This is a genomic window from Nevskia sp., assembly GCF_051860985.1.
GTDB lineage: Bacteria > Pseudomonadota > Gammaproteobacteria > Nevskiales > Nevskiaceae > Nevskia.
Genome location: NZ_JBIMKV010000003.1, coordinates 112,806 through 170,476, shown reverse-complemented (window position 1 = coordinate 170,476; position 57,671 = coordinate 112,806). Strand labels below are relative to the sequence as shown.

General features: G+C 69.2%; 44 protein-coding genes, 1 tRNA gene and 1 riboswitch (2 of these 46 cut by a window edge). Of the genes, 29 read left to right on the top strand and 16 right to left on the bottom strand.

Features of this window, described 5'->3' with window-relative positions:
• From ACTIGJ_RS04400 to ACTIGJ_RS04365, 8 genes are all read right to left on the bottom strand, one after another.
• Positions 1–673: the 5' portion of a hypothetical protein gene (locus ACTIGJ_RS04400; protein WP_439639069.1), read on the bottom strand. Its footprint begins 614 nt before the window's first position; only the first 673 of its 1,287 coding nucleotides appear in the window; it begins with the start codon at positions 671–673; its stop codon lies off the left edge, out of view.
• 2 nt (positions 674–675) lie between these two features.
• Entirely contained in the window at positions 676–1,473 is a 798-nt protein-coding gene (locus ACTIGJ_RS04395) for a MotA/TolQ/ExbB proton channel family protein (protein WP_439639068.1), read from the bottom strand.
• Positions 1,474–1,493: 20 nt separating this feature from the next.
• Positions 1,494–1,751 carry a hypothetical protein gene (locus ACTIGJ_RS04390; protein WP_439639067.1) on the bottom strand — a complete coding sequence of 86 codons (258 nt, stop codon included), beginning with the start codon at positions 1,749–1,751 and terminating at the stop codon, positions 1,494–1,496.
• Complete coding sequence (locus ACTIGJ_RS04385; RefSeq protein ID WP_439639066.1) at positions 1,741–3,792, bottom strand: SUMF1/EgtB/PvdO family nonheme iron enzyme; 2,052 nt, start codon at positions 3,790–3,792, stop codon at positions 1,741–1,743. The genes ACTIGJ_RS04390 and ACTIGJ_RS04385 overlap by 11 nt, the downstream gene beginning before the upstream one ends.
• Positions 3,789–5,366 (bottom strand): hypothetical protein, encoded by a 1,578-nt coding sequence (locus tag ACTIGJ_RS04380; RefSeq protein WP_439639065.1) that lies wholly within the window; start codon positions 5,364–5,366, stop codon positions 3,789–3,791. Before ACTIGJ_RS04380 ends, ACTIGJ_RS04385 begins: the two co-directional genes overlap by 4 nt.
• An 8-nt stretch (positions 5,367–5,374) precedes the next feature.
• Complete coding sequence (locus ACTIGJ_RS04375; protein ID WP_439639064.1) at positions 5,375–6,616, bottom strand: hypothetical protein; 1,242 nt, start codon at positions 6,614–6,616, stop codon at positions 5,375–5,377.
• A gap of 5 nt (positions 6,617–6,621) precedes the next feature.
• Positions 6,622–7,485: a hypothetical protein gene (locus ACTIGJ_RS04370; protein ID WP_439639063.1), complete on the bottom strand. Its 864-nt coding sequence runs from the start codon at positions 7,483–7,485 to the stop codon at positions 6,622–6,624.
• Positions 7,486–7,567: 82 nt separating this feature from the next.
• A complete protein-coding gene (locus tag ACTIGJ_RS04365) occupies positions 7,568–9,019 on the bottom strand; it encodes a hypothetical protein (protein WP_439639062.1) in 1,452 nt (483 codons plus the stop codon).
• Positions 9,020–9,205: 186 nt separating this feature from the next.
• On the opposite strand from ACTIGJ_RS04365, the gene ACTIGJ_RS04360 reads away from it, so the two are divergent.
• From ACTIGJ_RS04360 to yedA, 5 genes are all read left to right on the top strand, one after another.
• Positions 9,206–9,739 (top strand): YaeQ family protein, encoded by a 534-nt coding sequence (locus ACTIGJ_RS04360; RefSeq protein WP_439639061.1) that lies wholly within the window; start codon positions 9,206–9,208, stop codon positions 9,737–9,739.
• A 15-nt stretch (positions 9,740–9,754) separates the two neighbouring features.
• Positions 9,755–10,678 (top strand): DMT family transporter, encoded by a 924-nt coding sequence (locus ACTIGJ_RS04355; protein ID WP_439639060.1) that lies wholly within the window; start codon positions 9,755–9,757, stop codon positions 10,676–10,678.
• Positions 10,679–10,693: 15 nt separating this feature from the next.
• Positions 10,694–12,322, top strand: a complete 1,629-nt coding sequence (locus ACTIGJ_RS04350; RefSeq protein ID WP_439639059.1) for a phytoene desaturase family protein — start codon at positions 10,694–10,696, stop codon at positions 12,320–12,322.
• Between the two features lie 426 nt (positions 12,323–12,748).
• Complete coding sequence (locus ACTIGJ_RS04345) at positions 12,749–13,903, top strand: polysaccharide lyase family 7 protein (RefSeq protein WP_439639058.1); 1,155 nt, start codon at positions 12,749–12,751, stop codon at positions 13,901–13,903.
• A 455-nt stretch (positions 13,904–14,358) separates the two neighbouring features.
• Complete coding sequence (gene yedA / locus ACTIGJ_RS04340) at positions 14,359–15,264, top strand: drug/metabolite exporter YedA (protein ID WP_439639057.1); 906 nt, start codon at positions 14,359–14,361, stop codon at positions 15,262–15,264.
• Positions 15,265–15,270: 6 nt separating this feature from the next.
• Here yedA and ACTIGJ_RS04335 read toward each other — a convergent pair whose 3' ends face one another.
• Both ACTIGJ_RS04335 and ACTIGJ_RS04330 read right to left on the bottom strand, forming a co-directional pair.
• Positions 15,271–16,200 (bottom strand): glutathione S-transferase family protein, encoded by a 930-nt coding sequence (locus tag ACTIGJ_RS04335; RefSeq protein WP_439639056.1) that lies wholly within the window; start codon positions 16,198–16,200, stop codon positions 15,271–15,273.
• 94 nt (positions 16,201–16,294) lie between these two features.
• On the bottom strand, positions 16,295–17,164 hold the full coding sequence (locus ACTIGJ_RS04330; RefSeq protein ID WP_439639055.1) for a LysR family transcriptional regulator: 870 nt from the start codon (positions 17,162–17,164) through the stop codon (positions 16,295–16,297).
• Between the two features lie 209 nt (positions 17,165–17,373).
• Between ACTIGJ_RS04330 and ACTIGJ_RS04325 the strand changes: the two genes are divergently transcribed.
• The 6 genes from ACTIGJ_RS04325 to ACTIGJ_RS04300 all read left to right on the top strand — a co-directional run bounded on the left by ACTIGJ_RS04325 (position 17,374) and on the right by ACTIGJ_RS04300 (position 24,253).
• Positions 17,374–17,688 (top strand): hypothetical protein, encoded by a 315-nt coding sequence (locus ACTIGJ_RS04325; protein ID WP_439639054.1) that lies wholly within the window; start codon positions 17,374–17,376, stop codon positions 17,686–17,688.
• An 88-nt stretch (positions 17,689–17,776) separates the two neighbouring features.
• Positions 17,777–19,045, top strand: coding sequence for an efflux RND transporter periplasmic adaptor subunit (locus ACTIGJ_RS04320; protein WP_439639053.1), 1,269 nt, complete (start codon positions 17,777–17,779; stop codon positions 19,043–19,045).
• A gap of 85 nt (positions 19,046–19,130) precedes the next feature.
• Entirely contained in the window at positions 19,131–19,853 is a 723-nt protein-coding gene (locus tag ACTIGJ_RS04315) for an ABC transporter ATP-binding protein (protein ID WP_439639052.1), read from the top strand.
• Between the two features lie 21 nt (positions 19,854–19,874).
• Positions 19,875–21,197, top strand: a complete 1,323-nt coding sequence (locus ACTIGJ_RS04310) for an ABC transporter permease (protein WP_439639051.1) — start codon at positions 19,875–19,877, stop codon at positions 21,195–21,197.
• 11 nt (positions 21,198–21,208) lie between these two features.
• On the top strand, positions 21,209–22,423 hold the full coding sequence (locus tag ACTIGJ_RS04305; RefSeq protein ID WP_439639050.1) for an ABC transporter permease: 1,215 nt from the start codon (positions 21,209–21,211) through the stop codon (positions 22,421–22,423).
• Positions 22,424–22,450: 27 nt separating this feature from the next.
• Positions 22,451–24,253, top strand: coding sequence for a DUF885 domain-containing protein (locus ACTIGJ_RS04300; RefSeq protein WP_439639049.1), 1,803 nt, complete (start codon positions 22,451–22,453; stop codon positions 24,251–24,253).
• Between the two features lie 25 nt (positions 24,254–24,278).
• Here ACTIGJ_RS04300 and ACTIGJ_RS04295 read toward each other — a convergent pair whose 3' ends face one another.
• Complete coding sequence (locus tag ACTIGJ_RS04295; protein ID WP_439639048.1) at positions 24,279–25,523, bottom strand: BLUF domain-containing protein; 1,245 nt, start codon at positions 25,521–25,523, stop codon at positions 24,279–24,281.
• A gap of 139 nt (positions 25,524–25,662) precedes the next feature.
• A riboswitch (cobalamin riboswitch) is annotated at positions 25,663–25,876 on the bottom strand.
• Between the two features lie 196 nt (positions 25,877–26,072).
• Here ACTIGJ_RS04295 and ACTIGJ_RS04290 point away from each other — a divergent pair.
• From ACTIGJ_RS04290 to ACTIGJ_RS04275, 4 genes are read left to right on the top strand one after another with little or no spacing between them, the layout of a single operon-like run.
• Positions 26,073–27,428 carry a sigma-54-dependent transcriptional regulator gene (locus ACTIGJ_RS04290; RefSeq protein ID WP_439639047.1) on the top strand — a complete coding sequence of 452 codons (1,356 nt, stop codon included), beginning with the start codon at positions 26,073–26,075 and terminating at the stop codon, positions 27,426–27,428.
• Positions 27,429–27,475: 47 nt separating this feature from the next.
• Positions 27,476–28,891 carry an ABC1 kinase family protein gene (locus tag ACTIGJ_RS04285; protein WP_439639046.1) on the top strand — a complete coding sequence of 472 codons (1,416 nt, stop codon included), beginning with the start codon at positions 27,476–27,478 and terminating at the stop codon, positions 28,889–28,891.
• Between the two features lie 37 nt (positions 28,892–28,928).
• Entirely contained in the window at positions 28,929–29,417 is a 489-nt protein-coding gene (locus ACTIGJ_RS04280; RefSeq protein WP_439639045.1) for a DUF2505 domain-containing protein, read from the top strand.
• A 2-nt stretch (positions 29,418–29,419) separates the two neighbouring features.
• Positions 29,420–29,650, top strand: a complete 231-nt coding sequence (locus tag ACTIGJ_RS04275) for a DUF2970 domain-containing protein (RefSeq protein WP_439639044.1) — start codon at positions 29,420–29,422, stop codon at positions 29,648–29,650.
• Between the two features lie 30 nt (positions 29,651–29,680).
• Here ACTIGJ_RS04275 and mutS read toward each other — a convergent pair whose 3' ends face one another.
• The 3 genes from mutS to ACTIGJ_RS04260 are packed head-to-tail and all read right to left on the bottom strand — an operon-like array spanning position 29,681 to position 32,973.
• On the bottom strand, positions 29,681–32,236 hold the full coding sequence (gene mutS, locus ACTIGJ_RS04270; protein WP_439639043.1) for a DNA mismatch repair protein MutS: 2,556 nt from the start codon (positions 32,234–32,236) through the stop codon (positions 29,681–29,683).
• Positions 32,237–32,285: 49 nt separating this feature from the next.
• Positions 32,286–32,711 (bottom strand): type II toxin-antitoxin system VapC family toxin, encoded by a 426-nt coding sequence (locus ACTIGJ_RS04265; protein ID WP_439639042.1) that lies wholly within the window; start codon positions 32,709–32,711, stop codon positions 32,286–32,288.
• 7 nt (positions 32,712–32,718) lie between these two features.
• Positions 32,719–32,973, bottom strand: a complete 255-nt coding sequence (locus ACTIGJ_RS04260) for a type II toxin-antitoxin system Phd/YefM family antitoxin (RefSeq protein WP_439639041.1) — start codon at positions 32,971–32,973, stop codon at positions 32,719–32,721.
• Between the two features lie 95 nt (positions 32,974–33,068).
• Between ACTIGJ_RS04260 and ACTIGJ_RS04255 the strand changes: the two genes are divergently transcribed.
• Positions 33,069–34,415, top strand: coding sequence for a class II 3-deoxy-7-phosphoheptulonate synthase (locus ACTIGJ_RS04255; RefSeq protein ID WP_439639040.1), 1,347 nt, complete (start codon positions 33,069–33,071; stop codon positions 34,413–34,415).
• Between the two features lie 36 nt (positions 34,416–34,451).
• On the opposite strand, the gene ACTIGJ_RS04250 is transcribed toward ACTIGJ_RS04255, so the two are convergent.
• Positions 34,452–35,732 (bottom strand): hypothetical protein, encoded by a 1,281-nt coding sequence (locus ACTIGJ_RS04250; RefSeq protein ID WP_439639039.1) that lies wholly within the window; start codon positions 35,730–35,732, stop codon positions 34,452–34,454.
• Positions 35,733–35,896: 164 nt separating this feature from the next.
• Here ACTIGJ_RS04250 and ACTIGJ_RS04245 point away from each other — a divergent pair, with 164 nt between their 5' ends.
• Together ACTIGJ_RS04245 and ACTIGJ_RS04240 are read left to right on the top strand one after the other, a co-directional pair.
• Positions 35,897–36,394 carry a hypothetical protein gene (locus tag ACTIGJ_RS04245; RefSeq protein ID WP_439639038.1) on the top strand — a complete coding sequence of 166 codons (498 nt, stop codon included), beginning with the start codon at positions 35,897–35,899 and terminating at the stop codon, positions 36,392–36,394.
• Positions 36,391–42,108 carry an alpha-2-macroglobulin family protein gene (locus ACTIGJ_RS04240; RefSeq protein ID WP_439639037.1) on the top strand — a complete coding sequence of 1,906 codons (5,718 nt, stop codon included), beginning with the start codon at positions 36,391–36,393 and terminating at the stop codon, positions 42,106–42,108. The genes ACTIGJ_RS04245 and ACTIGJ_RS04240 overlap by 4 nt, the downstream gene beginning before the upstream one ends.
• Positions 42,109–42,157: 49 nt before the next feature.
• On the opposite strand, the gene ACTIGJ_RS04235 is transcribed toward ACTIGJ_RS04240, so the two are convergent.
• Positions 42,158–44,416, bottom strand: coding sequence for a TonB-dependent receptor family protein (locus ACTIGJ_RS04235; RefSeq protein ID WP_439639036.1), 2,259 nt, complete (start codon positions 44,414–44,416; stop codon positions 42,158–42,160).
• A gap of 370 nt (positions 44,417–44,786) precedes the next feature.
• Between ACTIGJ_RS04235 and ACTIGJ_RS04230 the strand changes: the two genes are divergently transcribed.
• The 11 genes from ACTIGJ_RS04230 to ACTIGJ_RS04180 all read left to right on the top strand — a co-directional run.
• Positions 44,787–46,952: a transglycosylase domain-containing protein gene (locus ACTIGJ_RS04230; protein WP_439639035.1), complete on the top strand. Its 2,166-nt coding sequence runs from the start codon at positions 44,787–44,789 to the stop codon at positions 46,950–46,952.
• A gap of 118 nt (positions 46,953–47,070) precedes the next feature.
• Positions 47,071–47,145 (top strand) — tRNA-Val (locus tag ACTIGJ_RS04225).
• 211 nt (positions 47,146–47,356) lie between these two features.
• Positions 47,357–48,760 (top strand): 3-isopropylmalate dehydratase large subunit, encoded by a 1,404-nt coding sequence (leuC, locus tag ACTIGJ_RS04220; protein WP_439639034.1) that lies wholly within the window; start codon positions 47,357–47,359, stop codon positions 48,758–48,760.
• 3 nt (positions 48,761–48,763) lie between these two features.
• Positions 48,764–49,402 carry a 3-isopropylmalate dehydratase small subunit gene (gene leuD / locus ACTIGJ_RS04215; protein WP_439639033.1) on the top strand — a complete coding sequence of 213 codons (639 nt, stop codon included), beginning with the start codon at positions 48,764–48,766 and terminating at the stop codon, positions 49,400–49,402.
• A 27-nt stretch (positions 49,403–49,429) separates the two neighbouring features.
• A complete protein-coding gene (locus ACTIGJ_RS04210) occupies positions 49,430–50,299 on the top strand; it encodes an SMP-30/gluconolactonase/LRE family protein (protein WP_439639032.1) in 870 nt (289 codons plus the stop codon).
• A 14-nt stretch (positions 50,300–50,313) separates the two neighbouring features.
• Entirely contained in the window at positions 50,314–51,417 is a 1,104-nt protein-coding gene (leuB, locus tag ACTIGJ_RS04205; protein WP_439639031.1) for a 3-isopropylmalate dehydrogenase, read from the top strand.
• Positions 51,418–51,479: 62 nt separating this feature from the next.
• The gene (gene asd / locus ACTIGJ_RS04200) at positions 51,480–52,595 is read left to right on the top strand and encodes an aspartate-semialdehyde dehydrogenase (protein WP_439639181.1); all 1,116 of its coding nucleotides are present in this window, start codon (positions 51,480–51,482) and stop codon (positions 52,593–52,595) included.
• Positions 52,592–53,629: an aspartate-semialdehyde dehydrogenase gene (locus ACTIGJ_RS04195; RefSeq protein ID WP_439639030.1), complete on the top strand. Its 1,038-nt coding sequence runs from the start codon at positions 52,592–52,594 to the stop codon at positions 53,627–53,629. Before asd ends, ACTIGJ_RS04195 begins: the two co-directional genes overlap by 4 nt.
• Before the next feature lie 123 nt (positions 53,630–53,752).
• Complete coding sequence (locus ACTIGJ_RS04190; protein WP_439639029.1) at positions 53,753–56,200, top strand: FimV/HubP family polar landmark protein; 2,448 nt, start codon at positions 53,753–53,755, stop codon at positions 56,198–56,200.
• The gene (gene truA, locus ACTIGJ_RS04185; RefSeq protein WP_439639180.1) at positions 56,197–57,030 is read left to right on the top strand and encodes a tRNA pseudouridine(38-40) synthase TruA; all 834 of its coding nucleotides are present in this window, start codon (positions 56,197–56,199) and stop codon (positions 57,028–57,030) included. The genes ACTIGJ_RS04190 and truA overlap by 4 nt, the downstream gene beginning before the upstream one ends.
• Positions 57,027–57,671 carry the 5' portion of a phosphoribosylanthranilate isomerase gene (locus tag ACTIGJ_RS04180; protein WP_439639028.1) on the top strand. It continues 6 nt past the right edge of the window, so 645 of the gene's 651 nt are visible here — the first part of the coding sequence; the start codon lies at positions 57,027–57,029; the stop codon falls past the right edge of the window. The genes truA and ACTIGJ_RS04180 overlap by 4 nt, the downstream gene beginning before the upstream one ends.

Sequence of the window (57,671 nt, the reverse complement as noted above, 5' to 3'; positions counted from 1 at the left end):
CCGCCACGCCACGGCCGAACTGCGCCAGCCAGTTCGGCAGCCGGTCGTACAGGGCTTGCTCGGTGGCGGCGCTGTGCAGCGGATCAAAACGCGTCTGGCGTACGAAGGCCTCGGCGATCACCCCGGCGCAGGCGTCCCATACCGCGAGCAGGCCCGGCTTGGAGAGATCTTCTCCGCCACTGCGGTCGATCTCGGTTCCGGCGCGCATCCGGGTCAGCCACCAGCGATGCAGCTGCACGTCGAGGTGCAGCACCGTCGGCATCACGTCGACGGTGCTGGCTGCGGCGACGGCGGCATCGACCAGCCCCACCGCATCGAGCTTTGCCGCCCGCGCCAGCGCCAGCAGCAGGCTCAGCTGCGCCGAGTCGAAGCTCGACGGCACGATCAGCAGCAGCTTGCCGTCGGCGCCGGCAGCCTGCAGCGCTGACAGCTGCGCCCAAGCCAGATCGGCGTGGCTGCGCGCCTCTCCGAACGGGCTGTCGAGCGGCGCCTGATCGAGCTGGTACCAGTAGCGGAACCGGGTCTTGCGCGGTTGGGCGCGAAACTGCTGCCGTGCTGCTTCGCCCAGCAGCAGCCGGCGACCCTCGGCAAATGCGAAGCCGGGGCTCGTGGCGTGGACGCGCTCGGCATCGGCCAGGGTCAGCGCGGCGTCGTTGAATTCAAGCACGCGCATGGTCACGGCACCTGCAGGTGCTGGATCAGCTTGCGCTCGCAGTAGGCGCGGGTGTCGAGCGTCAGCCGCTCCTGGATCAGCTGCAGCTGATAGAGCATGAACATCAGCACGATCGACAGCAGCAGCGCGATCAGGGTCGAGTTGAACGCGACACCGAGTGCCTCGGTGACGCCGGCGATATCGCCTTCGACGGCCTTGTGCGCCTGCGACAGCGCATCGCCGATGCCGCGCACGGTGCCGATGAAGCCGATCGAGGGAATCGCCCAGGCGATGTAGCGGACCATCGACAGCTCGGAATCCAGCCGGTCGCCTCTGGCATCGCAGATGCTGTCGACGGCCGAGGACACGTCCTGGATGCTGCGCGTCGAGCGGAAGCGGCCAAGTGCGGTCAGCAGTGCCTGCGGCAGCAGCCGTTCGCGATCGGCCGGCGGCAGGGCTTCCAGCGCGCGGGCGTACTGGCGGGCGTCCTCGGGGAGGATGCTCTGGCCTTCGGCGAGTTCGAGCAGGTCGGCCTCGAACATCCGCTGCTCGGCCACGGCGAGCTTCGCCTTCCAGCCCATGATGGCAATGCCCCAGAGCGTCAGGATCACTTCGGATTCCTGCTCCCAGTCCTTGAGGATCACCCATAGCGAGGATTCGATGACCGCTGCCGGATCGGCCTTGATCGCTGCTGCCTGCGCCAGCAGGATCGCCGTCGCATTCGGCCGCACGACGCCGGCATAGAACGCGTGGACCACCACGATGATCAGCAGCAGCGACAGTAGCTGGTAGACGAATTCGGCAGGAAAGCTGCGTTTCATGAAGGGCTCGAGGTTCGGATTCAGATGTCGCCGGGGAAATCGACCGCCGCATCGGCGGACACGTCGACACTGGGTCGGGTGCCGCCTGCCGGCGGCGTCGGCGTTGGTGCTGGCGACGTGGCCGGGCCGGGAGCCGGCGCGGGTGCTGCCGGTGCTTCCTGCGCGGTCACGGCGCGTGCCGCACCGACCATCACTGCAGCCGTGAGGCCGATCATCACCAGCCGGCCAAGGTCGGCGCGCTGCTGCCGGCGGAAATCGCTTTTCGTTCTATTCGACATAACGGGCCACCCGGAAACCCAGATCATCGCGCGGCTCGCGCGCGTGGTCGCGCCAGGCCAGCCGCAGTTCGGTGATCCGGCCATGCCGCCAGCTGGAGCCGCGCACCACATGCTCGGCGCCGCTGGCCGGGCCGAACGGATCGCTGACGGCAGCCATCGACGGCACGATCGCGCCGTCGTAGCGGTCGTGCACCCACTCGGACACGTTGCCGCCGAGGTCGTACAGGCCCGGCGCGATCGCCAGCCCCTTGCCGACCGGTGCGGTCGCGGCATGGCCGTCGTCGTAGCCGTCGAGGATTTGATTGACCAGCGTGCCGGCGCGGGCGTCGGCGAAGTTGCCGCTGTCCGGCGGCGGCGGCATCGCATTGCCCCAGGGATAGCGGCGCGGCGCGCCGTCGCCATGGAAGCGCGCCGCCCATTCCCATTCCGCTTCGCTCGGCAGCCGGTAGCCGGTGGTCAGCGGCTGCACCAGGCTGCCGTCGGCGTTGTAGGCGGCCGGCAGGCCGTCCTTGCCGCTGAGCCAGTTGCAGAACGCCACCGCGTCGTCCCAGCTGACCCGCACCACCGGATGGCCTTCGTTGTCGAGCGAGGCGCGCGAGACGATGCCGGAGCTGTGGCCGCTGCGGAACTGCCGGAACTGGGCGTTGGTGATTTCGGTGGTGGCCAGGTAGTACGGCCGGGTCAGCCGGACCGGGTGCTGCACCTCGTTGGCCTGCCTGCCCTGGTCCGAGCGCGGCGTGCCCATCGTGAAGCTGCCGGGCGCGATCTTGCGCAGCCGCAGTCCCAGCGTGGCGCTGCTGATCAGTGCTGGATTGGCCGCCGCCTTCAGCTCGGCCTCGCTCTGCAGCACGATGTCGAGCTTCTGGTCGACGCCGCGCCGCACCGTGATGTCGCCGCCGTACGGCCGGAAGCCGGACTTGGCGGCTTCGATGCGGTGCGTGGTCGCCGCCAGTTCCAGCCGGCCGTCGCCGAGCGACCGGGTTTCGCCGTCGATGCGCAGCACCGCGTCAGCCGGCGTCAGGCTCAGCTTCAGCACGCCTAGGATCGGCGTCAGGTTCAGCGCCAGCGTTTTCCGTTCCTCGGCGGCCAGGGTCAGGCGGGCCTCGGCGTTCTCGTGGCCGTCGCGGCTCAGCACCAGCGCGTGCGGCGTGCCCGGCGTCAGGCTCAGGGCCAGCGGCGTGCGACCACGGAAGGCACCGTCGACCGTCACCGAGGCGCCGTCCGGCGTGCTGCTCAGCTGCACCGTGGCATCGGCGGATTCCAGCAGCACCTCGGGCAGCGTCTGCGGCTGGTTGGCGACCACCTGCACCGGCAGCCGGCGTGGCTTGTAGCCGGGCAGGCGGAATTCCAGCTCGACCGCACCAGCACCGAGTTCCAGCGTGGCCGGGGTCTTGCCCTGCGGCTGGCCGGCGATGCTGACCTCGGCGCCGGCCGGCCGCGACGACACCGCGATCGGCGCCCAGCCGGGCTTCAGCTCGACCGTCAGCGTCTGCAGCTTGCCGAGACCTTCGATGTCGACCTCGATCTGCTGCGGCTGGTGACGCGGCGCGGTCAGGCTCAGCTGATGCTTGCCGGCCGGCAGTTCCAGCGCCTCTTGCGGCGTGCTGCCGGCGGGCTGGCCGTCGACGCTGATCGCCGCCACCGGCGTCGATATCAGCTGCAGCCGGCCCGGCAGCTTGGTCATCGTGAACGCGGCCTGGCGGCTGTCGTCGGCGATTGCCAGCTCGGTATCGAGCGGCTGGTAGCCGTCCTTCTCCGCGTGCAGCCGGTACTGGCCGCTGCGCAGCAGGACGTGACCGCCGAAATGCAGCGACAGGCCCCCGCTGATCGCCAGCCGGTCCGGCGGCGGTTCGACCTGGATGGTCACCGCGCGGGCGGTCAGCAGGAACCAGCCAACCGGCAGCAGCAGCGCCACCACCACGGCGATCAGCCACCAGGCAGACGAACGCGGCCCGCGCGGCGCGCCGGGGCTGCCGCTGCCGAGGCTGCCGGGCGGACGGTAGTCGGCCGGCTGGATCAGCGCGTCGCGGTCAGGGCTCACAGTTTTTCCTCGCAGCGGATCAGCACCGGCGACGGAGCGGGCTCGGTGCCGACCTCGAACTCCACCCGTACGTCGACATAGCCGGGCCGGGCGCCGACCGCCGTGTAGCGGCCGGGCCGCAGCTGCAGCTGCTTGTCCTTGAAACGACCTTGCGGGCCGACCTTATAGACGGTGACCTCGGTGCGCTCGTCGGACTGCAGGCGGACCGCCACCGGCGTCGCGGCCTCGCGCAGCAGCCGCTCGAGCGTGGCGATCTGCCGCTGCAGCACCGGTCCCGGCGCCGCGATCGCCCGGGCACTGGCCAGGCCCTGGCTGACATCGGCCTGCACGGCTTCGCTGGCCAGCCGCGCCGGCTGTGCGATCCAGGCGTCGAGCCGCGCTGCCAGCGCCGCCCGTGGCCGGGCTGCGGCCAGGCCGGATTGTGCCGCGACGAGGCTGGGATCGAGCGCCAGCGCCGCCTCGTGATGGCGCGCGGCGTCGGCCCAGTTTTCGGCCCGCGCGGCAGCGGCGGCCTGCGCTTCGAGCGCCGCCAGCTGCTGTTCGCGGCGGGCGCGGGCCAGGCGGGCGCGGGCATCGGCCACGCCGGTGTCACCTGGCCGCTGGCTGGCGGCGGCCTGCAGGGCCTGCTCGGCGGCATCGAGCTGGCCGCCATCGAGCGCGGCCAGCGCTGCGGCCATCGATTTCCCGAAGCGGGCGCTGGCGGCAGCGGCGTCCAGCCGGGCCAGCCCGCTGCGGGCAGCGTCGGTGTCCGGGTCGAGCTTCAGCGCCTCGCGCCAGGCCGTTCCGGCGGCGGCCAGATCGCCGCGCGCCTCGGCGCTGGCGGCCTTCTGCAACTGCGCCTGGACGTCCGGGAAACGGCTGACGCGGGTCTGGCCACGGCGGGCTTCAGCATCGCCGGGGCTGATCGCCAGGGCCAGGTCAAACGCCGCTGCCGCCGGTTCCAGCGCGCCGCTGGCCAGGGCCGCGTAGCCGTTGGCGATCGCTGCCTTGAGCTGGCGCGGCCGTTCGGCATCGAGAGCCGCCACGGCGCTGCTGGCCGCGCGGTAGCGTTCGACCGCGTTGCGGAAGTCGCGGCCATCGAAGGCCGCCTGGGCGGCGCCGATCTCGGCCTCGGCGGCGGCGAAGGCGGCAGCGGCCCAGCGTGGTGCGGCGGCTGCGCGCAGCGCTTCGAGCTGCGGCCCCAGCTGGGCAGCCAGGGTCTGCGATTCGGCGCGGGCGCGCAGCAGCGCTTCGTCATCCCAGATCGGCGTGGCGCTGGCTGGCGCAGCCGCCGCCGGGACTGCCGGGCTGGCGGCAACCGTTGCCGGTGGCGGCTGCACGGTCGCGGCTTCCGCCGCATCGCCAGCCGCCGTTGCCGGCGCAGCCGGGCCACTGGCGTCAAGCAGTGCCGGCAGGCCGATCAGCAGCGCCGCCAGCAGCAGGATCAGACCGGCGGCGATCAGCAGGCTGCGGGCGGTGATGGCGTTACGCGACGGCAGAGGTCCGGCGGCGAGCGGTGCCGCGTTCAGATCGGCAGGGGCAATGCGCTCGAAGCCGTCGACGGGGCGGGCAGGGCCGGAATCAGGATCACGCATCGTGCCGTTCAGGAGCCCTTGGACGTGGCCTTGGCTGCCGGCTTCGGCGCGGTGGCCGGCAGGCCGGTCTCGATCGTGTACAGCTCGCGCAGCTGCTCTCGCCACTGGCCGTACTGCTCCTCGGCCGAGCCGCTGAGCTTGACGGTCTTGCCGTCCAGATCGACGTTCTGCGCCTGCACTTCGGTGCCGAGCGAGCTGTTCAGCTCCTTCAGCGCCTCGGCGTGGATCTTCTTCTCGGAACCCTTGTCCATGCCGCTCTTGAAACCGTAGATGCCGCCGATGACGCCAAGCTGGCCGAGCGTCGCGGTGCCGCCGTTGGTGGCCGTGGTCGCTGCGTAGATGCCGCCGACCACGGCCGCAGCGCCGAGGATCTTGCGGGTGATCTCCTGGTTGCGCAGCTCGCGGTAGGCCTGGGCCTCGCGGTAGCTGGACTTGCGCCACTCCTGGTAGCTCTTGCCGATGTTCTGGCTGAACGCGCCGTAGTGCTGGTCGAGCGTGTCGATCAGCAGCTCGTCGCGGCTGCGGATCTGGTCGATGCGGGCCAGGAACGGATCACCTTCCGGCGGCAGCCGCGCCACCGAATAGCGGCCGCTGCCGTCGGTCTTCAGGTATTCGCCGAAGCGCGCCGGCGCCAGATCGGCCGCGAAGCGCAGCTCCGACACCCGGTTGATCTCCTTGAGCTTCGCCGCGTTCAGCGACTTGCGCTGCTGCAGCAGGTCGTTGGCGATGCGGCTGTAGAGATCCTGGAACGGGTCGCTGCCGGCCGGCAGCTTCTCGGTGTAGGCGTATTCGGCCGCGGTTTCCTCGTAGGTCCGGTCGAGCCACTTGCGACCGGTGGCGTCGCTGGCCTCGACGGCCACCTTCAGCGTTTCGCCGTCGCTGGCCAGGATCTTGCCCTTGACCGTCAGATCGGCGCCGGGACTGGCCGCCGGCACCACCCGCGCCGCGCCCCAGTAGCCGGTGTCCTGCAGCGTCTGCCGCAGCGTGTGGGCGATGTACTTCGACTCCGCTTCGCGCACGGCCGGCGAGATGTTCTGCGCCTCCTGCTCCTTCATGGTGTCCGGCACGCCGGGCTCGAACGGCAGGATTGCCACTTCCAGCAACTGCTCCTGCGGCAGTTCGACGGCGGCCGTCTCGACCTTGACGTTGTTGACCTTCTTCACCGTCTGGGTCACGCAGCCGCCGAGCAGCAGCGCTGCAAGCAGCAGGCCCGGCGCGGCGAGGCGGGTCGGCATCGGCCGTGGCTTCATGGCGCTCATTGCTTCTTCTTGTAGTCGCGATATTCCTTCCACAGCCGCTCGCGCAGCGCCGGATCGGTTTCCCGTTCGGCGGCTTCACGCAGCTGGCGGGCCACGACATCGTCGTCGCGGCCATCGGAGATGTCCTTCGGCGTCGGCAGGTCGGGCCGGTTGCCGCGCGAGGCGCGACCGCTGCCGTCACCACCCGGCGGCGGTGGCGGCGCGTTGTCATCGCCTTCGCTGCCGATTGCCCCGCCGGCCGGCGCGCCGCCGCCGGGCAGGCCGCCGGCACCACCGGCATCACCACCGCCACCCGCGCCGCCGCCACCGGTGCTGCTGCGTGCGGCGGCTGCGGCCTCGCGGGCCGCTTCCAGCGCCACCTGCTCGCGCGCCAGGCGGGCATCGAAGGCTTCGAGCGACTGGTCGATCTGGCGATTCACGGCGGCGCGCCGTTCGGCATCGGTCATCGCGCCACCGGTGTTGCCCGCGCCGGCCGGCGGTGGCGAACCGCCGGCTGCGGCGGCCGACGGGGCGGCCGAAGCCGCCGGCTTTGCCGACGACGCCGGGCCGGATGCCGACGGCGCTGCCGGCGGAGGCGAAGGAGCCTGGGCCGATGCGGCTGCCGGCTTGGCCGGCGCAGTTGGCGGCGTTGGCGCCTTGGGCGCTTGGGCCGGGCTGGCCGTTTTCTGGGCCGGCGCGGCGGGCGGCGGGTCCTGCTTGGCGGCCGGTTCCGGCGGCTGCGACGGCGCTGCCGGCGGCGGCGTCGGCGGTGGCTGCTTCTGCTGCGGCGTCGGCGGCGTGGGTGGTGTCGGCTGCTGCTGCGGCGTCACGCAGGCGCTCAGCAGCCACGCGGCCAGCAGCGGCGGCAACCGGCGCGTCATCGGCATTCGAGAAGGGAACGTGGGCATGTCGGGGCGGTTCCTCGGACGCCGGTTGGACGGCGGCAGCAGGCGCGAGTTCAGTTTACGACGATGGCTGGAACAGGTGGCGGTAGTGGACATCGGCACGGCTTTCGGCGCGGTCCCGGCCCAGCGCCGGACGGAAGCTCATGCGCCCGAGCAAGCGCCGCAGCGTGGTCGCCAGCGCCTTGCCGGCGGCATCGCCGGCAGGCGTCTGTTCGGCCACCGCGATGTCCGCCACCCGGCCGCGATCGGTGACCGTGAACGCCACGTCCAGCCGGCCGCCGGCGTCGATGCCGGCCTGCTGCGGCCAATCCGCCGGCCATTCCAGCGGTTCCGGCTGCGCCAGCCGGCGGGCGGATGAGGCATCGGCTGCGCGCGCCTGCTGCCAGGCCAGCAAGGCGCGCTTGCGGTCGCCCTGGATCCAGTGCACGTCGCCGATGCGGATCAGCATCTGGCCGCGCTCCTGCGCGCCGAGCTGCGGCTCATGCTTGCGGATCAGGCGCAGCGCCTGGTTCAGCGGCTGCTCGGTGCTTTGCACGATGGTGCCGTTGCGGGTCTGGATCGCCACCGGACGTTCGCGGAAGTTGTCGACCACCTCGGCATAAGCCAGCGCCTCGTCGAGCAGCGCCGGCACCAGCCGGATGTCGTCTCGGCCGAATGCCCGGCCGAGAATGTCGAGCCGGTAGGCCTGTACCTGCAGCGCTTCGCGGTGGCGGCCGGTGCTGCTGTACCAGTCCGCCAGTACCTGGGCGGCTTCGGCGCGCTCGATCGAGGCGTCGCCGTACAGGCGTTCGGCCAGCTCGATGCGGCGCAGCTGGAAACCATCGGCCAGATCGAGCCGGCTGCGGCTGCGGGCGGTCAGTGTCATCGCGTCGAGATAGCCGACCTGGTCCTGGGTGTGCAGACCGGCGTTGATGCGCCGCTGCTGCAGCGCTGCCGCGAAGGCGCGCTCGGCATCGGCCGGATTGCCGGCCGCCAGCAGGCTCATGCCGAGTCCGTACCAGGCGGTTTCCAGCTGCGGCGCCCGCAGCCCGCCGATCGCCGAGGCCTCGTCGATGACCGCCGTGAACTGCTCGCCGGCCAGCCGCACCTCGCCGCTTTCCAGGCTGACCACGGCTCGGTTCAGCCGGGCATCGACGCTGCGCGGATCGCGCTCGCCGTGGCTCCGGGTGGTGCTGTCGACGGCCGTTGCCGCCAGCGCCCGGGCGTCGTCGAGCCGGCCGGCGGCCAGTGCCTGCTGCAGCGCGGGATAGGGTGCGGCGGCGACGGAATCGGCCTGCGGCACCCGCAGTGCCACCTTTTGCAGCTGGGTGCGCAGCTTCGGCGGGTCGATCACCAGCGGCGCGCTGGCCGGGGTCTTCGCCGGGTCGGTGCCCAGCTCGGCCGCCCGCTCAGCTGACTGTGCCGTCGGCCGTGTCAGCACCAGCAGCGCCAGCAGGGCGAAGGCGATCCGCTGCAGCCGCCGTGGCCGGCGGCGGTGATCGGGACGCAACGAAAGCGGGCGAGCGTTCATGGTGGTGGCGATGGTAGCGATCGGGCGCGACGGCCGTGCAATGGCGGGCGCATCCAGCCAGTTGATACGGCCGGGCTGCCGCTGCGGATGACCGTGCGGCCTCGCCGGCCAGTCCGGCGGCAACTGCACGCCTGTCAGGGCAGCAACGCGGCTACCATCCCGCATCCGTTCCAGCCCCCACCGTTCATGGCACTCAAGGCCACCATCTTCAAGGCGCAGCTGCAGGTTGCCGACATGGATCGCGACTACTACGCCGAGCACGCCCTGACCGTGGCGCGGCATCCGTCGGAAACCGATGAACGGATGATGGTGCGGCTGCTGGTGTTCGCGCTGCACGCCCACGAGCGGCTGCAGCTCGGCAAGGGTCTGAGCGATCCGGACGAGCCGGACCTGTGGCGCAAGGACCTGACCGGCCAGATCGAGCAGTGGATCGAGCTGGGCCAGCCGGACGAGAAGGCGGTGATCCGCGCCTGTGGCCGCGCCGGCGAAGTGTTCGTCTACGGCTACCAGCGGGCTGTCGAGCCCTGGTGGCAGCTGGCCGAGCCGAAGCTGGCGCGCGCCCGCAACCTGCAGGTGCGGCGGATCATCGTCGGCGGCGAGGTCGCGCTGGCTGCGCTGGCGCAGCGAACCATGCAGCTGCACTGCACGATCCAGGACGGCCAGCTGTGGCTCGGCGACGGCGAACGCACCGCCGCCATCGAGCTGCAGGCGCTGCGCTGAACGGCCGCGTCCGCGATGCGCGGCGGCCTGCTGCCGGCGATCGCCGCGTGCTGGATCTGGGGTTTCGCGTTCATCGGCCCGCTGCTTCTGCCGGACTGGCCGGCGCTGGCGGTGGCGGCCGCTCGCTACATCAGCTACGGGCTGGCCTCGCTGCTGACGCTCGTGCCGCTGGCGCGCGCGTCGACTGCGTCGCCAACCCCGCCGCGCGCCTGGCGTGATGCACTGCTGCTGACGCTGTCCGGCAACCTGCTGTACTACGCGCTGCTCAGCGTAGCGGTGCGCAACGCCGGCTATGTGATGCCGACGCTGATCATCGGCCTGCTGCCGGTCACCGTGTCGCTGGCCGGGCGGCTGCGCCACCGGCAGCGGCCGAGCCCCCGCTATGTCGCGGCGCTGAGCCTGATCCTGGCCGGGCTGTGGCTGGCGCAGCCACCAGCGATAGGCGCGGACAGCTCCGGCAGCAGCGCTGCGTTCCGCATCGGCATCGCCTGCGCCATAGGCGCGCTGCTGCTGTGGACCGCCTACGGCGTGCTCAACGGCGAGGGGATGCGCGCCTATCCCGGCATCGGCGGGCTGCAGTGGTCAGCGTTGCAGGGCACGGCGGCGCTGCCGTTCGCGCTGCTGCTGTTTGCCGCCGCCGCGCCGTCGCAGCCCTGGGCACGGCCCGACTGGATGCGCTTCGTGGCGGTGGGCCTGTTTCTCGGGCTGGCGGCTTCCTGGGCTGCGAATGCGCTGTGGAATCGCGCCTGCGCCCGGCTGGAGCCCTCGCTGCTCGGCCAGATGATCGTTTTCGAAACCATCGCCGGCATCGTCTACGGCGCGCTGTGGACCGGGGTCGCGCCGCCGGCTGCGGTGGTCGCCGGCACGGCGCTGCTGGTGGCGGGTGTCATCGTGGCATTGAGCGAACGGCCGCCGCCGGTCACGCTGTCGGCATCCTGATCCTTGCTCTCTGCCATGACCCGCGATGCCTTCGATGCCCTGGTGATCGGTGCCGGCCACAACGGCCTGGTCTGTGCCGCGACGCTGGCGGCGGCCGGCAAGCGGGTGCTGGTGCTGGAGCGGCATCACCGGCCGGGCGGCGCGGCGGTGACCGAGGACATCATTCCCGGCTATCGCGCGTCGACCGCTTCCTATCTGGTCAGCCTGCTGCTGCCGGAAGTCGTGCAGGAACTGGAACTGGCCCGCTACGGCTACCGGGTGCTGAACCGCAATCCGTCCAGCTTCACGCCACTGCCCGATGGCCGATCCCTGCTGATGGGGCCGGACGAGGCGCTGAACCATCGCGAGATCGCCAAGTTCTCGGCACGCGATGCAGCGGCCTATCCGAAGTACGAGGCCTGGCTGACCCGGGTCGCCGAGTGCATCGAACCGCTGCTGACCGAGCCGCCGGCCGACCTGCTGCCACTGCCGGTTTCGTGGCGAACGCGCAGCTGGCGGGCCCGCTTCCGCGAACTGCGACGCGGCGGGCGGCTGTATCGGGCGATCCGCGCGCTGGGTGACGAACTGCCGCAGACCATCGAACTGCTGACCGGCGCCGCGCGGCCGATCCTCGACCGCTGGTTCGAGTCCGAAGTGCTGAAAGCGACCCTGGCGACCGATGCGGTGATCGGCGCCCAGCAGCCCATTTCGGCACCCGGCACCGGCTATGTGCTGCTGCACCACGTGATGGGCACGGCCGGCGGCGCCCGAGGCGTCTGGGGCTATGTCGAAGGCGGCATGGGTGCGATCACCGAGGCGATGGCCACCTGCTGCCGCGCGCGCGGCGTCGAACTCCGCTGCCGGGCCGAGGTCGCCGAGATCCTCGTCGAAGGCGGGCGTGCGGCCGGCGTGCGGCTGAACAGCGGCGAGGTCATCCGCGCCGGCACGGTGATTTCCAACGCGACGCCGGAGATCACCTTCCGCCGGCTGCTGCCGGATGCCGGAAGCCTGCCGTCCGCGTTCCGCGCGGCGGTCGAACGGATCGACTACAGCAGCGCCTCGATGAAGATCAACCTGGCCGTCTCCGAGCTGCCGGACTTCACCGCGCTGCCGGGACGGGCGGAGATCGGCCCGCAGCATCGCGGCACCATCCACATCAGTCCGACGCTCGAATACCTCGAAGCGGCCTACGACGATGCCCGGCGCGGCCTGCCATCGCGCGCGCCGATCCTGGAGCTCACCATCCCGACCTCGGTCGACCAGACCCTGGCACCGGCCGGCCACCACATCGTGCAGATGTTCATCCAGTACGCGCCGTATCGGCTTGCCGACGGCCAGGACTGGGACACGTTGCGCGAGCCGTTCGCCGACCGCTGCATCGCGGCCGTCAACCAGTACGCCCCGAACTTCGCCGCCTCGATCCTCGGTCGCCAGGTGCTGACGCCGCTCGATCTGGAACGTCGCTTCGCCCTGACCGGCGGCAACATCTTCCACGGCGCGATGGCCCTGCATCAGCTGTTCTCGATGCGCCCGATCGCCGGCTGGGCCGACTACCGGACCCCGCTGGCCGGCCTCTATCTCTGCGGCGCCGGCTGCCACCCCGGCGGCGGTGTCACCGGCGCGCCGGGACGCAACGCCGCGCGCGAGGTGTTGCGGGGCGGTTGATTCGCGGGCCGCTTCGGCAGGCCGTAGCGTCGATGCCGGCGTGCCGAACCGCATCGCATGTGGACGCGCGCGGCGGGTCGGCATCAGTGCCACTGCCGTTCACATCCGAATGTCGACCGCTCGTCCCATTCGTCTGACGACGACTACCGCCTCTACCTCGGTGATCAAGAAAGCGGGAGGACGGCCGTAACAAGGACACGTCGAACGTCGAGATAGTCCGGAACGTAGTCACTTCAGTGAGCACGTTCAAGCGGCGGGTGGCGACTCCGAAGGGAGCTGTACGGAGTCGCTTCGCAGCCTATCAAGACCTAAGACCTGATCCTTTTTTCGGATTAGCGCTTCGGTCAGGACTCCCTACCTGTCCGTTCGCAACCCCGGGGAAAGCTTGCCTAACGGCGACTTTTTTCCAATCGGACGTCCACCAACATGAGCCCCCTGCGTAATGTTGTCCTTGCGACAACGCTGTCTGCCGTTCCATTCATCGCCTTCTCGGCGCCCCCCGCCTGCAAATCCACCGATGCGCAATGCATCGCGAATGCACCCGTCAGCACGACCCAGACTAGCAAGCCAAGAACGGTATCCATTGGCGTCGTCAGTGGATTGATGCCAGTCAAGATCTCAGTGGATCGCGGCGAGTACAAGATCAACTCCGGCGCCTTCACGTCGACGCCGGGGACCATTCGCAACAAGGACACCCTGACCGTCCGGGTTGCCGCTGCGACTACACCCGGTACCGAAGTTGCGCAGACGGTGAAGATTGCCGGTCTTCCGGATCAGGTGTTCCGCGTGATCACCGCAGGCACGGCCAGCACCGCACCGCCGGTGTCGCCGACGACCCCGACGCAGCCGCGTACCTTCATTCGCTGGAGTAGCTACGGCAAGCTGACGCTGCCCGTGGATGCCGATGGAAAGAACGGCGCTGACGAGATTCCGTCGACCGCGCTGGATACCTATTCGTCGATCTATTTCTATGGAACTTCCGCTGGCCAGAAGACGGCCGGTGGCTACGTTGCCGCCAATGGCGAAACGGTGTTCTGGGCGCCGGTGAACGGTGGCGGCCTCACGCCGAGTGCCAAGTTCGTCAGATCGGAGATGCGCGAACAGTGGGCGAATGGCAACTCGGTGAACTGGTCGATGGTCGGCGTTCACACGCAGTCCGGACGCTTGAAGGTGACGCAGCTGCCGAAGCCGAAAGTGGCCGGTGGTCGGGTGGGGACGGTGTTCGCGCAGCTCCACAGCAACAACAACTCTCCTCCCGTGAAGCTGGTCTTTGTCAGCACCGGGTCTGGCACCTACGCCTATGGCACCTACAACAACACCACGGAAGCCGGAAATGGTGTCGCCAGTGCCGTCAAGATTCCGGTCTCGATCGGTCAGTCGTTGACCTACGAGATCACGATGAACAATGGAATCGTGACCTCGAAGATCAATGATCAGGTCATCGATACCCGCGATCTCCGACAGGAATGGGCGGGTCAGACCTTCTATTTCAAGGCCGGAAACTACGTGCAGAACGGAACCGACACGGCGACGGGTGCTGCGGAAGTGGTGTATTCCTCGATCAGCTCCTCGCACAACTAGAGAAGTGCGTTACGACGATCGTCAGCCGGAGTCGGCAGATCCATCGGCGAGACGCCGATGTGGAATCTGGCGAATCTTGAGACGATAGCGAGCCCGTAGCAGAGGTTTGTCAATTCATCCGGCTTCGCCTTCGACGCTCGTCTGCCGCGGGCGGCCGATGGTGGAAGCCGGATGAGTCGTGGCGACGGAAGATGGCGCAACGCGGTCGACAGGCGCCTTCGTCGAAAGCGAGTGTCGGATGCACTTTGAACGCGGACGACCGAGGGCGGGAGCCCCGCGTTCTCGATGCGTGCTGATAACCGCGTTTCGCCGTCCGTTCCTTGGCTGCCTTTGGCCGTCACCAGCCCTGTGGTCATCCAGGATGCCGTTCAATTCGTCTTCGGGGCCAGCCTGTGCGCCCCGGTTCCTGGGCGGCAGGCATTAAGATGCGCGCCCCCAAACCCGAAACCCTGCCCGTGAACACCCCCCAGGCCGCGAGTGGCCGGTTGCCGTTGCTGGTGCTGCTGTCGCTGTTCTGCGTCTACGTGATCTGGGGTTCGACCTACCTCGCGATCCGTTTCGCGCTGGAGGCGTATCCGCCGCTGTTCTTTCCGGGGCTGCGTTTCGTGGTGGCCGGCAGCGTGCTGATGCTGGCGTTGCGGCTGCGTGGTGCGCCGCTGCCGACGCTGCGGCAGTTTGCCTGCTCGGCGGCGATCGGCTTTCTGCTGCTGAATGTCGGCAATGGCGCGGTGGTCTACGCGCAGCAGTCGGTGGGTTCGGCGCTGGCGGCGACGGTGGTGGCGACGATGCCGCTGTGGGCCAGCCTGTTCGGCGGCATCTGGGGCCAGTGGCCGCAGAAGATGCAGTGGATCGGCCTGGTGGTCGGCTTCTCCGGCATCCTGCTGCTGAACATCGGTGGCGATTTCGCTGCCAATCCGCTGTCGGCGGCGCTGCTGGTGACGGCGTCGGTGTCCTGGGCTTTCGGCTCGGTCTGGAGCCGGCGCATCGACCTGCCGAAGGGCGCGATGAGCACGGCCTGCCAGATGCTGTCGGCCGGCCTGCTGTTCCTGCTGGCCTCGTGGTGGCGCGGCGAATCCTGGCAGCTGGTGACGACGCCGAGGGCGATGGCGGCGCTGGCCTATCTCGCGGTATTCGGCAGCATCATCGCGTTCAGCGCCTACATCTACCTGGTGCAGACCGTGTCGCCGCAGCTGGCGACCAGCTATGCCTATGTCAATCCGGTGATCGCCCTGCTGTTCGGCGTCGGCCTCGGCGGCGAGCTGTTCGTCGCCAGCGAACTGGCGGCGATGGCGCTGGTGCTTTTCGGCGTGCTGCTGATCGTGCGCTACAACCGCCCGCTGCCGGCGCGACCGCCGGCCTAGCGGCGGTCAGGCCGGTGTCACCTTGAAGCCGGCACGCGGGAAGTGCACCGCCAGCTCGCCGGCGCGCGGGTCCTGGCGCTTGATGACGATCTCGAACACCGAGGCGTGGATCAGCCGGCCGGCGACCGGGTCGACGCCGTAGTCGGTCGCCGCCACCGTCACTTCCGAGCCGATGCGCGCGCCTTCCACGTCCAGCAGCGGGCCATCGGGCGGCTGCAGCGCCGAGGCCGAGCGGGCCACGGCGATGGCGTCCTCGGCGCTGATCTCGGTGGGCCGGCCGTTGCCGAACGCGGTCATCCGTTCGAACCAGGCCATCAGGCCCTTGAACGGTTCCAGCAGCGGCGCGACGCCGGCATTGCTGCGGATGAACCAGACCGGGTGGAAGACGCTGAAGTCGGCGGCCGTCGGTGCATCGCCGAGCAGGAACGGGCTGGCCTGCAGCTGCTGGTCCAGCGCATTCATCAGCGGCAGGAAGTGGGTCTTGCCGAACTCCGGCCCTGGCCGGGTGGCGGTGCCGCCGGTGAACAGCTGGGCGCGATCGGCGGAGAAGCGGGCCATCTGCTCCGGGCCGATGCGTTCCATCAGTACCTTGAGTCCGGCCGGCTGGAAGACGGTCGGGACGGCGGCGAAGAACAGCGTCTGCTCCAGCGCCGCGAACGCGGCGCAGCTGGCCTTCAGCGCGCTCGGCAGCAGCGGCGGCTCCGGGTGCAGGCGGTCGATCACCCGCACCATCAGCGCGGTGTCGCAGTAGATGTCGCGGCCGATCTGCAGCACCGGCGCCTTGCGGTAGCCGCCGGTCAGCGCCAGCAGATCCGGCTTCGGCATCTGCAGCGGCGTGATCACCGAGGTCCAGGCCAGGCCCTTGTAGCCGAAGATCGCGCGGATCTTCTCGCTGTACGGGGACAGCGGGTAATGGTGCAGCAGCAGTTCGCTCATGCCCGCTCCGGTTGGCGGCAGTAGGTTGATTTCATTGCCGGAATCGCCAGTAGCCAGCGTTCCGGAGCGGCAGTATAGCGATGCGCGGCCCGGCTCAGACGCTGACGCCGAGCAGTCCCAGCAGCGCCCGCGCCGGACCGGAGCGGGTCCGTCCGCGATGCCAGACGGCGCCCAGGTCGCGGCTCAAGGACAGCTCGGGGCGGTCGATCGCGACGATCGAATCGTCGAGCATCGAGCAAGGCAGCACGCTCCAGCCGAGGCCGATGGCGACCAGCATCTTCAGCGTCTCCAGATAGTTGGTTGACAGCCGGATGCGCGGCGCCACGCCGTGCGCCTGCAGGGCGCTCATGACGATGCGGTGCGTGTAGGTGCGTTCGTCCGGCAGCACCGCCGGGTGGGTGGCCAGCTCGCGCAGGCCCGGTATGCCGGCCTTCGCCAGCGGATGGTTCGGGGCGACGACCACCGACAGCGGATCGCGCCAGACCATCTGCATCAGCAGCGCCTCGGGTGCTTCGTCGGGCAAGGTCACGATTCCGAGTTCGAGCCGGCCCTGCGCCACTTCCTCGCAGGCGTCCTCGGAATCCATGAAGTGGATGTCGAGATCGACGTCTGGATAGGCCTGCGTGAAGTTGCGCAGCACCGGCGGCAGCCGGTGCAGGCCGATGTGGTGGCTGGTGCCGATCGACAGCCGGCCGCTGACCGTGCCGGACAGCCGCGACAGCGCCCGCCGCGCGTCTTCCATCTCGGCCAGCACGCGGCGGGCATGCGGCAGCAAGGTGCGGCCGGCGTCGGTCAGGTCGATGCGTCGGCCGACACGGTCGAACAGCGGCTGGCCGAGCGCCTCTTCCAGCGCGGCGATGCGCTTGGAGATCGCCGGCTGCGACAGGTGCAGGCGCTCTCCGGCTTTTGAGAACGAGCCGGTGTCGGCCACCTCGATGAAGGCACTGAGGCCGTGAGTATCCATGGCGGCGAGGATGCCGGAATTCGCGTGTCGACGGCCGTCGGCCGGCGGTGTCCGCGTCGCGGCGGACAGCGTCCGGACGCTGTCCGCGGACAGTTTCACGCGGCTGGCCCGACTGTCATTTCTTCAACTGTGGCAATGGCTTGCCGTAATCCGACCGGCCGGCACGGCGATTGCGCTATCCACGCCGGGACCAGACGGGGAGAACGACGATGGGCAAGCGGATCGGGGTGCTGCTGACCGGGTTGGCCTTGAGCCTGCCGCTGCTGACGGCGATCGGCGGCCACGGCGTGCTGCGCGGCAGCGCCGACAGCCTGACCACGCCGGCACCGCAGCCGTCGCCGACGCAGCGGCCAGCAGCGCCGATCATCGCCGGCACCGTCGAGCCGAGCACCGGCATTCCATGCCGGCGCAGCGCCGCCGCCGGCTTCGAGGCGCCGCCGTCCCGTCATCCGGCGGCGCCGAACACCGGCTGCAACCTGCGGCTGGTCAAGCGCCGGCCGGCCGACCCGACGATCTGGATCTAGGGGATCGCGATGCCGCTGCCTGCAGCTCTGCGGCTGTCCTGCCGCCGCGTCATCGGCTGCGCCTCTGGCGCCGGCCGGGAGCCCCCTCATGTTTCGTGACACTGCCGCCCAGGATCGGGTGATCGCCGCCGCGCCCGGCTGGCGCCGCCGGCTGCCGTGGATCGTGGCCGGCCTGCTGGTCGTGCTGCTGCTGGCCTGGGCGGTGCCGACGGCCCGGCGGACGCTGTCCGCCGAGGCGACGGCGACGCTGGCGCGGCTGAACGTGGCCACCGTGGCGCGCGGCGATTTCGTCCGCGACATCGCCGCGGATGGCCGCGTGGTGGCGGCGGTCAGCCCGACGCTGTACGCCGCCGCCGCCGGCACCGTGGCGCTCAAGGTGCAGGCCGGCGACCGGGTCGAGCGCGACGCGGTGCTGGCGATCATCGACAGCCCGGAGCTGAGCAACCGGCTGGCCCAGGAGCGGGCCCAGCTGGCGGCGCTGGACATCGACTGGCAGCGCGCCAAGCTGGCCGCGCGCCGCCAGCAGATGACCGTGCAGGAAGCGGTCGATCGCGCCGAGGTCGACCGCAAGACGGCGGCCCGCGAGGTCGAGCGCAGCCGCAAGGCTTTCGAACAGGGCGCGTATTCGGAACTGCAGGTGCTGCGCAACGAGGACGCGCTGGAAAAGGCCGAGTTCGCGCTGAGCCGGGCGCGCGAGGACCTGGCGCTGGAGCCGGAACAGATCCGTTTCGATATCGAGTCTAAGAAGCTGGCGCGCGATCGCCAGCAGCTGCTGGTGGCCGATCTGGCGCGCCAGGTCGAGGCGCTGGCGCTGCGCGCGCCGGTGTCCGGGCAGGTCGGCCAGCTGCTGGTGGCCGAGCGGGCCAGCGTGGCGCGCGATGCGCCGCTGTTGACCGTCGTCGACCTGAGCCGCCTGGAGCTGGAGATCAAGGTGCCGGAAAGCTTCGCCCGCGAACTGGCGCCGGGCATGCCGGCGCAGATCAATCACGGCGGCCGGCCCTGGCCGGGCGAGATCAGCGCCGTCTCGCCGGAAGTGGTGGCCGGCCAGGTGGCGGCCCGCGTGCGCTTCGCCGACGCCGTGCCGGAGGGCCTGCGCCAGAACCAGCGGCTGTCGGCGCGGGTACTGCTCGACGAACGCAAGAACGTGCTGACCGTCCACCGGGGCCCGTTCATCGACGCCGGTGGCGGGCGGGTGGCCTACGTGATCCGTGGCGATGTCGCCGAGCGGGTCAGCATCGAGACCGGCGCCAGCAGCCTGAACCAGGTCGAGATCCTGTCCGGTCTCGAGGCCGGCGACCGGATCGTGATTTCCGGCACCGACGAATTCAACGGCGCGCAGCGCGTGGTGCTGCATTGAGCCGCGCGGCGACTGCCGTGTCCCTGATCGCCGCCGCCGCTGCGGCGGCCCGATTCCCGACGATGATTCACCCGAGGTCGCAGCCATGCTGAAGATGCACCACCTGTCCAAGGTCTACCGCACGCACCTGATCGAAACGCATGCGCTGCGCGATTTCTCGATCCATGTGAAGAACGGTGAGTTCGTTGCCGTGACCGGCCCGAGCGGCTCGGGCAAGACCACCTTCCTGAACATCGCCGGCCTGCTCGAGGAATTCAGCGGCGGCGAATACTTCCTCGACGGCGTCGACGTGCGCGGCATGAACGACGCGGCGCGCTCGCGGCTGCGCAACGAGAAGATCGGCTTCATCTTCCAGGGTTTCAACCTGATCCCGGACCTGAACCTGTTCGACAACGTCGACGTGCCGCTGCGCTATCGGGGCTTCAACGCCGCCGAGCGCCGCCGGCGCATCGAGCAGGCGCTGAGCCGCGTCGGCCTGTCGGCGCGCATGAAGCACTATCCGTCGGAGCTGTCCGGCGGTCAGCAGCAGCGCGTCGCGATTGCCCGGGCGCTGGCCGGTTCGCCGAAGATCCTGCTGGCCGACGAGCCGACCGGCAATCTCGACACCCAGATGGCGCGCGGCGTCATGCAGCTGCTGGAGGAGCTTCATGCCGAGGGCGCGACCATCATCATGGTCACCCACGATCCCGAGCTGGCCGCCCGCGCGCAGCGCAATGTCCACGTGATCGACGGCCAGGTGGTCGACATCCAGGCCGAGCCCCGGCTGCGCAACGTCGGCGCGCCGCCGCTGCAAGCGGCCCAGGCCTGAGCGGGCAGGGGGCGCACGACCATGTTCGGCTATTACCTCAACCTGGGCCTCCGCAGCCTGCGCCGCAACCCGGTGCTGACGGCGCTGATGGTGTTCGGCATCGCGCTCGGCATCGCCGCCAGCATGACCAGCCTGACGGTGTTCCACCTGATGGGCAGCGACCCGATTCCGTGGAAGTCCGACCGGCTGCACGTCGTGCAGCTCGACAACTGGGACATCAACCAGGCCTATGACGAGGAAAAGGGCCGGCTGCCGGACCAGCTGACCTATCTCGACGCCACGGCGCTGATGGCGGCTGGCAAGGCCGATCGGCAGGTGGCGATGTACAAGGTGGTGCTGCCGGTGCAGCCGGCCGGCGACGACGGCGGGCCGGAGATCAAGCCCTACCTGGCGCTTGGCCGGGCAACCTACAGCGACTTCTTCCCGATGTTCGAACCACCGTTCCGCTACGGCGGGCCGTGGAGCCGCGAGCAGGACGAGGCGCGGGCGCGGGTCACGGTGCTGACCGAGTCCACCAACGAAAAGCTGTTCGGCGGCGCCGACTCCACCGGCCGGACGGTGCGCTTCGATGGCGTCGACTACACCGTGGTCGGTGTGCTCGACCGCTGGCAGCCGAGGGTCAAGTACTTCGACCTGACGGTCGGCGCGCTGACCGACCCCGAGGAAGCCTTCATTCCGTTCACCACGGCGATCGACCTGCGCGTGCAATCGTCCGGTAACAACAGCTGCTTCAAGGCGCCGGCGCCGAGCTGGGAAGGCTATCTGGCCTCCGACTGCATCTGGATCCAGTTCTGGGTGCAGCTCGACAGCCCGGCGCGGCAAGCGGAGTACAAGCGCTTTCTCGATGCCTACGTGATGGAGCAGAAGAAGCTGGGCCGTTTCGAGCGCCCGCTGGCGACGCTGCTGCCAGACGTCAACGAATGGCTCGCGCTGCAGGAGGTGGTGTCGCGCGACGTCGAGATCCAGGTCGGGCTGGCCTTTGCGTTCCTGGCCGTCTGCCTGGTCAATACCGTAGGCCTGCTGCTGGCCAAGTTCATGCGCAAGAGCGGCGAGATCGGCCTGCGCCGGGCGCTCGGTGCCAGCCGCCGCCAGCTGTTCCTGCAGCATCTCGTCGAAGCCGGCGTGGTCGGCATCAGCGGCGGTCTGGTCGGCCTGGCGCTGACCGGCCTCGGCCTGATGGGCGTGCGCGCGCTGTACAGCGAGTTCAAGACCATCACCGAACTGGACTGGACGATGGTTGCCGTGACCCTGCTGCTGTCAGTGCTGTCGGCCACGCTGGCCGGGCTGTTCCCGACCTGGCGCGCCTGCCGCGTGCAGCCGGCTTCCCAGCTCAAGACCCAGTAAGGAGAACGCGTATGGAACTTCGACCGATCCTGTCGGCGCTGATGCGCTCCCGCGTGGCGCTGGTGCTGCTGGGCCTGCAGATCGCGCTGACCCTGGCGATCGTCTGCAACAGCCTGTTCATCATCAGCGAGCGCGCGGCGCTGATGGAGCGCCCGAGCGGCATGAACGAGGCCGACACCTTCATCCTTGCCTCGATCGGCTTCGGCGCCGACTTCAACCTGAAGAACGCCATCGCCGACGATCTGGCCATGCTGCGCGCGCTGCCCGGCGTGGTCGCGGCAGCGCCGATCAACTCGCTGCCGATGACCAACGGCGGCTGGAGTTCCGGGCTGTCGCTGACCCGCGAGCAGAAGACGTCGTCGGCCTATTCGGCGATGTATTTCAGCGACGACCAGGCACTGACGGCGATGGGCGCGCAGCTGATCGCTGGCCGGCCGTACCGGCCCGAGGAACTCGGCGAGCGCACCCGCAAGACCGCAGGCTGGCCGCCGGTGATCATCATCAGCCGCGCGCTCGGCCACAAGCTGTGGCCAGGGCAGGACCCGGTCGGCAAGACCGTGTGGCTGGACACCGAGGCCGAGGCCTCGACGGTGATCGGTGTCATCGACCGCCTGCAGGCGCCATGGGTGCACAACGAGGAGGTCGTCGAATTCGCCACCGTGCTGCCGGAAGTCATCAACGAAGGCGCGTTCACCCGCTACATCATCCGTGCCGCGCCGGGACAGCGCGATGCCGTGATGAAGGCGGCCGAGGCGAAGCTGGCCGAGATCAATCCGAGCCGCATCGTCCGCGAAGGCAAGACGCTCGAGAAGGTGCGCGCCGAGGCCTATGCCGGTGACCGGGCGATGATGATCATCCTCGGTGTGGTGATCGCCTCGCTGCTGGTCATCACCGCGCTCGGCATCGTCGGCATGGCCAGCTTCTGGGTCACGCAGCGGACCAAGCAGATCGGCACCCGGCGTGCGCTGGGCGCGACGCGCGGCGCGATCCTGCGCTACTTCCTGGCCGAGAACTTCGTCATCACCAGCATCGGGCTGCTGCTCGGTACGGCGCTGGCCTACGGCTTCAACGTCTGGCTGATCCGTCACTACCAGACCCAGGCGATGCCGTGGTACTACGTTCCGGTCGGCTGCCTGAGCTTGTGGCTGCTCGGTCAGCTGGCCGTGCTGGGGCCGGCGCGGCGCGCATCCCGGGTGCCGCCGGCGATGGCGACACGCTCGGTCTGACGCCACCCGCCACCCTGATCTGATTCCATGCTCCAGCCGATGACCTGCCGTGCGCGCCGCGTCCTTTCCGTGCTGCTTCTGCTGCTCGGCAGCGTCTGGCTGCGTGTTCCAGATGCACGCGCCGCCGATCCGGCGCCGACGCTGGAAGCCCGCCGGCAGGCGCTCGACCAGCTGCTCGCGGAACAGTGGCAGGACACGCTGCGGCAAAGCCCGGAATTCGCGACCGTGCTGGGCGATGACCGCTACAACGATCGCTGGAGCGACAACTCGCTGGCCGCCAGCGCCGCGCGGCAGGCCTCGCTGGCGAACTGGCTGGCGCGCTTCGAGGCCATCGACAGCCGCGACTTTCCGGAGGTCGAGCAGCTGAACCGCACGCTGATGATCGATCAGCTGCGCGATGCGCTGGAAAGCCTGCGGCTGAAGCTGAACCTGATGCCGCTGGACCAGACCAACGGCGCGCAGCTGCAATACCCGCAGTTCGCTGCCGTGGTGCCGACCGACAGCGTGCGGCACTACGAAGACTGGCTGGCGCGCCTGAACGCGATGCCGGCGCAGATCGAACAGCTGATCGCGCTGTCGCGCGCCGGTCTCGCCGCCGGGCTGGTGCCGCCGAAGTTCCTGCTCGAGAAGGTGGCCGTGCAGTGCGAGTCGATCGCCCGGCCGGCGGGGCTCGACAGCGCTTTCGCGTCGCCGCTGGCGCGGATGCCGGAGGGCATTGCGGCTGCCGATCGCGCCCGGCTCAAGGCGGCGATCGTCGCCGCGATCGACGGCAAGGTGCGTCCGGCCTACCGGCGGCTGGCGCAGTTCGTCCGCCGCGACTACGCCCCGCACGGGCGGCTGCAGCCCGGCATCTGGGCGCTGCCGAACGGCGACGCGCTGTATCGCTATCTGGTGCGCAGCCAGACCAGCACCGACCTGAGCCCGAAGGCGATCCACGAACTGGGGCTCCAGGAAGTGGCGCGTATCGAGGCCGAGCAGACGACCATTGCACGGCGCTTCGGCTATGACGATCTGGCCAGCTTCCGTGCGGCGCTGAAGCAGGATCGCGACACCTTCGCCAGTTCGCCGGAACAGATTCTCGACCGCTACCGGCAGTACAACGCGCAGATGGCGCCGATGCTGCCGAAGTTGTTCGGCCTGCTGCCGAAGTCGGCGGTGCAGGTGCGCGCGGTCGAGGCCTACCGCGAGCAGGAAGCGCCGGGTGCGTCGTACCTGCAAGGCTCGCCGGACGGCAAGCGGCCCGGCCTGATCTATGTGAACACCGGCGATTTCGCCCATCGCTCGCTGCTGACCATCGAATCCACCGCCTACCACGAAGGCTCGCCCGGCCATCACATGCAGGTGTCGATCGCGCAGACCTTGCCGGAGCTGCCGCCGTTCCGGCAGCAGGGCGGCTACACGGCCTATGTCGAGGGCTGGGCGCTGTATTCGGAGCAGCTCGGCAAGGACGTCGGCTTCTACACCGAGCCGCTCAGCGACTACGGCCGCCTGTCAGACGAGCTGCTGCGCGCCAATCGCCTGGTGCTCGATACCGGCGTGCACGACCAGCACTGGACGCGCCAGCAGATGGTCGACTGGTTCCACGCCCATTCCTCGGACGACGAACCGGACCTGCAGTCGGAAACCGATCGCTACATCGCCTGGCCTGGCCAGGCGCTGGCCTACAAGCTCGGCCAGCTACGCATCCTGGCACTGCGCGAGGAGGCGAAGGCCTCGCTTGGCGATCGCTTCGATATCCGCCAGTTCCACGATGTGGTGCTCGGCGGTGGCGCGCTGCCGCTGGATGCGCTCAGCGAGCGCGTGCACCACTGGCTGATGACCTCGCGCTGAGCCGCTGGCAGGGCGTGGTCGCCGCTCAGCGCTTCAGCGACGCCATGATCTTGGCCGCCAGCAGCGGTGCCGAACGGTTGCCGGCGTCGGCGCCGATGTCGGTGCCGGTTTCCTCGCGTTCGTGGAACACCCGGCCGCCGACCACCACCACCAGCTGAGGATTGCGCGAGGCATCGCGAACCTGGCGGATGGTCTGCGCCATGCGCGGCAGCCACTGTTCGCGGTGCAGCGAGGCGCTGAGCGACAGGTCGAGCGCATCGAACCAGGTGTCGGCCACCAGCTGTTCGAGCGCTGCGTCGGTGGCGGGTGCCTCGTACTGCGTGTTCCAGCCGGCCTGCCACAGCACTTCGGCGTCGAGGCTGGCGCCAAGCCGATGCAGCTCGCCCGGCTGTGGCGTGACCAGTACGGCCGGAAGATTCGCCACCGGCAGCCGTTGCGCAGCGCTGGTCGACTGGCGCATTGCCGACTGCACCCGGCACAGCGCCACGGTCATCTCCAGCTCGGTGCAGTCATCGTCGATCCACAAATCGCCGAGGCTGCGTGCCAGCGGCTCGTAGAGATCGCGGCACAGCACGCTGATCGACTGCGACAGCGCCTGCAGCTCGGCCATCCGCGCCAGGCCGCTTTCCGGATCAGTGGCGACCAGCAGGCGGGCGAGTTCGGCGATGCGCGGGTCGACGATCGGCAGCGTGGCGCTGTCGACATGCAGGGCCGCGAGCTGCGGCACCAGCACCGATTCGACGACGTTCTTGAGGACATCGTGCTTCGGTCGCGGCGAGGGTGAGCGGCCGCCGGACGCGGCCAGCAGCGGCTCGCGGGCAATCACCACCGGCGAGCGGATCGCCATCGATGCCAGCAGTTCGGCTGCGGCATGCGGGCGACGGTTCAGCGTGTCGATCAGCGTCGGCGGCAGGTGAATGAAGCCGGAGTTGGTCTTCTCCTGCGTCAGGCTGCGGGTCGACAGCTTCATGTCCCATTCGCCGAAGCAGCGCACCGGCGTCTGCGTGCGGCCGAGCAGGTCGATGGCGCCATGGCGAGGGTCGCGCTGGATCGACTGCCAGACTTTTTCGAGGCCTTCCTCCGGGCCTTCGAGCCACTGGAAGAAGCGGCCGTTGTCATAGATCAGCAGGCCGGTCAGCCCTTCAGCGCGATTGCGTTCGGCGGCGGCGCGCTGGAGACCGGCGAGGTCGTCATCGGACATCGGCCGTCGCGACTGGCTGTGGTAGACCAGCGACCAGAGGTCGGGCGCGACGGTGTCGCGGAGTCGCAAGGATTCAGTTGTCGATGAGCGTGATGTCTGCACGGTGAGTCCCCTCAGCACTGTTGTCCCGAGCAGCCCGGCAAACGCGCCCCGGTGCTGGCGTTCGCCAGTATCGGGAAAGCGTCCGGCCGGTGCACCCCGCCCGAGGACTATTGTTCTTGCGTCGGCAGGTCTCCTGGCTTGCGGGTCGTCGTTGCGTTGCGGCCTTCCCGATGCCGAGGCACCCGTGGCGTGCGTGGAACGCGAACTCACCGCTTACAGTTGCGGGGGCAGCTCCGGAATGACTGTCGACCAGCGCACCGGATTCCCTCTTGGCATCCGGGAATGACGGCCCCCGAATGACCGAAGCGACCGCAGGTTGGCCCGTCGGCCGGAAATTTGTCAAGACGAATTGACGACAGCATTTTCCACGCTTATCTGACAGTTTGGACAAGGCGGCTGCGCGGATCATCGTGGCCTCCATCCTGAGCCCCGGTACAGCCGCATGGCTGCCATCAGGAGCGCCGGTGGGGCGGCTTCGACGACAATACGGCGACCAGCCGCCGCGCCCGAATCGCCATGCGCACCATCCTGATCATCGACGACAACCCCGGGGTCTGCGAGGCGCTGAGCCTGCTGTTCTCGCTGCACGACATCCAGGCGTTGACGGCCGCCTCGCCGGACGTCGGGCTGGAGCTGCTGAGCCGCACGCCGGTCAGCCTGGTGGTGGCCGACATGAACTTCACTGCCGACACCACCTCCGGTGCCGAAGGCGCGGCGCTGTTCCACGCCATCCGCGCCCGCAACCCGGATCTGCCGGTGATCTTGCTGACCGCCTGGACTGATCTGGCCACGGCCGTCGAACTGGTCAAGGCCGGCGCGGCGGACTACTTGGCCAAGCCCTGGGACGATGCCAAGCTGCTGGCCACCGTCGAAAACCTGCTGGAGCTGGCGGAAGCGTCCCGCGATGCCAGCCGCCGCCGCACCGAGCGCAACCGCAGGCGCGAGCAGCTGGCGGCGCGCTTCGATCTTTGCGGCCTGGTCTATGCCGCCGATGCCACCGAGCGAGTGGTGACGATGGCCTGCCAGATCGCCCGCTCGAACGCGCCGGTGCTGATCACCGGGCCGAACGGCGCCGGCAAGGAGCGCATCGCCCAGATCATCCACGTCAATTCGGCGGTCAAGGCCGGGCCGTTCGTGGCGGTCAACTGCGGTGCGCTGCCGAGCGAACTGGCCGAGGCCGAGCTGTTCGGGGCGGAGGCCGGCGCCTACACCGGTTCGACGCGCGCCCGCGAAGGCCGTTTCGAACAGGCCGATGGCGGCACGCTGTTTCTGGATGAGATCGGCAACCTGCCGCTGGCGGGGCAGGTCAAGCTGCTGCGGGTGCTGGAGACCGGCGACTACCAGCGGCTCGGCTCGAACCGCATCCGCAAGGCGCGCGTGCGGGTGCTGAGCGCGACCAATTCGGACCTGCCGCAGATGATCCGCGACGGCCGCTTCCGCGAAGACCTGTACTACCGGCTTAACGTCATCGAACTGCAGCTGCCGCCGCTTGCCGAACGGATCGATGATGTCGATGCGCTGGCCGAGGCCTTCCTCGAGGACAGCGGCGTGCGCCTGTCCGCCGAGGCCCGCGAGCTGCTGCACCAGCACAGCTGGCCGGGCAATGTTAGGGAGCTGAAGAACGTGCTGGAGCGCGCCCGGCTGCTGTGCCGGGAGGCGCTGATCCAGCCGGCGGATCTCGGCCTGCAGGTGCAGCCCCGGCCGGCGGCGCGCTCGCTCGACGATCCTTCGCGGGAAGCGGTGCTGGCTGCGCTGGCCAGGGCCGGCGGCATGGTCAGCCGGGCGGCGCAGTCTCTGGGCCTGTCACGGCAGGCGCTGTACCGGCGCATGGAGCGTTTCGGGATCGCCGGAGACAAGCCCGACAGCCGGTAGAATGCGCAACTGTTCACCGAGAACGCACCAGGGTTGCCTGCCGGTCAATGGATTCCGATTCCTCGAACAAGCCGCCGCACAAGCCCAGCCTGTCATCGCTGAAGACCCGCCCGTTCGAACGCAACATCGCGCTGACCAAGCTCGGCTTCGGCGCCGGCACCAAGATCGTCGCCCATTCGCTGATGAACATCTTCCGGGGCGAGGTCGAGAAGACCGACGCCAACCGGGCGTTCTATCGCCAGCAGGCGCAGGTGCTGGCCGACGAGCTGGGCAAGCTCAAGGGCAGCGTCATGAAGGCCGGCCAGATGATGTCGCTGTTCGGCCAGTATTTCCTGCCCGAGGAAGCGGTCGAAGTGCTGGCCAGCCTGCAGGACGACACGCCGCCGGTCGACTGGAAGGTGGTGGGCCCGGCGCTCGAACGCAGCCTCGGCCGCAAGCAGCTGGCCGAGCTGGAGGTGGACCCTGATCCGATCGCCGCTGCCAGCCTCGGCCAGGCGCACCGGGCGCTGCGCAAGTCGGATGGCCTGGAGCTGGTGGTCAAGATCCAGTATCCCGGCGTCGCCGATTCGATCGACAGCGACATCCGCACCCTGTCGCGGCTGCTGGCGATGACCCGGCTGGCGCCGAAGGAAATCGATCTGGAGCCGACCTTCGCCGAGGTTCGCGACATGCTCCGGCGCGAGGTCGACTACCGCGCCGAGGCCGAGTTCACCGAGGGCTTTGCGCGCCGGCTGGCGAACGACCCGCGCTTCGTCGTGCCGCGCGTGCTGCGCGAGTACTCCGCCGACGCAGTGCTGACCACCACCTACGAGCGCGGCGTCGCGGTCCGCGATCCGGCGCTGATGGCGCTGTCGCAGGCCCGCCGCAACCGCTTCGGCGCCGCCTTCCTCGATCTGTTCCTGGAGGAGTTCTTTGACTGGGGCGTGGTGCAGAGCGATCCGAACTTCGGCAACTACCGGTTCCGGCTTGGCGAGCGCGAGGAAGACGACCGGATCGTGCTGCTGGACTTCGGCGCCACCCGCGAATTCGAACGCGGCTTCATCGATGCCTATGGCGAACTGGTCGCTGGCGCGGCGCTTCAGGACCGGCCACGGGCGCTGAAAGGTGCGATCGACATCGGCCTGATGCAGGGACAGTTCCCGGATCAGGTGAAGAACGATTTCCTCGACATGTGCGAGCTGATTACCGAGCCGTTCAACACCGCCGACGATCCGCGCACGCCGAAGGAACTGCGCAACGCCGCCGGCGAATACCGCTGGGGGGCGAGCCGGCTGCCGATGCGGGCCGCCAATGTCGCGGCGCGCAATGCGCTGTCGCGCTATTTCCGTGTGCCGCCGCGCGAGATCGTGTTCCTGCATCGCCGGCTCGGCGGCGTGTTCATCATGCTGGCCACGCTGGATGTCGAACTCAACGCCCGGGCTGCGCTGTTCCGCACGCTCGCCGCCATCAAGGACGCCGCCTGAGCGTCCATCTGCCGTTCACCTGTCGAGACGAGACCCGATGAAATTCGATGAAACCCACCAGCTGAACAAGCCTGCCGCCTCGGTGCTGAAGATGTATTCGGACCGCGGCTACTTCGAGCGCAAGTACCAGACGCTCGATGGCGTGAAGGACTTCGAGGTGCTGGAGTGCGAGCTGAAGGGCGACAGCTTCCGCATCCGTCACCGTTCGCAGCAGCGGTCCGACATCCCGATGCCGGACTTCGCGAAGAAGATCCTCGGCGAGTACAACACGGTGATCCAGCAGGACACCTGGAATCTCAAGACCGGCGTCGGCCGTCTGGAGATCGAGCTGAAGGGTGTGCCGCTGAAGATCAGTGCCGACATGAAGGTCGGCGGCAGCCCGAACGCCAGCAACACCTTCAGCTGGAATGTCAGCTGCTCGATTCCGCTGCTCGGCGGCAAGCTGGAAAAGCTGATCGCCGACGACATCCGCGCCAAGTCGGCCGCCGACATGGTGCTCAGCAACAAGTTGCTGGCGGACTACTGAACGTGAGCGAATCGCCTTCGACACCGCCGCCGGTCCGGCCGCCGTCGCTGATCGACACCATCCTCAGCGTGCTCGCCTCGTTCTTCGGCGTGCAGAGCCACCGGAACCGGGTACGCGATTTCTCCGCCGGCAAGCCGATGGTGTTCATCATCGTCGCCATCGTGCTGACCGTGGTGTTCGTGCTCAGCCTGCTGGCGATCGTCAAGCTGTTGCTGCGCGACGCCGGCGTCTAGCGCCGTACGCCGGCCCATGCGGCGTGGTGTTCAGCGCGCCTTCTTGAGTCGGTACAGCGCTTCGAGCGCATCGCGCGGGCTCAAAGCGTCCGGGTCGAGCGTGTCGAGCAGGGCCAAGGCCGGCGACTCGGGGGCCGCGAACAGCGCCAGCTGCGGCGCGGCGGCCTTCTTCGCAGCCGGCGTCGCGGCCTTTGCGGCGCTGACCTCGGCCGCCGCGCCGGCTTCCAGCGCGTTCAGTACGGTGCGGGCCCGGGCGATCACCGCCGCCGGCACGCCGGCGAGTGCTGCGACCTGCAGCCCGTAGGAGCGATTGGCCGGCCCCGGCTGCACCTTGTGCAGGAACACCAGCTGTTCGCCGGCCGCTGAGGCGTACTCGGCGGCATCCAGATGCACGTTGACCACGCCGGGCAGTTCGCGGGCCAGCTCGGTCAGCTCGAAGTAATGGGTCGCGAACAGCGTCCAGGCCCTGGATGTCGTCGCCAGATGCTCGGCCGAGGCGCGGGCCAGTGCCAGGCCGTCGTAGGTCGAGGTGCCGCGGCCGACCTCGTCCATCAGCACCAGGCTGTGGGCGGTGGCGTTGTGCAGGATGTTGGCGGTTTCCGACATCTCGACCATGAACGTCGACTGCGCCCGTGCCAGGTCATCGGCGGCACCGATGCGTGTGAAGATGCGATCGACCGGGCCGATCACCGCGTTCTCCGCCGGCACGAAGCTGCCGGCATGGGCGAGCAGCACAATCAGCGCGGTCTGGCGCATGTAGGTGCTTTTGCCGCCCATGTTCGGGCCGGTGATGACCAGCAGCCTTCTGCTGTCATCGAGCACCGTGTCGTTGGGCACGAACGGCGCGTCCAGTGTCGTTTCGACCACCGGATGGCGGCCGCCATCGATGCGGATGCCTGGCGAGGCGACCAGCGCCGGCCGGGTCCAGCGCAGGGCTTCGGCGCGCTCGGCGAAGGTGGCCAGCACGTCGAGTTCGGCGATCGCGGCGGCGGTTGCCTGCAGCGTTGGCAGATCGGCGGCCACGCGGTCGAGCAGCGCATCGTAGAGCTGCTTTTCGCGCGCCAGCGCCTTGTCGCGGGCGCCGAGCACCTGGTCCTCGTAACGCTTGAGTTCCTCGGTGATGTAGCGCTCGGCATTGGTCAGCGTCTGGCGGCGGATGTAATCGGCCGGCACCCGCGCCGAATGCTGCTTGGTGACCTCGATGAAGTAACCCTGGATGCGGTTGTAGCCGACCTTCAGGCTGTCGATGCCGGAGCGCTCGCGCTCGCGCAGCTCCATGGCGGCCAGATAGCCGTCGGCATTCGAGGACAGCGCGCGCAGCTCATCGAGTTGCGCATCGAAGCCGGCCCGGAACACGCCGCCTTCGCGGGCCAGCAGCGGTGGTTCGTCGACGATCGCGCGCGCCAGTTCGGCGGCCAGCTGCGGGTGATCGCCTAGCCGGCCGGCCAGCTGGGCCAGCAGCGGCGATTCGATCGCCGCGAAGCTGCCGGCAAGCGCGGGCAGGGCGGCCAGCGAAGCGCCGAGCCCGGCCAGATCGCGCGGCCGCGCCGAGCGCAGGGCGACACGGGCGAGGATGCGTTCGATGTCGGCGATCGGCTTCAGCGCCTCGCGCAGCGCGGCATCGGCGCGGCCATCGATCAGCAGCGCCACCGCGTCGTGGCGAGCTCCGACGGTGTCGCGATCCCGCAACGGCCGGGACAGCCAGCGGCGCAGCTGGCGGCTGCCCATCGCGGTCACACAGTGGTCGAGCACCGCGACCAGCGTGTGCGGTGTCGAGCCGGACAGCGAGTGCTCGATTTCCAGATTGCGCCGGGTCGCCGGATCGAGAATCAGGGCTTCATCGATGGTCTCTGCTCTCAGCCCGGTCAGGTGCCCAACCTTGGCTTTCTGGGTTTCCTGCACGTACTGCAACAGCGCACCGGCGGCGCCGAGTGCGACGGTCATTTCGTCGGCGCCGAAGCCGCGCAGGTCGCGGGTGCCGAACTGCTCGGTCAGCAGACGGCGGGCCGATGCGGCATCGAAATGCCAGACCGGACGGCCGCGTCCAGCGAGGCCGCCGAGTTCGTAGGCCGAGTCTTCCGGCACCAGCAGTTCGGAGGCGCGCAGGCGGTGCAGCTCGGCACGCCAGTCGCCGGCACTGATGGTTTCCAGCACCGAGAAGCGCCCGGACGACAGCTCCAGCCAGGCCAGCCCGAACTTGCCGCCGCCGACGCAGGCGGCCGCCAGCAGGGTCTGGGCGCGGGAATCGAGCAGCGAATCGTCAGTGGCCGTGCCCGGCGTGACCACCCGCACCACTTCGCGCCGCACCGGGCCTTTCTCGGCGCCGACTTCGCCGACCTGCTCGACGATCGCCGCCGACTCGCCCTGGCGGATCAGCCGGCCGAGGTAGTTTTCGAGCTGGTGATAGGGCACGCCGGCCATCGCGATCGGCGCGCCGTTCGACTCGCCACGCTTGGTCAGCGTGATGTTCAACAGCTTCGCGGCTTTGCGCGCGTCCTCGTAGAACAGCTCGTAGAAATCGCCCATCCGGTACAGCACCAGCGTGTCCGGATACTGTGACTTGATCGCGAGGTACTGCTGCATCATCGGCGTGTGTTCGCCGTTTTTTTTATCCGCCTGATTCACTGGACTGGGGTCACGGGGTCGGAGTCTTGAAGCCGAGGGAAGTGGCGATGCCGCGCAGCTTGCGGTCGAGCGTCACGAAGCTGTCGATCCTGTTCACTGATGCGGCCGCCAGATGCAGCGCGTCGCCGGAGCGCAGCCCCAGTTCCGCCTTGGCCAGCAGGCTGTCGGCCAGCGAAAAGCAGTCGGGTGTGATCGGCAGCAGTTCGACGTTCCGCGCGATATCGCTGGCATAGAGATGGCGCACGCGCTCGGCGGCGCCGACGTTCAGGCGGCCATCCCGCACGCGGCGCGAGATGGCGCCGGACATCTCCACCTGCGTCCAGCGGCTGGTACACAGGCCGTCCGGTTGCAGGCGGACGAACAGCGCTTCGACGATCAGGCGATCGGGGTCGTTGAGCAGCACCTCGGCGAAGGTGCTGGTGTCGATGTAGTGCACGGCCGCCTCAGTAGCGCTCTTCGTCGCGCATGTTGCGGATGTCCTCGCCGGCGCCGATGCTGCCCTGCGGCAAGGTCACGGCGAACGCGCGGATGGCGGCCCAGTCGATCTTCTTCGGCTTGGCGTCGGGCATCGCGACCAGCTTCACGACGCCGACGCCGCGCCGCGTGATCACCACTTCATCGCCGGCTTCGACGCGGGCAATGATCTCGCTCAGATGGCTTTTCGCTTCGGCAACGCTGACGGTGCTACTGCGGTCCATGGTCGGCTCCGGCGAGTTGGTCATGTCGATGGTCATCGTAGCACGCCGCCTATAATCCGCCCCCGCCAAAACCCTGATCCGGCAGCACCTGAACGATGACCTGGACCCCTGAATCCTGGCAGGCGAAGCCTGCCGTGCAGCAGCCGAACTACCCCGATGCCGCGGCGCTGGAAGCCGCGCTCGGCGAACTGCGTCGGCTGCCGCCGCTGGTCACGTCCTGGGAAGTGGATGTGCTGAAAGCGCGCCTTGCCGAAGCCCAGGCCGGCAAGCGCTTCGTGCTGCAGGGCGGGGACTGCGCCGAAAGCTTTGCCGACTGCGAATCGGCGCTGATCGCCAACCGGCTCAAGGTGCTGCTGCAGATGAGCCTGGTGATGGTTCACGGCCTGAAGATGCCGGTGGTCCGCGTTGGTCGCATCGCCGGCCAGTACGCCAAGCCGCGCTCGGCCGATGTCGAGACCAAGGACGGCGTCACATTGCCGTGCTACCGCGGCGATACCGTCAACCGGCCGGAATTCACGGCCGACGCCCGCATCCCGAACCCGCGGCTGCTGCTGGAAGGCCACAAGCGCTCGGCGATGACCATCAACTTCGTGCGCGGCCTGATCGACGGCGGCTTCGCCGATCTGCATCACCCGGAGTACTGGGACCTCGACTGGGTCCATCACGCGCCGCTGGCCGAGCAGTACTCCAAGCGCGTCGAAGCGATCACCGAGTCGGTCAAGTTCATGGAAACGCTGGCCGGCCAGACCATCCACGAGTTCAACCGCGTGGAGTTCTACACCTCGCACGAAGCGCTGCTGCTGGCTGCCGAGGCCGCGCAGACCCGCACCGTGCCGCGCAAGACCGGCTGGTACAACCTGTCGACGCACCTGCCGTGGATCGGCCTGCGCACGGCGGCCGTCGACGGCGCGCATGTCGAATACATGCGCGGCATCCGCAATCCGATCGCGGTCAAGCTCGGCGTGTCGATGAGTGCCGAATGGGTGCAGGAGCTCTGCCGCCTGCTGAACCCGGACAAGGAGCCGGGCCGGCTGACCTTCATCCACCGGCTCGGTGCCGGCAAGGTCGAGTCCGGCCTGCCGAAGATGATCGACGCGGTGCGCGCCGCCGGCCACGAGGTGCTGTGGCTCTGCGATCCGATGCACGGCAACACCCAGACCGCTGGCAACGGCCTCAAGACCCGGCGCTTCGACGACATCCTCGCCGAGGTCGAAGCCTCGTTCGCGGTGCACGCGGCCTGCGGCTCCCGGCTCGGCGGCGTCCATCTGGAACTGACCGGCGAGGACGTCACCGAATGCCTCGGCGGTGCCCGTGACCTGACCGAAACCGACCTCGAACGCGCCTACCGCTCCGCCGTCGATCCGCGCCTGAACTACGAGCAGGCGCTGGAACTGGCGCTGAAGATCGCGGCGCATGGCGGCCACGTGGACCAGCCACGCTGAGGCAATCCGACCAGCAGCGCGCCGACGGGTATCGGCCTAGGGCAGTTGCCGAGCCAGTATGTCGAGGGCGCTGAGTGCGCCGACCGGCGTGACCTCTCCTTCGAACCAGGTGGCAACGCTGTTGCGGCTGCTCAGGGCCAATGCCGGAGCGGATGCGCGGCTTGGCGGCGCCGGTGTGTCGATGCGCAGGATCGTCGACGCCGGAGAACCGCTGGCGGCGTAGCGGCGCCCCTTCAGGCGCGTGTCGAATGCTTCCGGATTCTCGTCGTCGCCACGGGTGATCACCAGATGGCTCCAGACGACGGCGAAGCCGCCAGCCGGATCGGCCGCCAGCGCTGGCGATGAAGCGTTGGCAGTGTTGCCCATGCCGGGAAGATCGATGGTGTCGTCGACCTCGAAGTCGCCGAGCACGGAGCCGTCGCCGTCAAAGCGGGTGATCACGACGCCGGCCTGCAGCAGACTGCCGAGATCGCTGCGCGTGTGAGCGCTAACGTAGCCTCCGCCGCTCAGGCAGGCGAGACGGACCGGGTCGGGCGTCCCGTCGGAGCGCCAGCCGAACGCCGTGGTTCCGCGCAGCTCCCCGTTGCCGGCATAGCGCTTCAGGCGCAGGTCGCCTTCGCCACCAGCGCGGGTATAGACGAGCGCGAACGCACCGTCTGCGGTGGTACAGACGCCGGGTGCCGGACGACGGAAGAACGGGTTGACGTCTTCCACCGCAACTTCAGGCCCGACGGGGACGCCGTCGAAGCTGAAGCGACGGAAGCGCACAGCAGTGCGCCCATCGGGGCCTTCAAACAGGCCGGCGAAGATTGCGATGCCGCCACCGTCGATGGCCAGTTCGTGCCGCGTGAAGCTCACCGGTACCGGGCGCGGCACCGGGTCCATCGCGACGCCTGCTGCCGTGTAGCGACGGATTTCCAGCCGCGCACGACCATCGGCGGCCGTCGAGGTGTAGCTGATTGCAAAACGGCCGCTGGCATCGAAGGCGACGTTCGGGGCGGTCTGTTCGCCGGCCGTGCTGGTGTTGACTGCGAATTCGGCGCCAAGCGGGCTGCCATCCGCTGCATAGCGACGCGCGAAGACGCCGCTGCCATTGCCGTCAGGGCCCTGCCAGGTGATCACGTAATGGCCGTTGCCGTCGCTCGCGATGTCCGGCGCAAGCTGGTCGCCGGCAGTCGTTGTGTTGACGGTAAATACCGGCCCGGCGACAGCAGCGATCGGCAGCAGGGCAGCCGCCGCCAGCCAGATCTTGGCGCGGGTACGGATCGGCGAATGGGTTCGGCTTGGCATGACGCATCCCCTGAAGGCGGCCGGCAACGGTGCGCGGCAGCGGCAGCGTAGTGGCGAGTCTGTCAACGCCACGTGCAGATCCGGGCGAGCCCGGTACCGCTGTCGTGGTCATTTCAAGCCATGATCGAAACCTGCCCCATTTCGCCGTGATCGCTGCCATCCTCGCGACCATCCGCCAGTGGAGTTGTCCCATGCGCCGATATGCGCTGCCCGCCGTCGTGGTCCTGATTGCCGCCGTTGCTGCTGCGCTGTGGTGGTCCGGGCGGGCCGGCCGCGAGGCGGGCGATGACTATGACTACGCGGCCGCCTTCGAGTCGCTGGACCCGGCGAGCCGTGCGCCGCTGTTCCGCATTGCCGAGGTCGCCGGTCGCCCGGAGGCGGAAGTCGCGGCGGTGCTCGGGCCGCCGTGGCAGTGCGAAAGCTCGCGCTACTCGCGCCGCTGCCGCTACGCGCCCGGTGCGACCGAGGTGGTCTACATCGAAGGCAAGGCCGACTGGCTCACCGTCACCGCGCTCGGCGATGCGCCGCTCGATGACCAACTGCTGATGCGCATCGGCCTGCAGCCGGTGCCGGCCGGCACGGCCAGCGACCAGGAACGCGTCTGGCCGAGCTTGGGCGGCCTGCGCGAGGTGCGGGCCTACGGCACGCCGGACCGCGCGCAGTTCCTGCGCATCAAGGTGAAGTCGTGATTGCCCGTCGGCTGCTCGCCGCGCTGGTGCTGCTGGCGGTGCCGGCGCTGCATGCGGATGGCCTGAACCTGCTGCGAATCACGCCGGCCGGCGAGGAGGTCGAGCCGTCATCGCAGCAGATCGTGCTGAGCTTCGACCGGGCCGTGGTGCCGCTCGGCCGGATGGCGCGCAGCGCCGAGGAGGTGCCGGTCATCATCACGCCGGCGCTGCCCTGCGAATGGCGCTGGCTGGACCCGCAGAACCTGGCCTGCAACCTGCCGGATGACGCCGCGCTGACCGCGGCGACGCGCTATCAGATCGACGTTGCCGCGAGCTTGCAGACCGAGGACGGCGCGCGCCTGACGCGCGCGGTCCGCCACACGTTCAGCACGGCGCGGCCGGCCCTGCGCTACGCGACGATCGATGGCTGGCGCAGCCCGACGCGGCCGGTGATCCGGGCGCTGTTCGACCAGCCGGTCACGGCGGCGTCGGTGGCGGCGGCTGCGCGGATCGCCGGCGCCGCCGTGACCGTCGAAGCGGTGCCGGACGATGAGGAGACGCCGTACTACGTCCCAGCGCTGCACGGCATGGCGGCCGGCGAGGCGAGGTCGCGCTGGTGGCTGCTGCCGGCCGCCGAACTGCCGGCTGATCGCGACGGCGAGCTGCGTATCGGTGCGGGTCTGGTGTCGGCCTTCGGGCCGGAGCGTGGCAGCGGCAACAGCGACGGCAGCGCGCGTTTCCACACTTTCGGCCCGTTCCGGCTGCTGGGCCTGCGCTGCGGCGGCGCCACTGCACTGATGCAGCAGCGGGCCGACGCCGCAACCTGCAATCCGCTGCTCGGGCCGGCGCTGGTGTTCAGCGCGCCGGTGATTGCCGCCGAGAACGGCCGCCGGCTGGCGATTGCCCCGGACCCCAAGGGCGGCCGCAGCGACTACGACCCCTGGGCCAATGCCTACGGTGGCTGGAACGCCGGCACCGACAACCGTCGCGCCGATGGCTATGCGCTGAACATGCCGTTCACGCTGAAAGCGGCGGAGTCCTACACCGTGGCCGGCGGCAGCGACCTGCGCGATGTCTTCGGCCGCAGCCTGCCGGCGCCGTTCGAGCTGCGCTTCCGCACCGCACACCGCAGTCCGGCGCTGAGCTTTTCGCATCCGCAGGCGGTGCTGGAGGCCGGAATCGATTCCGAAGTGCCGGCCGTGGTGACCAATCTCGACCGGCTGGAACTGGCCGTGACCCGTACCACCGCGGACGGCGTGCGCGAATTGCCGCCGGCCACGCGGCCGGTGGCGGCGGCCAAGGACATCGCCTTCGCGATGCCGCTGGATATCCGTGCGCTGCTCGACGGCCGCAGCGGCATCGTCGACGGCTGGCTGCGCAGCGCTCCGCCGGTGCGCGCCTACACGAAGCAGCGGCCGGGCGAACCGCTGTTCGCCCAGGTCACGCCGTGGCAGGTGCACGCCAAGTTCGGCCATTACGACACGCTGGTCTGGGTCACCGAATTCGCGACCGGCAAGCCGGTGGCCAATGCCGAGGTCGCGCTGTTCGTCGCCCGGCCGCCGACCTGGGCGCCGCAGGCGGCCGAGCAGCCGAGCGTGCGCACCGACGCCGCCGGCATGGCGGTGCTGCCGGGTGCGGCCGATGTCGACCCGCTGCTCGAATACACCGGCTGGGACGCCAAGGCGCCGCTGGCGGTGCGGGTGGTCAAGGGCGGCGATCTGGCCGTGCTGCCGCTGACCGACAGCTTTTCGGTCGACACCTACCGGGCATCCGGCTATTCGGTCTACGCCGGCCGCCAGCAGCGGCATGGTCACCTGAAGGCCTGGGGGACGACCGCCCAGGGCGTCTACCGGGCCGGCGACGTGGTCCAGTACAAGCTGTACGTGCGCAACGACGACCGCCGCGGGCTGCGGCTGCCGGAACGCGGGCCGTACCAGCTCAAGGTGCTCGACCCGGCCGATCAGGTCGTGCACCAGCAGGACGGGCTGACGCTGTCCGATTTCGGTGCGCTCGACGGCAGCTTCACCGTGCCCCGGCAGGGCGCCGTCGGCTGGTATCGCTTCGAGCTGGAGGCCAGCTTCGCCCGAGTGCCGGGCAAACGCAGCGGCGATGCCGACCTGCGCTCGGAAACCCTGTATCCGATGCAGGTGCTGGTCTCGGATTTCACGCCGGCGCCGTTCCGGCTGGCGGTCGACATCCGCGCCGCCCGGGTCACGCCGGGGCAGCCGTTCACCGCCGGCTTGCGTGCCAGCCTGCATGCCGGCGGCGGTTTCACCGGTGCGCCGGCGCAGCTCAGCGCCCGAATCGACGCCCAGCCGTTCAGCAGCGCCGACCCGGCCGCCAGCGGCTTCCTGTTCGACGACGAGACCGGCAACGAGGCGCGCGGCAGCCGTGGCATCGCCGAGAAGCGCGACCTGACCAACGCCGCCGGCGAGTTCAGCGCCGAGCTGCCGGCTCCGGACAGCGAGATCGACTGGGGCGCAGTGCGCGTGGAGGCCAGCGTGCGCGACGATCGCGGCCGCGCGATCGCCGCGACGGCCTCCGTGCCGTACGCCGGCCGCGACCGCTACATCGGCCTGAAATCGACCGACTGGCTGCTGGAGCAGGGCAAGCCGGCATCGGTGGCGACGCTGGTCGTCGATGCCGAAGGCCGGCCGGCGGCGGGCGCGCCGCGCTATGTCAGGGTCGAACGGCGCGAGGTCAAGGTCGCCAAGGTCAAGGATGTCGGCAATGCCTATGTATCGCGCTACAGCGAAAGCTGGGTCACGGTGGCGACCTGCAAGGGCCGCTCGGCGGCAGCGCCGGAGCGCTGCGCGTTCACGCCCGACGCCGGTGGCCAGTACCGGATCACGGCGATGGTGCGCGACAGCCGCAACCGCCTGCATCGCAGCTCGGCCTGGAAATGGGCGGCCGGCAAGAACCGCTTCCTGTGGGAAGACGCCGACGACTTCGGCCTGAGCCTGGAAGCCGATCGCAAGACCTACAAGGTCGGCGACACCGCCCGGGTGCTGGTCAAGAACCCGTATCCCGGCGCCACGGCGCTGGTCACCACCGAACGCTTCGGCGTCATCGACAAGCACACGCAGGTACTGGACGGCTCGACGCCGGTGATCGAGATCAAGATCACACCGGATCACCTGCCGGGCTTCTACCTGTCGGTGGTGGTGCAGTCGCCGCGAGTCGCCAGCCCGCCGCCGGATGGCGATGTCGATCTCGGCAAGCCGACGTTCCGCATGGGCTATGCCGCGATCGCGGTCGACGATCCCTACCAGCGCATTGACGTCGGCGTCAGCGCCGATCGCGAGCGCTACCGGCCGCGCGACCGGGCGAAGCTGACGCTGCAGGCGCGACCGGTAGCCGCCAGCAGCCAGCCGATAGAGCTGGCGGTGGCGGTGGTCGACGAAGCGGTGTTCGACCTGATCCGCGACGGCGCCGCCTACTTCGATCCGTATCGCGGCTTCAACCGGCTCGATTCGCTCGATCTCGCCAACTACAGCCTGCTGACCCGGCTGGTCGGCCGGCAGAAGTTCGAGAAGAAGGGTGCTACGCCGGGCGGCGATGGCGGGGCGGATCTGAGCCTGCGTTCGGTCGATCGCTTTGTCGCCTACTGGAATCCGTCGCTGAAGGTTGACGGCCAGGGCCGTGCGACGTTCGACTTCGTGCTGCCGGACAACCTCACCGCCTGGAAGGTGCTGGTGCTGGCGGTGACGCCGGATGACCGCTTCGGGCTGGGCAGCGGACGGCTGATCGCCACCAAGGACACCGAGCTGCGCTCGCTGCTGCCGAACCAGGTGGTCGATGGCGATCGCTTCCGCGCCGGCTTCTCGGTGCTCAACCGCGCCAGCCGGCCGCGCACGCTCGCCGTGACGCTGGAAGCGAGCGGTGCCGCCCGCGCCCGGCACACGCAGTCGGTGACGCTGGCGGCCTTCGAGCGCCAGACCGTGTTCGTCGATGTCGACAGCGCGCTCACCGGCAACGTGGCGGGCGACATCCGCTTCACGGCAACCGCCGGTGATTCGGCCGATCGCGATGCGCTGAGCGTCACGCTGCCGGTGCGGCCGCGGCGGGCCACCGTCACCGCCGCTGATTTCGGCGTGCTCGACGGGCCGCCGTACCGGCTGCCGCTGCGGGTGCCGGCGGGCAGCCTGCCGGGCGGCGAGATCGCCGTGCAGTTCACGCCGAGCGTGCTCGGGCCGCTCGACGGGGCCTTCCGCTACCTGCGTGATTACCCGTACCAATGCTGGGAACAACGGCTCACGCGCGGCGTGATGGCCGCCCAGTACAGCCGGCTCAAGCCCTGGCTGGACCCGGCGCTGCAATGGCCGGACCCGGCCGCCAGCACCGAAGCCCTGTTCAGCGAGGCGGCCAGCTTCCAGGCACCGAACGGCGGCATGGCGTTCTGGCAGGCCGACGACCGTCACGCCAGTCCGTACCTGTCGGCGTACACGGCGCTGGCCTTCGAGTGGCTGCGCGAGGCCGGCCTGCAGCCGCCGGCTGCCGTGCAGCGCAAGCTCGACGGCTATCTCGACGGCCTGTTGAAGAAGGACGCGCCGGGCCTCGATGCAGAGGCCAGCGCCAGCCTGCGCAGCATGGTGCTGGCGGTGCAGGCGCGGCGCGGCAAGCTGAGCCTGGCCGAGCTGGACCGGCTGGCGCCGGCGCTGCCGCGCATGGGGTTGTTCGGGCAGGCGCTATACCTGGATGCCGCGCGACGCGTTGATGGTGCCGATGCCCAGACCCGGCAGGCGCTGGACCTGCTGCTGGCGCGCGGCCAGCAGAGCGCCGGCAGCCGGCTGCTGCGGGAGACCGATGATCGCGCCTGGGAGCCGCTGCTCGGTTCCGAGCTGCGTTCGAACTGCGCGGCGCTGGCGGCGCTGGTGTCGGTCGGCGATGACCGCATCGATGCCGACGCCAGCACCCGCGAGCTGCCGGCGACGCTGGTCCGCGCCATCACGGCGGCGCGCGGCGGCCGCGAGCACTGGCAGAACACGCAGGAAAACGTGTTCTGCGCCAGCGCGCTGGAAGCCTATGCCCGGCGCTACGAATCGGCGGCCCCGGCCATGACCCTGGAAGCGCTGCTCGATGGCCAGCCGTTCGGCAAGGCGGCGTTCACCACCCCGCGCGATGCGCCGGCGACGGCAACGCGGCCGATCGTGGCTGCCGACATCGGCCGCGACAGCACGCTGGAATTGCGTCACACCGGGCAGGGGCGCGGCTACTTCACCGCCCGCGTGCGCTATGTCGAATCCGACGAGCAGGCCCGTGCCGCCCAGGCTGGCTTCAGCCTGAAGCGGCAGTACGCGGTCTATCGCGACAAGGCCTGGCAGCCGCTGGCAGCGCCGATGGCGATCCGGCGCGGCGACCTGGTGCGCGTGGAGCTGACCGTCAGCACGCCGGCCGCGCGTCGCCAGGTGGTGGTCGACGATCCGCTGCCCGGCGGGCTGGAGCCGGTCAATCCCGATCTGGCGACCGCCAGCGGGCTGGCCGCCGAGGACACCGAGCCGCCCGGCTCGGCCTGCCCGTATCCGTTCTATCACCGCGAACTGCGCTTCGATGCGGCGCGCTGGTTCGCCGATGAACTGGCGGCCGGCAGCTACCGGCTGTACTGGGTCGGGCAGGCGGTGGCGAGCGGCCGTTTCACCGTGCCGGCGCCGCACGTCGAAGCGATGTACGACCCGGACGTGTTCGGCAACGACCTGCCGGCGCAGCTGACGATCGACGAGGCGGGACCGCCGTGAGCGCTGGCGACGACAGCCACTGCGGCTGTCGTCGCGCGCGGCCGGGTGGCTAGAAGCGGATCGTCACGCCGCCGATCACCGTGCGCGCCGCGCCCGGGCGGATACCGTTCTCGATGTCGACGATGTAGGTCTTGTCGGTCAGGTTGCGGCCGGTCACCCACAGCTCGGTGTTGGGACTGACCCAGGGCACCGTCACGCCGATCCGCGCCGACAGCAGCGTGTTCGACGGCACCCGGCCCAGCACCACGACCTCGCGGATTTCCACCGAATCGCCAGCTTGCACCGGTTCCCGGTCCTCGTTGGCCAGTGCCAGGTCGCGGGTGTTGAGCAGGTCGGAGAAATAGCTGCCGAAGTGGTTGACGGTCAGCGAGGCGGTCCACAGCGCGCCGCCTTTCAGGCCGATGGTCAGGCTGCCGGCGTGCAACGGCGTTTCCGGCACCCGGTTGCCGTCGATGTCGTCGCCTTCGGTGAACGTCGAGCGGGCATAGCTGTAGGCCAGCTGCGAGAACGCCGAGATCGAGGTGCCGGGCAGCGATGGCGTTTCGTAGTTCAGGCCGAGATCGAAGCCGACCGAACGCGAATCGGCCGCGTTCACGACCACGTTGGCGTCATCGACCGTGTACGGCAGCTGCACCACGGTGTCGTAGATGACGTTGTAGAAGGCCGCCACCTCGGCGTTCAGGCCCGGTGCCAGCCGGGTGCGGAAGCCGATCTGGCTGTTGATGCCGGTCTCCGGCTTCAACGGAAATTCGTCCGCCGAGCGCGCGAACGCTGGCGTGTAGCCGCGCGCCACATTGGCGAACACCTGGGTCTTGTCGAAGCCGGTGTACAGCAGCGCCAGACTCGGCAGCGCCAGCAGGCGGTCGTCCTGCTCGCCGTCGAAGTTGAAGGTCGAGCCGGTGAAGCGGCGCTCGCGGTGCTGCGTGTAGTGCTCGATGCGCAGGCCCGGCGTGATCTGCACATCACCGAACTGCACCGCGTTCTGCAGATAGCCGGCGATCGCGGTCGCCTGGTACTTGTCGAGGCGGGCCGCCGCGAGGTCGTTCGTGCCGAAGTTGGTACCGCGCCTGCCGATCGAGATCACTTCGCCGACGTCGCCGAACTCGCGACCATCGTCGAACAGCGAGCGGGTGCCCTGGACGCCAAACGACAACTCGTGGCCGATGCTGCCGGTGCTGAAATTCACCACTGCACGCGACTCGGCGCCGTAGTTCTCGTAAAGGCGGGCACGGCTGACCATCACGCCGCTGACGCCTTCGACGAACTGATAGTCGGGGTCTTCGTACTCGAAGGCCGGCAGCGCGTCGACCGAGATCTCGTCGGGATCGACGGTGAAGCGGGCGCGGTCGGTGCGGGTGGCGTAGATCCGCGACGACACCGTGATGCCGCTACCGTTGAACTGGTGCTTGAGGTCGTACTTCGAGAAGTTGACGCCGATGGTGTTGTATTCCTGCCCGAAGCGGCCGAGCTTGCGGCGCGGCGCCAGCGCGTACTCCACCGGCGTCAGGTTCGATTCGTCGTAGTTCGAACGTTCGCGCAGGTGGCTGGCGCTGAATTCCAGCGAGTGCCGATCGTTGATCCGGTATTCGATCTCGCCGTAGAAGTCGTCGAAGCGCGATTTCTCGACATCGAAGGCGCCGTCGGCGCTGGCGCCGGTGTAGGCGAGGGCAATGCCGAAGTCGCCGATCGTGCGGGTATGCGACAGGTGGCGCTGGGCGTTGTCGTCGTTGCCGTAGCCGATCTCGAACTTCGTCTGCGGCGTCACGGTCGGCGACAGCGACCGGAAGTTGATGATGCCGTGGTTGTTCAGCGGCCCGTAAATGACATGGCCGGTGCCCTGCAGCACCTCGATGTTCTCCAGCCGCTGGAACGGCGGCGTGTAGTGCGCCGAGGAATCCAGGTACGGCGAGGCATTGATCGGCACGCCATCTTCCAGCAGCAGCACCTTGCGGCTGCGCCGCGACGGCGCGCCGCGCAGGCCGATGCCGGAACGGCGGCCGGCGATGTCGTCATCGATGATCCGCAGGCCCGGCACCGCGCGCAGCGCTTCCTGCAGCGTGACCGGCCGCAGGCGGTCGAGCTCCTCGGCGGTCAGCTGGCGGGCGGTGCCTGCGGTGTTCTCGATGGCCCCGACGAAGGTGCCTTCGACCAGCACGGGTGTCAGGGCCACGGCCTCGTCGCTGCCGCTGTCTGCTTTCGGGGCGTCGGCCGCGCGTTCCTGGGCGCCGGCCGGCCCGGCCAGCAGGGCGCCGGCGGCGAACAGGGCGGCAGCCAGCGGAATCGGCCGCTGGCGGGGGAATGTCGGCATGGGCTGTCTCCTCCAGATGGTTCTTGTCGGTCGGGTTCCGGGGCCTGGGCCCCAGATCGCCGGGCATCATGGGAAACGGCTGCAGCGGGCTGAATGGGAAATTTTCCTCGTGGAGAGCCGATAATGTCAGTTCCTCGTCAACTGCTCGAAAAATTCAGAAACGACTGATGATCCTGGCACTTTCAATCGACAATTCTTTCATTGTCAGTGAGGACGGGATTCGAAAAGCGCTTGAAGCATCGACGGAATCTTCCGAAAAGCAGGGCTTCGGGCGTGGATCGCTCCCGCATTGCCGCTAGCAAAGGACAAGGCGGTGTTTTCCCGCCACCGCCGGTTTGCCGGCCGTGCGGCTGGCGCTAGCATCGCCGGCATGTTCCGCCTGCGCCGCTTGCTGCTGCACCCGCTGCCACTGGCGCTCGCGCCGGCAATGCTGCTGGCGCTGGCCACCGCGCTGGCGCAGCGGCCCTTGCCGCATCGCCTGGTGCCGGAGGCGCTCGACGGCACGCGCGCCGACGTGCTGGATGCCGCTGGCCAGCCGCTGACCCGCCATTACCAGCAGCGCTGGAATACCGCCGACCGCCTGCCGCTGGCGCAGCTGCCGGCGTTCCTGAAGATCGCGATCGTCAGCGCCGAGGATCGTCGCTACTGGCAGCACGGCGGCATCGACTGGCGGGCGCGGCTGGCGGCGGTCTGGCAGGGTCTGCAGGCCGGGCGGGCGGTGCGTGGCGCCAGCACCATCAGCGAACAGGTCGTGCGGCTGCTCCATCCGCGTCCCCGCACGCTGTGGTCGCGCTGGGTCGAAGGCTTCGAGGCGATGCGGCTGGAAGCGCGGTTCTCCAAGCCGGACATTCTCGAGTTCTATCTCGATCAGGTGCCGTACGGCGGCCATCGTCGCGGCCTGCGGCAGGCGGCGCGTTATGCCTTCGGGCGCGAACCGGCCACGCTCAGCGAAGCCGAGATGCTGGCGCTGGCAGTAATGCCACGGGCACCGAGCCGGCTTGATCCGGTGCGCGACGCCGCCGCCCTGCGCGGGCCGATGCGGCGGCTGGCGCTGCGGATGGCGGACGACGGCCTGATCGATGCGGCCCGTGTCGAAGTCCTGTCGACCCCGCCGCCGGCCCTGCGGGCCGATGACGACAGCGTGCCGGCCGCCCATTTCGTCGCCGAGGTACGGCGCCGGGCGCGCGCCGACAGCAGCCCGGTGCTGCGGACGACGCTCGATGCCGGCCTGCAGCGGCAGGCGCAGCGGCTGCTCGAACAGCGGCTGCGGGAACTGGCCGGCGTCGGCGTTCGCCAGGGCGCGCTGCTGGTGGTGGCGCTCGACGGCAGCCGCGTGCGCAGCTGGAACGTGGCCAATCTCGACGCCGACGAGGGCGAGATCGGCATCGACACGGTGCTGACGCCGCGCCAGCCCGGCTCGGCGCTGAAGCCGTTCGTCTATGCGCTGGCGCTGGAGCACGGCTGGACCGCCGCCACCCGCATCCGCGACGCACCGACCGCCGCCCATGTCGGCGACGGCCTGCATCCCTACCGCAACTACTCGCGGCTCAGCTACGGCGAGGTCAGTGTTCGCGAAGCGCTCGGCAATTCGCTGAACGTGCCGGCGGTGAAGGCCTTGCAGTTCGTCGGCGGAGCCGAGTTCCTCGGCCTGCTGCAACGGCTGGGCATGAGCGGCCTGTCGGCCCATCCCGATCACTACGGCGATGGCATTGCCCTTGGCAATGGCGAAGTCACCCTGGCGCAGCTGGTCGATGCCTACGCGACGCTGGCCCGGCAGGGACAGCGGCAGCCGTTGCAGCTGTTCGACGACGACCGCGACCGCCAGCCGCTGCAGCCGCTGCTGAGCCGCGAAAGTGCATCGATCATCACCGACATCCTGTCCGACCCCCGGGCACGGCTGCTGGAGTTCGGCGATGGCGGCCTGCTGCGTTTCCCGAGCCAGACCGCCGTCAAGACCGGCACCTCCAGCGATTACCGCGATGCCTGGTGTCTTGCCTACAACCATGACTACGTGGTCGGCGCCTGGATGGGCACGCTTGACGGCGCGGCGATGGACGGCGTTACCGGCTCGATCGGGCCGGCGCTGCTGGTGCGTTCGGTGTTCGGCTGGCTGGACCAGCGGCAGCCGTCGCCGCCGCTGCGCCTGAGCCCGCGCCTCGAGGCGCGGATGATCCGGGACAGCGATGGCGGCGAGCGCCGCGAATGGTTCGCGCCGGGCACCGCACCCGAGGTCCCGGATGCGCCGGCCGCCGCCTGGACCGGCAGCGCGCCGTTGGTGCCGAGCCTGCTGCAGCCGTTCGAAGGTCTGCGGCTGGCGCTTGATCCACGGGTGCCGGCCGAGCAGCAGGCGCTGGAATTCCAGCTGGCGGCGGTGGCTGCGGACGAGTCAGTGCGCTGGTTCGTCGACGAAGCGTTGGCCGGCGAGGGCAGCGGCGCCCGCTTCCAGTGGCCGCTGCGCCGTGGCGAGCACATCGCCTATGCCGCCGCTGCCGATGGCCGCTGGCGGACCCCGGCAGTGCGCTTCCGCGTGAAGTGAGCGGAAGGCCGGTTGCGGCGCGGCTTTCGGCCTGCCGCCGGCCGGCTGAAAAATCTGTCCGGAAGCGCAGAATTTTCGTTGCAGTGCGGCAGGTGCATCCCTATAATGCGCGCCTGCCGGACAGTTAGCTCAGTGGTAGAGCATCGCCTTCACACGGCGGGGGTCACAGGTTCAAGCCCTGTACTGTCCACCAACACCAAAAGGCCCGATCGCAAGATCGGGCCTTTTTTGTTGGCGGAAGGCGCTTCCCGAAGCTGGCGTGCCGGAGCCAGATGATCGGCAACGACATCCGATTTCCTGCAGTCGAATTCCGATCGCGACTGCCGACGATGCAAAGGATTCATTGGAGTAATGAAAGACGCGCTCCTACACTGCGCGCCGAACCTGACCCCTCCGGTGCTGCGATGGCTGCAAAGACGCTCTACGACAAGCTTTGGGACGCCCATGTCGTCAAGGACAATGGCGATGGCTCCGCGCTCATCTATATCGATCGCCAGCTGCTCCATGAAGTGACCAGCCCGCAAGCATTTGACGGCCTGCGTCTGGCCCAGCGCCAGCCGTGGCGGCTCGACGCCAATCTCGCGGTGGCCGATCACAACGTGCCGACCACTGATCGCTCGGTCGGCATTGCCGATCCGATCTCGCGCGCGCAGGTCGAAGCACTCGACGCCAACTGCGACCAGTACGGCATCACCGAATTCAAGATGACCGACGCCCGTCAGGGCATCGTCCACGTGATCGGCCCGGAGCAGGGCGCCACGCTTCCCGGCATGACCGTGGTCTGCGGCGACAGCCACACCTCGACCCACGGTGCCTTCGGGGCCTTGGCCTTCGGCATCGGCACCTCGGAAGTCGAGCACGCGCTCGCCACCCAGACCCTGGTGCTGAAGAAGTCGAAGAACATGCGCGTCACCGTGCGCGGCAAGGTGGCGCCCGGCATCACCGCCAAGGACATCGTACTGGCGATCATCGGCAAGATCGGCACCGCCGGCGGCAACGGCCACACGATCGAATTCGCTGGCGAAGCGATTGCCAACCTGTCGATGGAAGGCCGGATGACGGTCTGCAACATGGCGATCGAGGCCGGTGCGCGCGCCGGGCTGGTGGCCGTCGATGCGACCACCATCGCCTACGTGCAGAACCGGCCGTTTTCGCCGAAGGGCGAAGCGCTTCAGAAAGCCATCGCCTGGTGGAACACCCTGCATTCGGACGACGGTGCAGTGTTCGACCGCGAAGTCGAACTCGACGCCGCGTCGATCCAGCCGCAGGTCACCTGGGGCACCAGCCCGGAAATGGTGCTGCCGGTCGACGGCCGGGTGCCGAATCCGGCCGCCGAAGCCGATCCGGTCAAGCGCAACTCGATCGAGCGGGCCCTGGCCTACATGGGCATCGCCGCCGATCAGCCGATCACCGAGATCGCGATCGACAAGGTGTTCATCGGCTCCTGTACCAACTCGCGGATCGAGGATCTGCGCGCGGCCGCCGGCGTGCTCAAGGGCAAGCGGATCGCCGGCAACGTCAAGCTGGCGCTGGCCGTGCCGGGGTCGGGCCTGGTCAAGCGGCAAGCGGAAAGCGAAGGCCTGGACAAGGTCTTCATCGACGCCGGCTTCGAATGGCGCGAGCCGGGCTGCTCGATGTGTCTCGGCATGAATGCCGACCAGTTGAGCCCGGGCGAGCGCTGCGCCTCGACCAGCAATCGCAACTTCGAAGGCCGCCAGGGTGCCGGCGGCCGCACGCATCTCGTTTCCCCGGCGATGGCCGCTGCCGCTGCGGTGGCCGGCCGTTTTGTCGACATCCGGAGCCTCTAAGCCATGCAGCCGTTCACCATCGTCACCGGCAAGGTCGCTCCGCTCGATCGGGCCAACGTCGATACCGACGCGATCATTCCCAAGCAGTATCTGAAGTCGATCAAGAAGACCGGCTTCGGCCCGTTCCTGTTCGACGACTGGCGCTACCTCGACAAGGGCGATCTCGACATCGACCCGGCCACCCGGCGCAAGAACTCGGACTTCGTGCTGAACAAGCCGCAGCACGCCGGCAGCACGATCCTGATCGCCCGCGAGAACTTCGGCTGCGGCTCGTCACGCGAGCATGCGGTCTGGGCCTTGAGCGACTACGGCTTCCGCGCCGTGATCGCGCCGGGCTTCGCCGATATCTTCTTCAACAACAGCTTCAAGAACGGCTTTTTCCCGCTCGTCCTGAAGGACGAGGAGGTCGAGGCGCTGTTCCAGGAAAGCGCGTCCAGCACCGATTTCGAGCTGACCATCGACCTGCCGGCGCAGACGGTCAGCACGCCGGCTGGCCTGAAATTCGCGTTCGAGATCGACCCGTTCCGCAAGGACTGCCTGATCCGCGGTCTCGACGAGATCGGTCTGACCTTGCAGCATGCCGACGACATCCGCGCCTACGAATCCCGTCGGCGCGAAACCGCGCCCTGGCTGTTCGCCTGATGGCGCGCACCTGATCCGGAGAGTCCGATGAACGCATTTCGCCGCGGCTGCGCCGCCCTTGCCCTGCTGCTGTCCACGGGCGCCGCCACGGCGGCCGGTCCGGAGCCGCTGTGGACGCTGTCCGGCTTCGCGCAGCCGGAATCGGTGGTGTTCGCCGCCAACCAGAACGTGCTGTACGTGTCGAACATCAACGGCGAGGGCACGGCCAAGGACGGCAACGGCTTCATCTCCAAGGTCAGCCCCGACGGCAAGATGATCAAGCGCGACTGGCTGCGCGGCCTCAACGCACCGAAGGGGCTCGGCTACCGGGGTGGCCTGCTGTACATCGCCGACATCGATGAACTGGTGGTGGTCGACACCGGCAATGGCCGGATCAAGTCGCGGCACAAGGCTGCGGGCGCCAAGTTCCTGAACGATGTGGCGGTCGACGGCAGTGGCCGCGTCTACGTCTCGGACATGATGACCAACACCATCTGGCGCCTGAACGGCGACAGCCTTGGCGTGATGCTGGCCAGCCCCAAGCTCGAAGGGCCGAATGGCCTGCTGGTGGAAGGCGACAAGCTGATCGTCGGCAGCTGGGGCGTGTTGACCGGCAACGGCTTCGAGACTTCCAGCGAAGGTTATCTGCAAGCGCTCGACCGCACGACCAACGTGCTGGAGCCGCGCTTTGCACCGGTGCCGTTCGCCAACATCGATGGCCTGGTCGCTGACGGCAAGGGTGGCTACATCCTCAGCGACTGGGCCCACGGCAACGTCTACAAGGTATCGGCGACCGGCGAGGTCACCCTCTGGCTGCTGCTCGAACAGGGCTCGGCCGATATCGCCATCGGCCCGGCCAAGCGGCTGCTGGTGCCGATGATGCTCAACAACGAACTTCGCGCTTACGCGATCGACTGAACCTCCTGCACGACATGACCCAGAAAATCCTGCTGCTCCCCGGCGATGGCATCGGCCCGGAAATCACCGCCGAAGCGGTCAAGCTGCTGACCGTGCTGCGCGACCATCACGGCCTCGACGTGACCTGGACCAGCGCCCCGATCGGCGGCGCCGGCTATGACGCCGCCGGTCATCCGCTGCCGCCGGCCACGCTGGAAGCGGCCAAGGCCGCCGATGCGCTGCTGCTCGCCGCCGTCGGCGGTCCGCAGTACGACACACTGCCGAAGGAGCTGCGCCCGGAGCGCGGCCTGCTCGGCATCCGTTCGGCGCTCGGTCTGTACTCGAACCTGCGTCCGGCGCTGCTCTATCCGGAACTCGCCGACGCCTCGTCGCTGAAGGCGGAGGTGGTTTCCGGCCTCGACATCCTGATCGTCCGCGAGCTGACCGGCGGCATCTACTTCGGCAAGCGCGAAACCGGTGTCGAGACGGACTACAAGGTCGGCAGCCACGTGATCCCGTGCGCCCGCGTTGCCCGCGACACGGAAGCCTATTCGGACTTCGAGATCGCCCGCATCGCCCGCACCGCGTTCGAGGCGGCACGCCTGCGCGGCAAGCGCCTGTGCTCGGTCGACAAGAACAACGTGCTGGAGTCCTCGCAGCTGTGGCGCGAGGTCGTCATCGAGGTGTCGAAGGACTACCCGGACGTCACGCTCAGCCATCTGCTGGTCGACAACGCCGCGATGCAGCTGGTGCGGGCGCCGAAGCAGTTCGATGTGCTGGTGACCAGCAACATGTTCGGCGACATCCTGTCCGACATCGCCGCCGAGCTGACCGGCTCGATCGGCATGCTGCCATCGGCCAGCCTCAATGAGCGCGGCCAGGGCATGTACGAGCCGAGCCACGGCTCGGCGCCGGACATCGCCGGCAAAGGTGTCGCCAATCCGCTGGCGATGCTGCTGTCGGTGGCGATGCTGCTGCGTTATTCGCTGACGCGCGGCGATCTCGCCGACAAGATCGAAGCCGCCGTGCGCAGGGTGCTGGCCGCCGGCCTGCGCACCGGCGATATCGCCAAGCCGGGCGAAACGCGCATCGGCACCGCCGCGATGGGCGATGCCGTGGTCGCTGCACTCGGCGCCTGACACGGCCGTCCGGGTTCACCCGTTTTCATGCAGTTCGCAGTTCTGTCGGAGAGGTCGTGATGTTGAAGAAGCTGGGGATGGTCGGTTGGCGCGGCATGGTCGGTTCGGTGCTAATGCAGCGCATGCAGGACGAGCGCGATTTCGCGCAGGTCGAAACGCATTTCTTCTCGACTTCCAATCCCGGCGCGCCGGGGCCGTGGCTGTACGGCGTGGAATCGCCGCCGCTGAAGGATGGCAACAGTGTCGATGCACTGCGCCAGATGGACATCATCATCACCTGCCAGGGCGGCGACTACACCAACGCGATCTACCCGCAGCTGCGGGCCAGCGGCTGGAACGGCTACTGGATCGATGCGGCCAGCGCGCTGCGCATGAAGGACGATGCGGTGATCATCCTCGACCCGGTCAACCGCCAGGTCATCGATGACGCGATCGCCCGGGGCGTCAAGAACTACGTCGGCGGCAACTGCACGGTATCGCTGATGCTGATGGCGCTCGGTGCGCTGTACAAGGCGGATCTGGTCGAGTGGATGTCGGCGATGACCTATCAGGCGGCGTCCGGTGCTGGTGCTGCCAACATGCGCGAGCTGCTGGCGCAGATGGGCGTGCTGGAAGCCGCAGTCGCCCCGGAGCTGGCCGACCCGGCGTCGGCGATCCTGGAGATCGACCGCAAGGTAGCAAGCACCCAGCGCTCGACGGAATTCCCGACCAAGAACTTCGGCGCGCCGCTGGCGGGTTCGCTGATCCCGTACATCGACAAGCAGCTCGACAACGGCCAGTCGAAGGAAGAGTGGAAGGGCCAGTCGGAAACCAACAAGATCCTCGGCCGCGAAGCGAATCCGATTCCGGTCGACGGTATCTGCGTGCGCATCGGCGCGATGCGCTGCCACTCGCAGGCGCTGACCATCAAGCTGAAGCGCGACGTGCCGATCGAAGAAATCGAAGCGATGATCGCCGCCGACAACGAGTGGGTGCGCGTGGTGCCGAACACCCGCGAGGCGAGCATCCGCGATCTGACGCCGGTGGCTGTCACCGGCACCCTGAACGTTGCCGTCGGCCGGCTGCGCAAGCTGAACATGGGCCCGGAATATCTCGGTGCCTTCACCGTCGGTGACCAGCTGCTGTGGGGCGCGGCCGAGCCGCTGCGCCGCATGCTGCGCATCCTGGTGGACGCATGAGCGGTGCGACCGGCGAGCGCCGCTTCGATGTCGCCGTGGTCGGCGCCACCGGCGCGGTCGGCGAGCAGCTGCTGGACATCCTGAAGGACCGCGCGTTCCCGGTCGGCAAGGTCTATGCGCTGGCCTCCGAGCGCAGCGCCGGCACCACGGTCAAGTTCGGCAATCGCGATCTGGTCGTCGAGGATGTCGCCGGCTTCGACTTCGGCAAGGTCCAGATCGGCCTGTTCTCGCCGGGCGCAGCGGTGTCGGCGGTGTACGCGCCGAAGGCTGCGGCCGAGGGTTGCGTGGTGATCGACAATACCTCGCAGTTCCGGCAGGACCCCGAGGTGCCGCTGGTGATTCCGGAGGTCAATCCGGACGCGATCGCCGGCTACACGACACGCGGCATCATCGCCAACCCGAACTGCTCGACGATCCAGATGCTGGTCGCCTTGAAGCCGATCCATGACGCCGTCGGCATCGAGCGGATCAATGTCTGCACCTATCAGAGTGTGTCCGGCACCGGCCGCGAGGCGATCGAGGAACTCGGCCGGCAGACCGCCGCGCTGCTGAACTTCCGCGATGCCGAACCGAAGGTCTACCCGAAGCAGATCGCCTTCAACGTCATTCCGCACATCGACGCCTTCCAGGACAACGGCTACACCCGGGAAGAGATGAAGATGGTCTGGGAGACCCGCAAGATCCTGGGCGACGACAGCATCCTGGTGAACCCGACCGCCGTCCGGGTGCCGGTGTTCTACGGGCATTCCGAAGCGATCCACATCGAGACCCGCCGCAAGATCAGCGCCGAGGACGCGCGGGCGCTGCTCGAGCGGGCGCCCGGTGTGGTGGTGATCGACCGCCACGAGGACGGCGGCTATCCGACCGCCGTCGGTGATGCCTCCGGCGAAGACGCGGTGTTCGTCGGCCGCATCCGCGAGGACATTTCCCACCCGCGCGGACTGAACCTCTGGGTGGTGGCCGACAACATCCGCAAGGGCGCCGCGCTCAACGCCGTGCAGATCGCCGAGCTGCTCGTCCGCTCGTACCTCTGAGGCCGCGCGCCGATCCGGTCGGCCTGTTGGTACGCCTTGATTCCTAAGGTATAAAGGCGCGCTGCCGATATCGTCGGCAGGTGGGCGCGTGATGGAGCCCGGAGCGTGCAATTGGGGATCAACATGATGCGAACTCGGGCTGCGGCATCGGCCGTTGGGCTGGTTGCGGTGTCGCTGTTCTGGAGTGCCGGCCTGCAGGCGCTGGGTCTCGGCGAGGTCGAGGTCCGGTCCCGCCTCAACGAGCGCTTCGCCGCCGCGATCCCGCTCGACGCTGCGAGCCGCGAGGATCTCGACAGCCTGGTCGTGCAGATCGCCGCGCCGGAAGAATTCGCCCGTCGCGGCATCGAACGCTCCGAGCAGGTTGGTTCACTGCGCTTCGAACGTAATGGCAGCCGCATCCTGGTCGGCAGCGCCCAGGCGATCCGCGATCCGTTCCTGAACTTCATCGTCGAAGCGCGCTGGAACGGCGGCCGCCTGTTGCGCGAATACACGGTGCTGCTCGACCCGCCGTCCAGCAGCCCGACGCCGGCCGCTGCTGCCGCGCCACGGACGATCACCGCGCCAACGCCGCTGCCGCTGCCAACCCCGGCGCGATCGCAGGAGGCCCCGGTCAGCGCTGCCGGCACGCCGGCCCGCTATGGTCCGGTACAGGCGACGCAAACACTGTGGAGCATCGCCAAGCTGCTGCGCGGCGATCCGGCGGTGACCATGGACCAGATGCTGCTGGCGATCTACAACGCCAATCCGACGGCGTTCGGCGGCGGCAGCATCAACTACCTGCTCAGCGGCCAGATGTTGGTGGTGCCATCGACCGCCGAGGTGCTGGCGATCGACGCCGCATCGGCGCACGAGCAGGTCACCCGGCTACGCGCCAGCGGCAAGCCGCCGGCGGCTGCCGTGTCCCGACCGGCGGCGACGGCTGCTGATCCCGCGCCAGCGCCGGTACCCGCACCGCCGCCGCCAGCTGCCGTGCCGGAAGTTGCCGCCAGCACGCCGATGCCGACAGTAGCGGCTGAACCGCCTGCCGCCGCCGCGCCGGGCGAGGGCGTGGTGGACGAGAGCGCTGTGCCGCCGTCCGCAGCGTCGACGCCGGCCGACGCCGGCACGCCATCGGCGGCCGCTGAGCAGCCGTCAGACGTCGAGCCGGCTTCCGCGCCAGCGGCTGCGGACGCCGCAGTCCCACCGGTTGCTGCCCCTGCCGCGCCGCCGGCTGCAGACGCGGCGACCGACCTGCTGGCATCACTTGAGGAACTGCCGTGGCTGCCGATCGGCGGCCTGCTGCTGTTGATCGGCCTGCTGCTGGTGTTGCGTCGGCACCGCGCCGCGTCGTCGTCTGCAACGGCGGGCGCACCGCGCACCGCGCTGGCGGCCACGCCGGATCTGCTGCTGGAGCGGCCCTGGTCGCGGGCGCCTGCGCCAGCACCGCCCGCCGCCGACGAGCCGGCCGCCGATCCGGCACCGGCCGAGCCGGTTGCGCCGCGCCTGCCGACGCTCGATCCGCCGGTGGCGGCAGCGGTCGCACCGCCGGCTGACGAGCCGTTGCCTGGCCACGACAACACAGCCGATCTGGCGCCGCTGCTCGACGCCAGCGATGCCTTGGCCGAGGCCGACTTCCATCTCGCCTACGGTCTGTACGACGAAGCGGCGCAGATGCTGAAGAAGGCGATTGCCGCCGAGCCGGCGCGTACCGATCTGGTGATCAAGCTGGCGGAAACTTATTCGGCGGCCGGCAACGCCGCCGAGTTCCAGGCGCTGGCTGAGAATCTCGAGGCTTCGGCGACGCCGGAGACCTGGCAGAAGATCAAGGTGATGGGCCGGGCGCTGCTGCCGGAACTGCCGCTGTTCGGCGGCCAGCCGTCGCTGGCGGAGCCGGTCGAAGCCCCGTCGCTTGCGCCGTCGTCCGCGAATGGTGATCTGTCGGTGATCGACTTCGACCTTGACGCTGAACTGCCGGGCGAGATGGCACCGGTTCCGTCACCGCCGCTGCCGACGGCGGCGCCAGAACCGGAACCGGCGCTGACGCTGGCGGACGAACGGCTGCCAGCGACCATGGCTGATCCGGTCACCGAAAGCCTGCTGCGGCCACTCGACGAGCCGGTTGTCGAATTCGATCTGCCACCCGCCGCGCCGCCGGCGCTGGCCGCCAGCGAGTCGCTGCCGGAACTGCCGCCGCTGCCGGAGCTGAACCCGCCGCTTGGGCTGGCGTCGCCGGCCATCATCGATCTGCCGGCCGCACCGGCCAGCGAGCCGCCGGCGGTGCTCGACATCGACCTCAGCAGCTTCGATCTCGATGACGATGGCAGCGGCAGCCGGGCCGATGCCGGGTTGGTCAAGCCGGCGCCGGCCTGGGTGCCGCCGGCCGATGAACCGCCGCCCTTCGAATTCGAGCCGGAGCCGGAATCCGAGGTGATCGGCGGCGACGAGATCGACACCAAGCTCGATCTGGCCCGGGCCTATGCGGACATGGGCGATCTGGACGCCGCGCACGCGCTGCTGGCGGAAGTCGAGATCGCCGGCAATGACCGCCAGCAACAGGATGCGCGGGCCCTTAGCCAGCGCCTGCAGGGCTGAACGGGCCGGCTTCCGCGCCGACCGACGCATCGACCGATGCGCCGGTCCGTCGGCGCTGGGCAGCCGGGGTCGAGTACCTCGGCAGTCAGTATGCGGGCTGGCAGACGCAGGCCGGACGGCCGAGCGTGCAGGGCGCGCTGGAAACGGCGCTGTCGTCGGTGGCGGCGCATCCGGTGGCGACCATCTGCGCCGGCCGGACCGATGCCGGCGTCCACGCTTTCGGCCAGGTGGTGCACTTCGACAGTCCAGCTGCCCGTGCGCCGCAGGCCTGGATGCTGGGCAGCAATGCGCGGCTGCCGCCGGACATCTCGATCCGCTGGGTGCGGCCGGTTACCGACGACTTCAGCGCCCGCTTCAGCGCGCTGGCGCGCCGCTATCGCTATGTCATCCACAACAGCCGGGCGCGCTCGGCGCTGCTGGCCGGCCGGGTCAACTGGCTGAACTATCCGCTGGATGCCGCTGCGATGGACCGCGCCGCGCAGGCCCTGCTCGGCGAGAACGATTTCTCGGCGTTCCGCGCCGCCGAATGCCAGTCGACCACGCCGATGCGCAACCTGCAGGCGATCCGCGTCCAGCGGCGCGGCGAGTTCGTGTTCGTCGACGTGCGCGCCAATGCCTTCCTGCATCACATGGTCCGCAACATCGTCGGCAGCCTGCTGGAGGTCGGCATCGGTCGCCGCACGGAAGCCTGGATCGGCGAACTGCTGGCCGGCCGCGACCGGACCCGCGCCGGCATGACGGCGGCAGCGGCCGGCCTGTATTTTGTCGGCCCCGATTATCCCGCCGGCTTCGACCTGCCGGCGCCTTCCGAACCCTGGTTTCCCGGATGAGCGATGCCGCCCCGCGCCGTACCCGCATCAAGTTCTGCGGCTTCACGCAGCGTCGCGATATCGACGAAGCGGTCGCGCTCGGCGTCGACGCCATCGGCCTGATCCTGGTACCGCAGAGCCCGCGCGCGGTCAGTCTGGAGCAGGCGATCGCGCTGAAGGCAGCGATTCCACCGCTTGTCAGCAGCGTGGTGCTGCTGCGCAATCCGGATGAAGCGCTGGTGCGCGCGGTGCTGGAACAGGTCCGGCCGACCCTGCTGCAGTTCCACGGCGAGGAGCCGGCGGCGTTCTGCGGGCGCTTCGGTCATCCGTACCTGAAGGCGATCGCGATGCAGCGGCAGACGCGCTCGCTGGCCGAGATTTCCGCCGACTATCCCGATGCCGCCGCGCTGCTGCTCGACGGCCACGCGCCGGGCGGTCTGGGCGGGCAGGGCCTGGCGTTCGACTGGGCTAGGGCGACCGAAGCGGTGCGGCTGCCGGTGATGCTGGCGGGCGGCATCCGGCCCGACAATGTCGCGGCTGCGATTGCCGCCGCCCGGCCTTATGCGGTCGACGTTTCCAGCGGCATCGAGCAGGCACCGGGAGTGAAGGATTCAGGCAAAATGCGGGACTTCGCGCGCGAGGTTCGCCGCGCTGATCAGCTG

Coding starts and splice junctions, on each gene's coding strand:
- ACTIGJ_RS04395 (WP_439639068.1), bottom strand. CDS start 1,473: ATGAAACGCAGCTTTCCTGCCGAATTCGTCTACCAGCTACTGTCGCTG.
- ACTIGJ_RS04390 (WP_439639067.1), bottom strand. CDS start 1,751: ATGTCGAATAGAACGAAAAGCGATTTCCGCCGGCAGCAGCGCGCCGAC.
- ACTIGJ_RS04380 (WP_439639065.1), bottom strand. CDS start 5,366: ATGCGTGATCCTGATTCCGGCCCTGCCCGCCCCGTCGACGGCTTCGAG.
- ACTIGJ_RS04375 (WP_439639064.1), bottom strand. CDS start 6,616: ATGAAGCCACGGCCGATGCCGACCCGCCTCGCCGCGCCGGGCCTGCTG.
- ACTIGJ_RS04370 (WP_439639063.1), bottom strand. CDS start 7,485: ATGACGCGCCGGTTGCCGCCGCTGCTGGCCGCGTGGCTGCTGAGCGCC.
- ACTIGJ_RS04365 (WP_439639062.1), bottom strand. CDS start 9,019: ATGAACGCTCGCCCGCTTTCGTTGCGTCCCGATCACCGCCGCCGGCCA.
- ACTIGJ_RS04360 (WP_439639061.1), top strand. CDS start 9,206: ATGGCACTCAAGGCCACCATCTTCAAGGCGCAGCTGCAGGTTGCCGAC.
- ACTIGJ_RS04355 (WP_439639060.1), top strand. CDS start 9,755: ATGCGCGGCGGCCTGCTGCCGGCGATCGCCGCGTGCTGGATCTGGGGT.
- ACTIGJ_RS04350 (WP_439639059.1), top strand. CDS start 10,694: ATGACCCGCGATGCCTTCGATGCCCTGGTGATCGGTGCCGGCCACAAC.
- ACTIGJ_RS04345 (WP_439639058.1), top strand. CDS start 12,749: ATGAGCCCCCTGCGTAATGTTGTCCTTGCGACAACGCTGTCTGCCGTT.
- ACTIGJ_RS04335 (WP_439639056.1), bottom strand. CDS start 16,200: ATGAGCGAACTGCTGCTGCACCATTACCCGCTGTCCCCGTACAGCGAG.
- ACTIGJ_RS04330 (WP_439639055.1), bottom strand. CDS start 17,164: ATGGATACTCACGGCCTCAGTGCCTTCATCGAGGTGGCCGACACCGGC.
- ACTIGJ_RS04325 (WP_439639054.1), top strand. CDS start 17,374: ATGGGCAAGCGGATCGGGGTGCTGCTGACCGGGTTGGCCTTGAGCCTG.
- ACTIGJ_RS04320 (WP_439639053.1), top strand. CDS start 17,777: ATGTTTCGTGACACTGCCGCCCAGGATCGGGTGATCGCCGCCGCGCCC.
- ACTIGJ_RS04315 (WP_439639052.1), top strand. CDS start 19,131: ATGCTGAAGATGCACCACCTGTCCAAGGTCTACCGCACGCACCTGATC.
- ACTIGJ_RS04310 (WP_439639051.1), top strand. CDS start 19,875: ATGTTCGGCTATTACCTCAACCTGGGCCTCCGCAGCCTGCGCCGCAAC.
- ACTIGJ_RS04305 (WP_439639050.1), top strand. CDS start 21,209: ATGGAACTTCGACCGATCCTGTCGGCGCTGATGCGCTCCCGCGTGGCG.
- ACTIGJ_RS04300 (WP_439639049.1), top strand. CDS start 22,451: ATGCTCCAGCCGATGACCTGCCGTGCGCGCCGCGTCCTTTCCGTGCTG.
- ACTIGJ_RS04290 (WP_439639047.1), top strand. CDS start 26,073: ATGCGCACCATCCTGATCATCGACGACAACCCCGGGGTCTGCGAGGCG.
- ACTIGJ_RS04285 (WP_439639046.1), top strand. CDS start 27,476: ATGGATTCCGATTCCTCGAACAAGCCGCCGCACAAGCCCAGCCTGTCA.
- ACTIGJ_RS04280 (WP_439639045.1), top strand. CDS start 28,929: ATGAAATTCGATGAAACCCACCAGCTGAACAAGCCTGCCGCCTCGGTG.
- mutS (WP_439639043.1), bottom strand. CDS start 32,236: ATGATGCAGCAGTACCTCGCGATCAAGTCACAGTATCCGGACACGCTG.
- ACTIGJ_RS04260 (WP_439639041.1), bottom strand. CDS start 32,973: ATGGACCGCAGTAGCACCGTCAGCGTTGCCGAAGCGAAAAGCCATCTG.
- ACTIGJ_RS04255 (WP_439639040.1), top strand. CDS start 33,069: ATGACCTGGACCCCTGAATCCTGGCAGGCGAAGCCTGCCGTGCAGCAG.
- ACTIGJ_RS04245 (WP_439639038.1), top strand. CDS start 35,897: ATGCGCCGATATGCGCTGCCCGCCGTCGTGGTCCTGATTGCCGCCGTT.
- ACTIGJ_RS04235 (WP_439639036.1), bottom strand. CDS start 44,416: ATGCCGACATTCCCCCGCCAGCGGCCGATTCCGCTGGCTGCCGCCCTG.
- ACTIGJ_RS04230 (WP_439639035.1), top strand. CDS start 44,787: ATGTTCCGCCTGCGCCGCTTGCTGCTGCACCCGCTGCCACTGGCGCTC.
- leuC (WP_439639034.1), top strand. CDS start 47,357: ATGGCTGCAAAGACGCTCTACGACAAGCTTTGGGACGCCCATGTCGTC.
- leuD (WP_439639033.1), top strand. CDS start 48,764: ATGCAGCCGTTCACCATCGTCACCGGCAAGGTCGCTCCGCTCGATCGG.
- ACTIGJ_RS04210 (WP_439639032.1), top strand. CDS start 49,430: ATGAACGCATTTCGCCGCGGCTGCGCCGCCCTTGCCCTGCTGCTGTCC.
- leuB (WP_439639031.1), top strand. CDS start 50,314: ATGACCCAGAAAATCCTGCTGCTCCCCGGCGATGGCATCGGCCCGGAA.
- ACTIGJ_RS04195 (WP_439639030.1), top strand. CDS start 52,592: ATGAGCGGTGCGACCGGCGAGCGCCGCTTCGATGTCGCCGTGGTCGGC.
- ACTIGJ_RS04190 (WP_439639029.1), top strand. CDS start 53,753: ATGATGCGAACTCGGGCTGCGGCATCGGCCGTTGGGCTGGTTGCGGTG.